The sequence below is a fragment of the Streptomyces fulvoviolaceus genome (assembly GCF_000718165.1).
Taxonomy (GTDB): domain Bacteria; phylum Actinomycetota; class Actinomycetes; order Streptomycetales; family Streptomycetaceae; genus Streptomyces; species Streptomyces fulvoviolaceus.
Window position 1 is genome coordinate 1 of the sequence record NZ_JOEY01000031.1, and the last position, 56,564, is coordinate 56,564.

52 protein-coding genes (1 of these 52 running past the window's edge) are annotated in these 56,564 nt (G+C 71.7%); 17 read left to right on the plus strand and 35 right to left on the minus strand.

What is annotated here, in order from left to right; genetic code table 11:
• From IG08_RS54575 to IG08_RS60275, 13 genes are all read right to left on the minus strand, one after another.
• On the minus strand, positions 1-819 hold an 819-nt coding region (locus tag IG08_RS54575; protein WP_030609677.1), incomplete at its 3' end, for a GntT/GntP/DsdX family permease.
• Between the two features lie 2 nt (positions 820-821).
• The gene (locus tag IG08_RS0130720; protein ID WP_078655817.1) at positions 822-1,796 is read right to left on the minus strand and encodes an NAD(P)-dependent oxidoreductase; all 975 of its coding nucleotides are present in this window, start codon (positions 1,794-1,796) and stop codon (positions 822-824) included.
• A 297-nt stretch (positions 1,797-2,093) separates the two neighbouring features.
• Entirely contained in the window at positions 2,094-2,960 is an 867-nt protein-coding gene (locus tag IG08_RS0130725; RefSeq protein WP_030609682.1) for a class II fructose-bisphosphate aldolase, read from the minus strand.
• Complete coding sequence (locus IG08_RS0130730; RefSeq protein WP_043455652.1) at positions 2,960-4,399, minus strand: four-carbon acid sugar kinase family protein; 1,440 nt, start codon at positions 4,397-4,399, stop codon at positions 2,960-2,962. Before IG08_RS0130730 ends, IG08_RS0130725 begins: the two co-directional genes overlap by 1 nt.
• A gap of 95 nt (positions 4,400-4,494) precedes the next feature.
• Entirely contained in the window at positions 4,495-5,190 is a 696-nt protein-coding gene (locus tag IG08_RS0130735; protein ID WP_030609685.1) for a FadR/GntR family transcriptional regulator, read from the minus strand.
• Between the two features lie 201 nt (positions 5,191-5,391).
• Complete coding sequence (locus IG08_RS0130740; RefSeq protein ID WP_030609687.1) at positions 5,392-6,357, minus strand: ABC transporter ATP-binding protein; 966 nt, start codon at positions 6,355-6,357, stop codon at positions 5,392-5,394.
• Between the two features lie 261 nt (positions 6,358-6,618).
• A complete protein-coding gene (locus tag IG08_RS0130745) occupies positions 6,619-9,387 on the minus strand; it encodes an FtsX-like permease family protein (protein ID WP_234343014.1) in 2,769 nt (922 codons plus the stop codon).
• Positions 9,384-12,623 carry an ABC transporter permease gene (locus IG08_RS0130750; RefSeq protein ID WP_030609691.1) on the minus strand — a complete coding sequence of 1,080 codons (3,240 nt, stop codon included), beginning with the start codon at positions 12,621-12,623 and terminating at the stop codon, positions 9,384-9,386. Before IG08_RS0130750 ends, IG08_RS0130745 begins: the two co-directional genes overlap by 4 nt.
• A gap of 163 nt (positions 12,624-12,786) precedes the next feature.
• Entirely contained in the window at positions 12,787-13,200 is a 414-nt protein-coding gene (locus IG08_RS0130755; RefSeq protein ID WP_030609693.1) for a globin, read from the minus strand.
• An 875-nt stretch (positions 13,201-14,075) separates the two neighbouring features.
• The gene (locus IG08_RS0130760; protein ID WP_030609696.1) at positions 14,076-14,873 is read right to left on the minus strand and encodes a PDDEXK family nuclease; all 798 of its coding nucleotides are present in this window, start codon (positions 14,871-14,873) and stop codon (positions 14,076-14,078) included.
• Between the two features lie 104 nt (positions 14,874-14,977).
• Positions 14,978-15,142 (minus strand): hypothetical protein, encoded by a 165-nt coding sequence (locus IG08_RS60765; RefSeq protein ID WP_199820930.1) that lies wholly within the window; start codon positions 15,140-15,142, stop codon positions 14,978-14,980.
• Positions 15,143-15,148: 6 nt separating this feature from the next.
• Entirely contained in the window at positions 15,149-15,358 is a 210-nt protein-coding gene (locus IG08_RS57540; protein WP_390898557.1) for a hypothetical protein, read from the minus strand.
• Positions 15,355-15,501: a hypothetical protein gene (locus IG08_RS60275; RefSeq protein WP_158812297.1), complete on the minus strand. Its 147-nt coding sequence runs from the start codon at positions 15,499-15,501 to the stop codon at positions 15,355-15,357. The genes IG08_RS57540 and IG08_RS60275 overlap by 4 nt, the downstream gene beginning before the upstream one ends.
• Positions 15,502-15,598: 97 nt before the next feature.
• On the opposite strand from IG08_RS60275, the gene IG08_RS0130775 reads away from it, so the two are divergent.
• Positions 15,599-16,477 (plus strand): PIN domain-containing protein, encoded by an 879-nt coding sequence (locus tag IG08_RS0130775; RefSeq protein ID WP_078655818.1) that lies wholly within the window; start codon positions 15,599-15,601, stop codon positions 16,475-16,477.
• Positions 16,478-16,681: 204 nt separating this feature from the next.
• Complete coding sequence (locus IG08_RS0130780; RefSeq protein WP_158812298.1) at positions 16,682-16,894, plus strand: hypothetical protein; 213 nt, start codon at positions 16,682-16,684, stop codon at positions 16,892-16,894.
• An 11-nt stretch (positions 16,895-16,905) separates the two neighbouring features.
• Here the strand turns inward: IG08_RS0130780 and IG08_RS0130785 are convergent, their stop codons facing one another.
• Both IG08_RS0130785 and IG08_RS0130790 read right to left on the minus strand, forming a co-directional pair.
• Positions 16,906-17,454 carry a hypothetical protein gene (locus tag IG08_RS0130785; RefSeq protein WP_030609705.1) on the minus strand — a complete coding sequence of 183 codons (549 nt, stop codon included), beginning with the start codon at positions 17,452-17,454 and terminating at the stop codon, positions 16,906-16,908.
• A gap of 77 nt (positions 17,455-17,531) precedes the next feature.
• Complete coding sequence (locus tag IG08_RS0130790) at positions 17,532-17,732, minus strand: hypothetical protein (protein WP_030609708.1); 201 nt, start codon at positions 17,730-17,732, stop codon at positions 17,532-17,534.
• 224 nt (positions 17,733-17,956) lie between these two features.
• Between IG08_RS0130790 and IG08_RS54580 the strand changes: the two genes are divergently transcribed.
• Together IG08_RS54580 and IG08_RS0130800 are read left to right on the plus strand one after the other, a co-directional pair.
• Positions 17,957-19,933 (plus strand): zinc ribbon domain-containing protein, encoded by a 1,977-nt coding sequence (locus IG08_RS54580; RefSeq protein ID WP_043455656.1) that lies wholly within the window; start codon positions 17,957-17,959, stop codon positions 19,931-19,933.
• 46 nt (positions 19,934-19,979) lie between these two features.
• Positions 19,980-20,975, plus strand: a complete 996-nt coding sequence (locus tag IG08_RS0130800) for a methyltransferase domain-containing protein (RefSeq protein ID WP_030609716.1) — start codon at positions 19,980-19,982, stop codon at positions 20,973-20,975.
• Between the two features lie 9 nt (positions 20,976-20,984).
• On the opposite strand, the gene IG08_RS0130805 is transcribed toward IG08_RS0130800, so the two are convergent.
• From IG08_RS0130805 to IG08_RS0130820, 4 genes are all read right to left on the minus strand, one after another.
• Entirely contained in the window at positions 20,985-22,469 is a 1,485-nt protein-coding gene (locus IG08_RS0130805; RefSeq protein WP_030609719.1) for an FHA domain-containing protein, read from the minus strand.
• 48 nt (positions 22,470-22,517) lie between these two features.
• Positions 22,518-23,864 (minus strand): vWA domain-containing protein, encoded by a 1,347-nt coding sequence (locus tag IG08_RS0130810; protein ID WP_030609722.1) that lies wholly within the window; start codon positions 23,862-23,864, stop codon positions 22,518-22,520.
• A 100-nt stretch (positions 23,865-23,964) separates the two neighbouring features.
• Positions 23,965-25,302 carry a protein phosphatase 2C domain-containing protein gene (locus tag IG08_RS0130815; RefSeq protein WP_030609724.1) on the minus strand — a complete coding sequence of 446 codons (1,338 nt, stop codon included), beginning with the start codon at positions 25,300-25,302 and terminating at the stop codon, positions 23,965-23,967.
• Entirely contained in the window at positions 25,303-27,552 is a 2,250-nt protein-coding gene (locus IG08_RS0130820; RefSeq protein ID WP_420823295.1) for a serine/threonine-protein kinase, read from the minus strand.
• A 10-nt stretch (positions 27,553-27,562) separates the two neighbouring features.
• Here IG08_RS0130820 and IG08_RS63115 point away from each other — a divergent pair, with 10 nt between their 5' ends.
• Positions 27,563-27,847 carry a hypothetical protein gene (locus IG08_RS63115; protein WP_420823296.1) on the plus strand — a complete coding sequence of 95 codons (285 nt, stop codon included), beginning with the start codon at positions 27,563-27,565 and terminating at the stop codon, positions 27,845-27,847.
• A 36-nt stretch (positions 27,848-27,883) separates the two neighbouring features.
• Here the strand turns inward: IG08_RS63115 and IG08_RS0130825 are convergent, their stop codons facing one another.
• From IG08_RS0130825 to IG08_RS0130870, 10 genes are all read right to left on the minus strand, one after another.
• Positions 27,884-29,215, minus strand: a complete 1,332-nt coding sequence (locus IG08_RS0130825; RefSeq protein ID WP_030609728.1) for a coiled-coil domain-containing protein — start codon at positions 29,213-29,215, stop codon at positions 27,884-27,886.
• 60 nt (positions 29,216-29,275) lie between these two features.
• Positions 29,276-30,337 carry a glutamate ABC transporter substrate-binding protein gene (locus tag IG08_RS0130830; RefSeq protein ID WP_030609732.1) on the minus strand — a complete coding sequence of 354 codons (1,062 nt, stop codon included), beginning with the start codon at positions 30,335-30,337 and terminating at the stop codon, positions 29,276-29,278.
• A gap of 14 nt (positions 30,338-30,351) precedes the next feature.
• A complete protein-coding gene (locus IG08_RS0130835; protein ID WP_030609735.1) occupies positions 30,352-31,746 on the minus strand; it encodes a hypothetical protein in 1,395 nt (464 codons plus the stop codon).
• Positions 31,747-31,983: 237 nt separating this feature from the next.
• Positions 31,984-32,955, minus strand: coding sequence for an N-acetylglucosamine kinase (locus IG08_RS0130840; RefSeq protein ID WP_030609738.1), 972 nt, complete (start codon positions 32,953-32,955; stop codon positions 31,984-31,986).
• Complete coding sequence (locus tag IG08_RS0130845) at positions 32,946-34,211, minus strand: 6-phospho-beta-glucosidase (RefSeq protein WP_030609742.1); 1,266 nt, start codon at positions 34,209-34,211, stop codon at positions 32,946-32,948. Before IG08_RS0130845 ends, IG08_RS0130840 begins: the two co-directional genes overlap by 10 nt.
• A 7-nt stretch (positions 34,212-34,218) precedes the next feature.
• Positions 34,219-35,112 (minus strand): carbohydrate ABC transporter permease, encoded by an 894-nt coding sequence (locus tag IG08_RS0130850; protein ID WP_030609744.1) that lies wholly within the window; start codon positions 35,110-35,112, stop codon positions 34,219-34,221.
• Positions 35,113-35,114: 2 nt separating this feature from the next.
• Positions 35,115-36,083: a carbohydrate ABC transporter permease gene (locus IG08_RS0130855; protein ID WP_030609747.1), complete on the minus strand. Its 969-nt coding sequence runs from the start codon at positions 36,081-36,083 to the stop codon at positions 35,115-35,117.
• A 2-nt stretch (positions 36,084-36,085) separates the two neighbouring features.
• Positions 36,086-37,417, minus strand: a complete 1,332-nt coding sequence (locus IG08_RS0130860; RefSeq protein ID WP_030609750.1) for an ABC transporter substrate-binding protein — start codon at positions 37,415-37,417, stop codon at positions 36,086-36,088.
• 61 nt (positions 37,418-37,478) lie between these two features.
• A complete protein-coding gene (locus tag IG08_RS0130865; RefSeq protein WP_030609753.1) occupies positions 37,479-38,672 on the minus strand; it encodes an ROK family transcriptional regulator in 1,194 nt (397 codons plus the stop codon).
• A gap of 150 nt (positions 38,673-38,822) precedes the next feature.
• Entirely contained in the window at positions 38,823-39,659 is an 837-nt protein-coding gene (locus tag IG08_RS0130870; RefSeq protein ID WP_030609755.1) for a hypothetical protein, read from the minus strand.
• A 153-nt stretch (positions 39,660-39,812) separates the two neighbouring features.
• Here IG08_RS0130870 and IG08_RS0130875 point away from each other — a divergent pair, with 153 nt between their 5' ends.
• The 6 genes from IG08_RS0130875 (at position 39,813) to IG08_RS0130900 (ending at position 45,302) form a co-directional block, all read left to right on the plus strand.
• Entirely contained in the window at positions 39,813-40,454 is a 642-nt protein-coding gene (locus IG08_RS0130875) for a hypothetical protein (RefSeq protein WP_030609758.1), read from the plus strand.
• A 174-nt stretch (positions 40,455-40,628) separates the two neighbouring features.
• Positions 40,629-41,792, plus strand: coding sequence for a sensor histidine kinase (locus tag IG08_RS0130880; RefSeq protein WP_030609761.1), 1,164 nt, complete (start codon positions 40,629-40,631; stop codon positions 41,790-41,792).
• Positions 41,789-42,457, plus strand: a complete 669-nt coding sequence (locus IG08_RS0130885; RefSeq protein WP_030609764.1) for a response regulator — start codon at positions 41,789-41,791, stop codon at positions 42,455-42,457. Before IG08_RS0130880 ends, IG08_RS0130885 begins: the two co-directional genes overlap by 4 nt.
• 151 nt (positions 42,458-42,608) lie before the next feature.
• Positions 42,609-42,824 carry a hypothetical protein gene (locus tag IG08_RS0130890; RefSeq protein ID WP_030609767.1) on the plus strand — a complete coding sequence of 72 codons (216 nt, stop codon included), beginning with the start codon at positions 42,609-42,611 and terminating at the stop codon, positions 42,822-42,824.
• Between the two features lie 6 nt (positions 42,825-42,830).
• Positions 42,831-45,020 (plus strand): MMPL family transporter, encoded by a 2,190-nt coding sequence (locus tag IG08_RS0130895; RefSeq protein ID WP_030609770.1) that lies wholly within the window; start codon positions 42,831-42,833, stop codon positions 45,018-45,020.
• A gap of 69 nt (positions 45,021-45,089) precedes the next feature.
• Positions 45,090-45,302: a hypothetical protein gene (locus tag IG08_RS0130900; protein WP_158812299.1), complete on the plus strand. Its 213-nt coding sequence runs from the start codon at positions 45,090-45,092 to the stop codon at positions 45,300-45,302.
• Positions 45,303-45,335: 33 nt separating this feature from the next.
• On the opposite strand, the gene IG08_RS0130905 is transcribed toward IG08_RS0130900, so the two are convergent.
• Positions 45,336-46,433, minus strand: coding sequence for a mechanosensitive ion channel family protein (locus tag IG08_RS0130905; RefSeq protein WP_030609774.1), 1,098 nt, complete (start codon positions 46,431-46,433; stop codon positions 45,336-45,338).
• Positions 46,434-46,724: 291 nt separating this feature from the next.
• Here IG08_RS0130905 and IG08_RS0130910 point away from each other — a divergent pair, with 291 nt between their 5' ends.
• On the plus strand, positions 46,725-47,261 hold the full coding sequence (locus IG08_RS0130910) for an HNH endonuclease (protein ID WP_030609777.1): 537 nt from the start codon (positions 46,725-46,727) through the stop codon (positions 47,259-47,261).
• A gap of 121 nt (positions 47,262-47,382) precedes the next feature.
• Here the strand turns inward: IG08_RS0130910 and IG08_RS0130915 are convergent, their stop codons facing one another.
• The 3 genes from IG08_RS0130915 to IG08_RS0130925 are packed head-to-tail and all read right to left on the minus strand — an operon-like array spanning position 47,383 to position 49,990.
• Positions 47,383-48,756: an ABC transporter permease family protein gene (locus IG08_RS0130915; RefSeq protein ID WP_030609780.1), complete on the minus strand. Its 1,374-nt coding sequence runs from the start codon at positions 48,754-48,756 to the stop codon at positions 47,383-47,385.
• Positions 48,753-49,460, minus strand: coding sequence for an ABC transporter ATP-binding protein (locus IG08_RS0130920; RefSeq protein ID WP_030609783.1), 708 nt, complete (start codon positions 49,458-49,460; stop codon positions 48,753-48,755). Before IG08_RS0130920 ends, IG08_RS0130915 begins: the two co-directional genes overlap by 4 nt.
• Positions 49,457-49,990, minus strand: coding sequence for a PadR family transcriptional regulator (locus IG08_RS0130925; protein ID WP_030609786.1), 534 nt, complete (start codon positions 49,988-49,990; stop codon positions 49,457-49,459). Before IG08_RS0130925 ends, IG08_RS0130920 begins: the two co-directional genes overlap by 4 nt.
• A gap of 223 nt (positions 49,991-50,213) precedes the next feature.
• Here IG08_RS0130925 and IG08_RS0130930 point away from each other — a divergent pair, with 223 nt between their 5' ends.
• The 3 genes from IG08_RS0130930 to IG08_RS0130940 all read left to right on the plus strand — a co-directional run bounded on the left by IG08_RS0130930 (position 50,214) and on the right by IG08_RS0130940 (position 52,876).
• Entirely contained in the window at positions 50,214-50,450 is a 237-nt protein-coding gene (locus IG08_RS0130930; RefSeq protein WP_030609789.1) for a hypothetical protein, read from the plus strand.
• Entirely contained in the window at positions 50,451-52,505 is a 2,055-nt protein-coding gene (gene malQ / locus IG08_RS0130935) for a 4-alpha-glucanotransferase (RefSeq protein WP_030609792.1), read from the plus strand.
• An 89-nt stretch (positions 52,506-52,594) separates the two neighbouring features.
• Positions 52,595-52,876 (plus strand): hypothetical protein, encoded by a 282-nt coding sequence (locus IG08_RS0130940; protein ID WP_030609795.1) that lies wholly within the window; start codon positions 52,595-52,597, stop codon positions 52,874-52,876.
• Positions 52,877-52,973: 97 nt separating this feature from the next.
• Here IG08_RS0130940 and IG08_RS0130945 read toward each other — a convergent pair whose 3' ends face one another.
• The gene (locus IG08_RS0130945; RefSeq protein WP_030609798.1) at positions 52,974-53,570 is read right to left on the minus strand and encodes a TetR/AcrR family transcriptional regulator; all 597 of its coding nucleotides are present in this window, start codon (positions 53,568-53,570) and stop codon (positions 52,974-52,976) included.
• Between the two features lie 113 nt (positions 53,571-53,683).
• Between IG08_RS0130945 and IG08_RS0130950 the strand changes: the two genes are divergently transcribed.
• A complete protein-coding gene (locus IG08_RS0130950; protein ID WP_030609801.1) occupies positions 53,684-55,165 on the plus strand; it encodes an FAD-dependent monooxygenase in 1,482 nt (493 codons plus the stop codon).
• 13 nt (positions 55,166-55,178) lie between these two features.
• Here the strand turns inward: IG08_RS0130950 and IG08_RS0130955 are convergent, their stop codons facing one another.
• A complete protein-coding gene (locus IG08_RS0130955; protein ID WP_030609804.1) occupies positions 55,179-55,685 on the minus strand; it encodes a MarR family winged helix-turn-helix transcriptional regulator in 507 nt (168 codons plus the stop codon).
• A 111-nt stretch (positions 55,686-55,796) separates the two neighbouring features.
• Here IG08_RS0130955 and IG08_RS0130960 point away from each other — a divergent pair, with 111 nt between their 5' ends.
• A protein-coding gene (locus tag IG08_RS0130960) for an EamA family transporter (RefSeq protein WP_030609808.1) crosses the window boundary here: on the plus strand, positions 55,797-56,564 show its 5' portion. It continues 165 nt past the right edge of the window; the window shows 768 of its 933 coding nt (coding positions 1-768); the start codon lies at positions 55,797-55,799; its stop codon lies off the right edge, out of view.

The window sequence follows — 56,564 nt, forward strand, 5'->3', positions numbered from 1 at the left end:
GGCCAGGACCATGCCGAAGGAGGGGGCGGGGGCGGGTGGGGCCGGGTCCGTGGTCGTCCGCTGCGCGGGCTTCGTGAGTACGGCGGTGCCCTGGCTGTCATCTGCCGGACGGGCGGCGGGAGTTGAAGGGGCCCCAGGGGTCCCGGAGGTCCCGGGGGTGGGCTCCTCGCCGTAGACCTCCGCGTACACCGCCGGGTCCATCGGGTACTCGCGGCGGGTCATCCGGCGGGAGACCAGGTAGCCGAGCAGGATGACGACCGCGGTGACCGGGATGCCCAGGAGCAGGACCAGGCCCTGGTCGGCGCCGATGGCCTGGGTGACGGCGACCGCGCCCGGGTGCGGGGGCAGGAAGGCGTGCACGGTGAGCATGGCCGCGCCCATCGGAAGGGCGTAGACGAGGAGAGGCTTGCCGGAGGCGCGGGCGACGCCGTACGCGATCGGCATCAGGATGATCAGGCCGACCTCGAAGAAGACCGGGATGCCGAGGACGAAACCGGCGACGGTGAGCGCGAGCGGGGTGCGCTTGGAGCCGAAGCGGTCGATGAGGGAGTGGGCGAACGAGGCTGCTCCGCCGGAGAGTTCGATGATCCGGCCGATCATCGCGCCCAGGGCGATGATCGTGGCGATGTGACCGAGGGTGCCGCCCATGCCGTCCTCGATGGTCTTCACCAGGTCCGCGGCCGGGACGCCCGCGGCGAGCGCGACGCCGATGGAGACGACGACCAGGGCGACGAAGGGCTGGACCTTGGCGCGGAGGATGAGGAGCAGGAGGGTGGCGACGCCGGCGGCGGCTATGAGGAGGAGAGTGGTGTGGCTCATCGTCACGCTCCGTTCTGGGATGGGGAGTTGGGGGTCTGCGGGGTCTGCGGGGTCTGCTCGGGCTTCGGGGGCTTCGGGGGCTTCGGGGACTTCGGGGACAGGACAGTGACGACCGAGGAGTCGTCCTGGGCGGCCAGGCCGGTCGCCTCGCCGAGGAGGTAGAGCTGTTGGGCGGCGGAGGCGAGCGGGACCGGGACGTGGGCGTCCCTCGCGATGCCGGTGACGATGCCCATGTCCTTCACGAAGATGTCGAGGCGGGACTTCACCTCGGGGGCGGCGTCGTTCTCGTACGTCTCGACCATGCGGGGGCCGCGGTCGGCGAACATGAACGAACCGGCGGCGCCGTGGCGGAGGCTCTCGACGACCGTGGCCGGGTCGAGGCCGAGGCCGCGGGCGAGGGCGATCGCTTCTGCCGCGGCGGCGATGTGGACTCCCGCGAGGAGCTGGTTGATGGCCTTGAGGGCCTGGCCGTCGCCGGGGCGTGGGCCTACGACGGTGAGGGTGGAGGCCAGCAGGTCCAGGACCGGGCGGGCCAGGTCGAGGGCCTTGTCGTCCGCGCCCACGACGATCAGGAGGTCGCCGTCGCCGGCGCGGACCGGGCCGCCGCTGACGGGGGCGTCGACCGTGAGGATGCCGTGTTCTGCGAGGCGGGCGGCTGTGGTGCGGGCGGCTTCCGGGCCGACGGTGCTGGTGAGGATGACTGTCGCGCCGGGGCGGAGGGTTTCGGCTGCGCCGTCCTTGGCGAAGAGGGCGGCTTCGACCTGGGTCTGGTCGCGTACGGCGAGGAGGACGACGTCGGCGTTGCGGGCGGCGTCGGCGGGGGTGTGGGCTGCCGTGCCGCCGGCGGCGGTGAGCTGGGCGAGGCGGTCTTCGGCCACGTCGAAGGCCGTGACGGGGAAGTGCGCGGCGAGGCGGGTGGCCATGGGGAGGCCCATGGCGCCCAGGCCGATCACTGCGGTGTGGGGACGGGGGGTCATCGGGGGCCTTTCTGGGGAGCGGGAGTTGGGGAGCGGTGGGGGTTCTTGGGGGTGCTGTTTTCGGTGAGGAGCGCGGAGTTGGGGCGGGGGCGGGGTCGCTCGCCGGCGCCGGTGGGGTGCCGCTTCTGTGGGTCGGGAGCCGCCCCAGCGGCGCGGTTGCTCGCAGCGACGGCAGATGGGGCGCCACGGTTGGCAGGGCCGCATCGCGCAGTCAGGTGTCTGCGGCGCCGTCGTGGCTGGTCGCGCAGTTCCCCGCGCCCCTTCGGGGCGCTGCCCCAGCGGCACGACCGCCCGCAGCTAGGGCAGCTTGGTCTGCGTGAGCTGGGTGATGATTCGGGAGGCGGCTTTCGTGACGGCGTCCCGGCCCGCCGACCACAGGCTCACCACGTCCGAACCCGGGAGTGCCGTGGGGAGTTGGGCGCTCACCGCCTGGAGGTAGGCGCGGCGGAGTTCGGCGTTGACGTTGATCTTGGCGACGCCTCGGGCCAGGGAGCCGAGGAGTTGGTCCTCGGGGAGGCCGCTGGCGCCGTGGAGGACCAGGGGGACGGGGACTGTCGTATGGATCGCGGACAGGCGGTCCAGGTCCAGGCGTACCGGGGTGGCCGTGAAGCCGTGGACGTTGCCGACTGCCACCGCCAGTGCGTCCACGGCGGTTTCGGCCACGAACTCCGCTGCCTGGGCGGGGTCGGTCATCGCGGTGGCCGTCGCCGTCGCGTTCGTCGAGACGTCCTCGTCGCCCGCGAGGGCGCCCAACTCGGCCTCCACCCAGGCGCCGTGGTCGCGGGCCCGGCGTACGGCCTCGCGGGTAAGGGCGATGTTCTCGGCGAAGGAGAGGTGGGAGCCGTCGACCATGACCGAGGTGTAGCCCGCCCTCAGGCAGGCGGTGATCTCGTCGAGGTCGCGGCTGTGGTCCAGGTGGACGCCCAGGGCGGCGGAGGAGGCCGTCGCCGCGTCGAGCGCCAGGCGCATCAGGGGTTCGCGGCCCGCGTGCTTGAAGGGGCCGGCGCCCGCCTGGATGAGGACCGGGTGGTCGGGGTTCGCTTCCGCGGCGGCGACTATGCCCTGCACCGTCTCCAGGTTGTACGCGACGAAGCCGGGCAGGGCGCGGCCGTTCTCGTACGCCGTCGTCAGGGCCTTCAGGCCCTCGGGTCCCGTCAGCAGCATCAGGCGGCGCTCCTCAGGAGGGCGAGGGCGTCGGCGAGGGCGTCGTCGCCGCCGACGTTTCCGGCGAACACGATGTAGGGGATGCCGGCGGCCGGGCCGTCGACGGGCTGCCAGAGGGAGACGATGCCGGGGAGCAGGGTGCCGCGGGCCCAGGCGCGGCGGATCTCCAGGCCGTGGGTGGCGGTGTCGCTGGAGGTGATGCCGCCCTTGGCGATGACGAACGCCGGGCGGCGGGCCGCCGTGATCAGACGGACCGTCTCGACCAGGGCGGCGGAGACGCTGCGGGAGATCGCGAGGCTCTCGTCGGGGTCGGATGCGGTGACCACCGTGCGGGTGGTGCGGATGACGGTGTCGGCCGTTGCCATGGCGGTCGCCGCGGTGCCGGCTGTTTCGTGGATGTGCGCCTCGCGGCGGGCCGGGTCGAGGAGCCTGGCCACGTCGAGTTCGTACTCGGCGAGGTCTGTCGTGCTCTCGCGCAGGCGGTTCAACTGGCGGGTGGTCAGGGAGACATGGGAGCCGACGACTATCAGGCCGTGGGGGGCGGTTGCGCGCAGGGGGGTGAGTTCGGGGGCGGTGAGCGGGGGGTGGGCCGGCTGGCCGGAGCGGGCGCGGACGAAGGAGGGGCCGACGCGGTAGAGGAGGCGGGTGCCCTGTGTCTCTGCCTCGGCCGCGGCGAGGGCCAGGACGCGGAGGTCGTCGTCGCAGACCGTGTCCACTACGGCGGTGGCGGCGTCGTGGAGAGTGCGGAGCTGTTCGGCTACGTGGGCGGGGCCGCCGGTGCGCAGGTCGGTGAGGGTGATGCGGAGGACCTTGTCGGCGGGGATGCGGCCCTTCGTCTTCTCCTCGACCCAGTCGGGGAGGGCGGAGGAGGTGTAGCCGAAGGTGGCGTCCTTCGCGAACTCGCTCTCGCCGACCGGGAGCAGGCCGTCCGGGGTGCGCATCCAGTGCGTCGAGTCGACGGTGAGGCGGCCCGCCTCGATGTACGCCGGGACGAGGACGACTCCGTCGGGGGCGGCACCGGTCGCCGTCAACTCCTCGGCCAGGACGTCGGTTTCGAGGGGGAAGTGGCCTCGGAGGGTCGAGTCGCCGCGGGAGGCGATGACGTACGGGATGTTCTCGGCCTCGGAGGCCTGGTGGAGGGCGCGGACGATCTCGCGGTTGCGGGTGGCGGCGTCCTGGGGGGCGAGGCTGCGGGTGTTGGTGAGGACGAAGAAGGCGGGGCTGTTCTGGCGGAGGGCCCAGCGGAGGTCGTCCACCGTCCAGGTGGTGAGGACGGGGATGTCCTTGACGGTCTGGGTGCCGGTGGGGTCGTCGTCCAGGACGGCCAGGCGGGGGGCCGACTCCATGCGGGCCGCCACTTCGGAGGGGGCGACGGTCCTGAGCGGTGGGACATTCTGGAGCACTTCGGACTCGGGGAGGGCGTGACGGGGTAGGGACATGGCGATTCCTGGGACGGGGGTACGGCGGGGGAAGGGACCGGCGGTACGGCGGCCCCTGGGGTGTGCGGAAGGCTGAGCGGTACTGCGGGCTGCTGCTAGTCGGTCGACTTCACTACGTGGGTGCGGTAGTCCGTCGCCGTCTGGTTCATGTGGGCGTTCATCGCCTCGCGGGCCTTGTCCGGGTTGCCGGATTCCAGGGCGGCGAGGACTTCCTCGTGGTGGGCGATCGCGTTGATACGGATCTGGGGGACCGCGGAGGTCTCGCGGCGGCCCTCGATGAGGAGGGGACCGAAGGGTTCGAAGAGGAGGGGGACGAAGAGGTTGGCCGTCGCCCGCATCACCGTGGCGTGGAAGTCGATGTCGGCCTGGACGAACTTCTCCGTGTCGGCCTCGTCGGCGGCCTCCCGCATCGTGGCGAGGTGTTCGCGCAGTTCCGCGAGGTCGCTCTCCGTGCGGCGCAGCGCGGCCAGCTCGGTGGCGCCGTTCTCGATGAGACGGCGGGCCTCGATGAGCTGCTCGGAGAGTGACGTGTGGGCGGAGCGCGAGGCGGCTCGGACCACAGGCTCCAGGGCCGTCCAGCGGTCCGGCGGGTTCACGTAGGTGCCACGGCCGCGGACCACTCGTACGACGTTCTGCGCGCGCAGTTGCTTGACCGCCTCGCGGACCGTCAGCCTGCTCACCGAGGCCTGCTCGGCGAGCTCGGCCTCCGGGGGGAGGGCGGCGTCCGGCGGGTACGTGCCGTCGATGATCGCGCTGAGCAGGCGCTCGGCGAGGTCTTCGGAGAGCGACATCTTCGAGCCTCCGTCGGGCGGGTGCGGGTCTGGAGCCACCGTACGGGTTGAAGGCGGGGGCTCAGCGAGGGGCTCAGATATCTGACGTCAGACATCTGATGTCTCGATGTCGGTAACCATGGCAGCGGGTTTCGGGGCGCGTCAATACCTCTGCCGCATTTCTGTTTGGTTACGGCAGGTGATCACTGGGGGATCGGCGCGTCAGCGGCTGTGCTCGCTGTCGTCCGGCCATACGGCGATGTGGTCCTGCTCCAGTTCCAGGGCAACGCGGTCCCGCATGCCCAGGGCCTCGGTGTACTCGGCGGGGAGCTGGAGGCGGCCGGCGCGGTCGAGCATGGCGTACTCGCGGGCGACCACCGTCTCGTGGCCGGTGGTCGCGTCGATCTCGCTTCGGCGCAGGACCTCCGTGGAGGTACGGCCGTCGCGGATGGCGACCGTGCGGCGGACCTGGCTTGCGACCGCCTGGTCGTGGGTGACGATGACGATGGTCGTGCCCAGGTGTTCGTTCGCGGTGCGGAACGCGGCGAAGATCTGCTCCGCGGTGTGGGAGTCGAGCTCGCCGGTGGGTTCGTCGGCGAGCAGGACCGCGGGGTTGTTGGCGAGGGCGACCGCTATGGCGACGCGTTGTTGCTGGCCGCCGGACATCTGGTGGGGGCGACGGTCGCGGCAGTCGGCGATGCCCATCAACTCCAGGAGTTCCAGGGCTCGTTCGGAGCCGGCTCGGCGGGTCCGGCGGGCGCGGGTGCCGGTCAGCTGCATCGGGAGAGTGATGTTCTGGGCGGCGGTCAGGTAGGGGAGGAGGTTGCGGGAGGTCTGCTGCCAGACGAAGCCGACGGTCTTGCGGCGGTAGGTGAGGCGGTCCTTGGCGGTCATGGTGAGGAGGTCGTGGTCGGCCACGCGGGCCGCGCCTGCGGTGGGGGTGTCGAGGCCGGCGAGGATGTTCATGAGGGTGGATTTGCCGCTGCCGGATGCGCCTACCAGGGCGAGGAGTTCGCCCTCTCGGACGAGGAGGTCGAGGCTCTGTAGGGCTTGCACCTCCACGCCGTCCGTCGTGAAGATGCGGACGAGGCGGTCGCAGGTGATCAGGGCGTCGTGGCCGTAGGAGGGGCGGTTGCGGGCGGTGGTCGCGCGGTGGGCCAGGTCGGCGAGGGTGGGGTTGGTGGTCATGGGCGGCCTCCTATGCGGGGTTCGCTGAGCGGGGGGCGTTGGGCGGTGGCGCGGGGTGGGGGCTGGGCGGGGCTGGGTGCGCAGCCCGGCGCTGCGGGGTGCCGCTCTCTTTGGGTCGGGAGCCGCCCCAGCGGCACGACTGCCCGCAGCTGCGGCAATTGGGGCGGCTGTGGCGGCTACGGCGGCCGTGATGGTTGGGGCGGTCGTGACTGCTGGGGCAGCTATGGCGGCTGCGGCAGCTGGAGCGGCTGCTGAAGCCGCTCATCGTGCATCCCCCGCCCTCAACTCCTTCACCGACCCCCGTCTCCCCGACCACCACGCCTGCCCCACCCCGACCCCCACCGCCAGCACCAGCACCGAAACCGCAGGTACCGCAAGCGACAGCGCGTCCGTGCGCAACTCGGCTGCCCCAGAAGGGGATTCGGCCGAGGCGAGGGCGATCGTCGAAAGGTCGATGCCGGGGGAGAGGAGGCGGATGGTCGCCCAACCCGTCAGCGCGCCGCCCGCCGCGGCCAGGACCGCCTGGGGCAGGGACTCGAGGACCAGCAGGCGGCGGCCCTGGGCGCGGGTCAGGCCCATCGTGCGGAGGCGGGCCAGCAGGGCCGTGCGTTCGGGGGAGGTGCGGAGGAGGGCGAGGAGGAGAGCCAGGACGGCGTAGCCGGTGCCGGCTGCCACGGCCGTGGTGTAGATGCGTTCGGCGCCGGACTGGAGGGGGGAGTCGACGTAGCGCGCTCGCTCCTCGGACCGTAGCCGCACGGACGCGGAGTCGGGCGCGGCCTTCCGCAGGGCGGCCGCGTCCAGCCGGTCACCCGTCACCGCCAGGGCCGTCGGGCGGGCGGCGGCGGAGCTGAGGCCGCTGACGTCCACGACCAGGAAGTCCGTGCCGGGCACCGCCGGGGTGCGGTCGCGGACGACGGCGATCCGGACGGTGACCGTGGTGCCGTCCGGCAGGAGGACGGGGAAGGGGCGGGTGCCGTAGGTCCGGGCGGTGGCCGGGGAGGCCAGGGCCGGGAGGACGTCACCGGTGGCGGGCGCCTTCAACTCCCCCTCCGTGACGGCCCCGAGCCCCGTCCGTCCCGTCAACGCCGCATAGTCACCGGGGTCGACCCCCACCAGCGGCACCGACTGCCGGCCGTCCGCCGGCTTCGCCTCGTACGTGATGCTCAGTTCGGCCAGCCCACCGACACCGGGGGACCGGCGGACCCGGTCCGGAACCGCCGACGGCAGCGGCGCGCTCGTCTCGATGCGGGCGTCGGCGCCGACGGCGAGGAGGGCCGCGTGATCGCGGGCCTCGTGTACGCCCGCGAGGACCGAGCCGCCGAAGGCCGCCGTGGTCAGGGCGGTCAGCAGGGCGAGCAGGGGCAGGACCGCGGAGGCCGAGGTGCGGCCCGCGCGGGCCAGTGAGAGGTGGCCCACCGCGCCGCGCAGGCGGGCGGCCGGGCGGGCCAGTCCGCGCAGCGGGAGCGGATAGAGGCGGACCAGGACGAGAGCCGCGATCACGCCCACCAACACCGGTGCCAGCGAGATGAGTTGGTCGCTCGAGGAACCTGATGCGCCACGCCGCCGCAGTGTCTCCACCGCTCCCGCCGCCAGCACCAGCAGCGTGAGCTCCGCGATCGTACGGCGCCGGGACGGGCGTACGGACGACACGTCCTCGCGGCCGGCGTGGACGCGTACCACCCGGTGCGCGGCCGCTGCCCGCACGGGCAGGGCGGCGCAGGCGGCCACGGTGACCGCCGCGGCCGCCGCGATCGCGTAGGCCGCGCGGGCGCCGGGGAACGTGAGCAGTGCGATGGTGAGGCCGAGGGCACCCGCGGGGACCGCCACGATCGCCGTCTCGGCGCACAGCCGGGCGGCCAGGCCCCGCAGGGAGGCGCCGCGGGCGCGCAGCAGGGCGAGTTCGGCGCGGCGGCGGTCGGCGGTGAGGCCGCCCGCCATCAGAAGCACCACGGCGGCGACCGTGCCGGTGCCGAACGCGGCGACCGCGACGAGCGGGGTGACGCCCTCGCGGAGCCCGGTGTAGGCGATGAGGACCTCGTCGAGGTCGGTCATCACGTCCGTCTCCGCGTCGGTCATCACGCCCGTCTCCTCATCGACCGCCGAGCGCACCTCCCGCAGCGCCGGGCCGGACTCCAGGGAGGCGATCGCGGAGCTCAGGGCGCCCGTGTCGCGGGCGTGGAGGGACTCCTCGGAAGGTGCCAACTGCCAGTAACGTTCCGGGGTTCCGCGGGGCATGGCCAGCATGACCGGGGCCGCCTCGGGGGCGATCAGCAGGGCGCCGAGCCAGTACATGTCCACGGAGGGGGCCGGCAGGCGGACCAGGGACGGGGTGCGCAGGACGGGCCGGGTGGACCAGTAGGCGCCCTGCGGGTCGTGCGGGGTGACGATGCCGGTGACGCGTACGGCGAGCGCCGCGCCTTCGGGGCCGGGTACGTGGATCACCGAACCGACCTTGATGTGGAGGGACTTGGCGGTCTCGGCGGTGACCGCGGCCTCCACCTCGGCCGTCGTTGCGGTCACCTGGCCGTCGGCCCTCGGGAGGCGTCCCGCCTTCGCGTCCGCGTGGTCGGCGAGGCCGTGCTGGGCGATGAGGGTCACGCGCGCGGGCATCCCGGTGGGCGCCGGCAGCCAGGGGTCGGACGCCGTCATGCCCGTGGTGGTGCGCACGCCGTACGTCGACTCGCCGCGGTCGGCGACGAGGGGCCGGGGGACCGCGGCGAGGACCTTGGCGTACTGCCTGCCCAGGGCGTCGGGGCGCAGAGCGTCCTCCCGCAGACGCTCCGGCAGAGTCATGGTGGGCATCGGGGCGTACGCTTCGACGCTCGTCCGGTCGGGGCGGGCCTGCTCGGCGGCCCGGCGCAGACCGGCGTCCTCGTACCGGTCGACCGCCCGCGGAAACGCGGCGGCCAGGCACGCGGTCAGCGCGACCAGCAGCGCGATGGCGCACGCGGCGCCGGGGGCGGTGCGCAGCCGGGTACGGACCCAGGGCGCCCGGATCGGGGTCCCCCCGCTGGCTCTCCTGATGTTCACTCACCCCCCTCACGCAACGCCCGAGCCGGATCCGCCCGCCGCCACGCCAGCGCCGCCGTCACGAGGAGCGGCGTCAGCGCCACCGCCGCCAGCAGTACGGCCACATGCGCGACCGGAAGCTCGACCAGCACCGGCGGCACCGGTCTGGTCGCCTCGCTGGTCAGCACGATGAGCGGGATCACCGCCCGCGTCAGCACGGTCCCCAGCGCCGCCCCCACCAGCAGTGCCAGCCCCACCAGGACGCCCTGCTCGACGGCGACCGTGCGGGCGAGGCGGCGACGCGGGGCGCCCAGGGCGCGCAGTACGGCGAACTCGGCGCCCCGCTCCCGCAGGGACCCCGCCGCGCTCACCGCGAACCCGACGGCGGCCAGTGCCGCCGCCACCCCGGCCGCCGCGGCGAACGCGGCCTCGGGGCCCGCGCCGAACGGGTCGTCGCGCAGCTGCTCGGCGATCTCGTCCCGCACCACGACCTGCGCGGGATCCATGTCGGGCCGGGCCCGCAGCGCCGCCGCCACCCGGTCCGCCGCACCCGGCGCGGTCCGCAGCCACCACTCGGTGGGCGCGATGCCTTCGCCGTACCGTGCCTCCAACACCCGGTTCACGGACCGCAGATCGACCAGCAGGGCCCCGCCGTTCCCGGACGTGGTCGGCAACTCCCGTACGGAGCGCACGATCCGCACCGGCACGGTCCGGCCGCCGAACGTCACATCCACGCTCTGCCCGGTGCCGGCACCCGCCGAGTCGAGGAAGCGGTCGGTCGCGACGGCCGTGATCCCCGCGTTCTTGGGCTGCTCGACCCGCAGTCGCACCGTCAACGACGAGACGATCCAGGTCTCTTCGGTCGGGATGTACCCCGTGCCGTACTCGACCGTCGGCCGTCCGGACGGTGAACTCACCTTCGGCTTCACCGGTTTCGCGTCCTCGTACGCCGATGACGTCTCCCCGGAGAGCTGCGACACGGCCGTCCAGGCGGCGGGCAGCGACAGCCGCCGTACCGTCCCGTCGGTTCCGGTGGCCGTCAACTCGTCGACGGAGAAGCGGTGTTGCTCGGCACGGCCGCGCGGCTGGTCCACGACCAGTTCCAGGGCGGTGAGCGTCAGCGGGCCCGAGGAGATGCCGAGATCCAGTGTGTGAGCGCGGCCGTCGGCGGGGAGTTGGCCGGCCGGGACCCGGTAGGGGGTGCCGTAGCGGTCCTGCAGGGTGGCGGTCACCTCCGCCGTCGTGCTCGGCACAGAGCCGCGCAGGGTGGCCTTCAGCCGTAGACGGGCCGTGTCCGCGGGCACCTCCGCGCCCGCCGCAGCGCCCTTGGGGCCGAGTCCCGTGAGCAGCGGCCGTACCGGTACGGCGGACAGGTCGTCGCGCATCAGCACCGCGCCCGCCCCGTGCGCGGTGTCCAGCGCCAGCACCGTCGCCTCCCGGTCGCCGGACAGCGGCAGCGTCGTACGGACGGCGGGGGCGACCGCGCGTACGTGCGGGACGGCGGCGTACTCGTCGGTGCGGCCCAATCCGGCGTCCCCGGCGGCGAGTACGCGCACCGGCGCACCCGCCCGGAAGTCCGCCTGGTCGGCCTGCGAACGGTCCCAGGAGACGCCCTGCCCGATCGCCAGCATGCCCAGCGCCACGGCCAGGACCAGCAGCAGCACCGGGCCCGCGCCGCGCATCGGGCGGCGGGCGATCTGCCAGCCCGCCAGCGCCGCGGTCAGCCCGCGCCCGCCGGCCGCCCGGCGTTCGGCGAGCCGCGCCATCGGCGGCAGCAGCCGCAGCGTCAGCACGGTCCCGGCCAGCAGCGCGAGCGCGGGCGCCGCGACCAGGAGCGGGTCGACGCCGAGGGAGCCCGAGCTGTCGCCGGTCACGGCGCCCGAGGTCTGGCGGTTGAGCTGCCAGTACGCGACACCGGCCACCGCCAGCAGCCCCACGTCCGCGCCCCCGCGCACCGCAGCGGGCAGCGCCCCGGCCCGGCCCCGCGTGAACGAGGACGTCAGCGCGGGCAGCGTCACCGCCAGCGCACACCCGAGCGCCACTCCCGCCGCCACCAGCCACACCCCGAGCCGCCCGCCGGCCGGCACCTCCAGGCGCAGCCCGATCCTGGCCAACGGCCCCTGCCCGGCCAGCAGCCGGGTCAGCGGTCCCGCCAGCAGGGGAGCGCAGAGCAGTGCGGGTACGGCGAGCAGCAGCGCCTCCAGCGCGGCGAGGCCCGCGACCCGGGCTCGGGAGGCACCGCGCGCCCTCAACAGCCGGGTCTCTCCCGTGCGTTCGGCGCTCAGCAGCCCGGCCACCAGCAGCAGGGCACAGCCCGCGAGCAGCACCAGCTGGAGGGCGACGATCAGCAGCGTGGAGCGGGAGACGAGCAGGGAGCGGTCCAGCCGGTCCAGCACCTCGGGCAGGGCGGTGGCCGCGACCGTCGCCCCGCCGAGCGAAGTCTCCTTGCGCAGCGCCGCGTTCCCGGTGCGGGCCGACTCGCGCAGGGCGTCGATGCGCGCGGTCGTCAGCGTCGAGAAGTCGGCCGACGCGAGCCAGGCGGACGGCCCGACGCTCACCGTCCCTCCGGCCGGCACGGCGGGATCGGTCAGCAGGGGGCCGTACGTCGTGAAGTCGAGCTTGTTGATCCCGCGGCCGCGCAGGTCGTCGAGCTGCCAGTACGGGGCGTCCGCGCTCGCGGGCCGGTACAGGCCGGTGACCGTGACGCGCACGTCCGGCCCGCGGAGGCGGTCGGTGACGGTGAGACGGTCGCCGGGTTCGAGGCCGAGGGCGCGGGCGGCGGTCTGCGGGAGGGCCACCTCGACGACCTCGTCCGCCGGTTGGGGCAGCCGCCCGTCGACGAGCCGCACCTGCGTCCGGTCCAGCGCCGCGAAGTAGGTCAGATCCGGGTCCCCGGAGCGCTCGGCCTCGGGCTGGAGCGAGCGCGGCAGCGCGTAGGGCCCCGACCGCATCAGGGTCCGCACGGTCACCGGCAGCCCGTCGAAGGTCTTCCGGGCCCGGTTGCGTACGGCGGTGTCGGCGGCCGCCCGCTCCTCGGCGGGCACGTCGGCCTTGACGATCAGCGCGGTGTCGGCGGCGTTGCGGGGGTCCCGCAGGGAGTGGCGCAGGGACGCGTCACCGATCGCGCCCGAGTACGCGGTGAGGGTCGCCAGGACCGCCGTGGTCAGCAGAACGGTGAGCAGCGCGGCGGCGAGCAGGAGGCGGTGCGCCCGCGCACGCAGGACGACGAACCTCGTGATTCCCCCGAACCCCGTCACCCGGCCCCCCGCCGTGTTGTCCAGACCTCCCGGCGATGCTGTCAGAGGGGACGGGCCGCGGGTAAGCGCTTCAGAACGGGGCTTGACCGGATTGTGATCGGATTCCGACGTCGTATCACCGGAAAACGACCGGAATCCGGGACTCGGTCCCGGAACTCGAACGTCAGTCGGCGGTGTTCACCATCGAGGCCGCCGCGTACGTCAGGTAGTTCCACAGCTGCGTCTCGTGCTCCTCGGACAGGCCGAGCTCGTCGACGGCGTCGCGCATGTGCTTCAGCCAGGCGTCGTGCGCCGCCCGGTCGACCTGGAAGGGGGCGTGGCGCATCCGCAGCCGGGGGTGTCCGCGGTTGTCGCTGTACGTCGTCGGGCCGCCCCAGTACTGGATCAGGAACAGCGTGAGGCGCTCCTCGGCCGGGCCCAGGTCCTCCTCGGGGTACATGGGCTTGAGGATCGGGTCCTCGGCGACTCCCTCGTAGAAACGGTGGACCAGGCGACGGAAGGTCTCTTCCCCGCCGACCTGCTCGTAGAAGGTCTGCTCCTGAAGCGTGCCGCGCCGAATCTCTTTCACGCTTTCCATGGTCTCAGACGGGGTGACTCAGGATAAGTACGGTCCGTAGGTACCAGAATTGTGGGTGTAAGTGCACAGAGTGTGAGGAGAATTTTCAATAGTTGTCATAGCTGAATAGATAGCTGCATAGGTAACAATACGGACCACATGCGAGTATCTGTGGGTGTCTAGGGGCAGAGGCCGTACCGCGCGCAGCGTCAGCGACCAGCACACCGACAACCTGATTGCCGAACTGGACTATGGCCCGTGGGTGTGGGGCGACCCGTACAAGGACATCGGGTCGGCATCGACGGGTGCCCCCGCTGCGTCCGACAGTACCCGGACCCCGTAAACGGGCCTCGTCATCGGAGACCTGGAGCCCACCGACCCGGAGACCGGTGAGCCCACGGCGCCAGAGCTGGGCGTGAACCTCGCGAACCTGTCCCGCCCTGCGCCGCCGTCCGGAGTCCGGTTCGGAGGGCAGGCGACCCGGACCGAACTGGACGGGCTCCGTGGCGAGTTGAAGGAGCTGGAAGACGCTCCCCGACCCAGGCAGCTCGCGCCCGGCTGGCCCGCACCGCCGACATGGAGGAGTCGGAGACGGACATCGCCGCCCTGGAGGCCAAGCTGTCCAAGCTCACCGCGCCCGTCCCGCTGACGGAAGTCCTTCCGCCTGCCCCCGGGACGGACCTGGTGCTCTGGTGGAAGGCGGCCGACGTCCAGCGTCATCGTGCCGTCGCTGCGCTGCTGTTCACGCCCGAACTGCTAGGTCAGGTACGCATCACGCCGTCGGCAGGGCTGGCGGGACCCGGTGACCGAACGGATCAAGTGGGTCACCGCCGCCTGACACACACGCACACGACGGAGCCCGGCCGGGAAGCTGCACCGGCCGGTCCCCGTGCTGTCTACCGCCGCCCGAGCTGGGTCAGGAAGTCATCCACGAACTTCTCGACCTCCGCCAGGCTGCTAACTTCCTCCACGTTCAGCCGGTCGACGACCTTCACCCCGGCATGCAGGAGCTGCCGGGTACGGCTGTGGTCAACACCGGCGTGGCCTCTGTGCTGCGGGCCATCGATCTCGATGACACCGACGTACCCGCAATACGTGATCAGGAGATCGGGTTCGAGGGTGCGAAGGCGAACCCGTATGCCGCCGAGGGGCATGATCCCGATGGTCTCACTGTCCGGCAGGGTGGCCTGCCGCTTCTTGAGCACCCGGTAGACGTCGCGTTCCCATTGGTTCGTGAAGTGGAGCTGGTCCTCAACCGGGTGGCGGGGCTCAAGTCGGGGCTTGCGGCCTTGGTTGCTGGGCTTCGGGCCGTTGGCCGTCTTCACCTGTTCCCGCCAGCCAGCGGCGAGCCGTGGAATCTCCGGGCGGACATGGATCTCGTCTACGTCCTTGCCCGCTGGCCCGAGAACCAAGCGCATGGCGCTCCCGATGTTCTTGAGCGCCGCCTCGTCGTAGCGGGGGTACAGGCTGGGCTCCACCACGAGAATGACCCGGTAGCCCTCTTCGTCGAACTGCGTGTTCCAGAGCCGCACCTCTAGCGAGGTCACATCCGCGATCAACTCGGCAGCGCGGACATCCCCTTGATGCTGCATGAGCAGGGCGCTGGTACCCAGCAGCCACTCGCCGACGATGGCGCTGTTCTGCGGGGCGTCCAGGACGATGGACATGTCGGGCGACGGCAGCTCATCACTCATGCACGGAATTGTGACAGCCGCCGCTGACAACGGAAGGCCATCGGCTGTCACGCACAACGACACTCGGCCAGGGGGGAACACCGGCCGGGCTCCGTGCTGTTGGGCTACCCCTTCGCGCCGTGGCGCTGTACCAGGAGGATGCCGTACGAGTGCGGCAGAGGTACGTCCTCGGTCTGGGTGCACTCACGGTGCAGACCCTTGAAGTCCAGCCGCTGGGCGAGCGTGCATTCCGCAGACAGGGGCGGGATGCGCGTCGTGGGCGCGCTCACAACGCCTCACCCCGGCTGCGGGCGTTGGTCAGGGCCACGCCTGCCGACAGCTTCTCCGCTGCCGTAGCGGCTGGAGGGGCCCGTGCGTCCCATTCCCGCCCCTCGCCGATCGGGCCGGACCTGCCAGTACGGCCCCTCGTGTCCCTTGGCCTCGCCGACCTTGCGCGTCGCCTCGTCGCACACCAGGTCGCCGATCTCCGGCGCGTACCCGTTCATGCGCACCCTCGCAGGAGCACGTCGGCCCGCCGCAGCGCGACGTCAGCGCGCACCCGGCCCAGGGTGATCAGGTTCAGTGAGGGCGACGCCGTGTCCGCCCCCAGGGACGGCAGGACGATGCCCGCCGCCGTCAGCGCTGACACCGTCGGGACACGATGAGTCACCGAACACAGGGCAACCGCCTTGGTGCCCCGACATATTTCGCTCGGCGCGCGGCTTTCCCCCTGTCAGGATCTCTGCATGAGATTGAACCCGGGGATCACCCTGGACTACGCCGACGACGTGCTGCGCCGTGCGGAGACGACGTGGGGCAACGCGCGTGGCGTGCAAGACCTCTACCGTGCCTACACCGATGCAATCCATGACACCTACCCCACGCTCAAACAGGCCTTCGCCGCCCCGGATCTCGCTGCCGGCCTGCACTCCACGGCTTACTGGAACCTGCTGCCGATCGGTGGTGGACGTCCAGAGCTCGGCGTCATCTATGACCCTGACGTGGCACGGATCGTGATGCGAGCCCAGCGTGCGGAGAACCAGGCGCTCACCACTGAGATCGAGAACCAGGTAAAGCTCCTGGAGCAAGCGCGCGCCGAACTGGACGAGTTGAAGAAGCTCGTAGCCCGGCCTGGTCTGCCCGTCGTCTACGACACCAACATGCTCAACCACTGGCAGCAGCCCGGCGACATTCGGTGGCGCGACGTCTTCAAGGCCCGGGACGAGAAGATCCCGCTGACCCGGCTTGTGGTTCCGCTGCGGGTGATCGACGAACTGGACAAGCAGAAGTACGGCCAAGGCGACCTCGCGAGGAAGGCCGCCACCGCCATCCGCTACCTGGAGCGCATTTTCAGGGACAGCCAGCCCGGGCAGCCCGTGAGTCTGCGCGAAGGCGTCACGCTGGAGGCGTGGGTAGGCACCGATGACCGTGGTGGTGACGCTGACTTGTCGATCCTGCGCTGCGCCGCCGACCTGGACAACCTCCACCCGGACACGGGAGCCCGGGTGTTGACCGATGACGTCGGCATGCGCCTGCGCGCCAATCAACTGGGCCTGAAGGTAGTGCGCTTGCCGGAGGAGCACAGAAAGAAAGGCACGGTTCTCGACGAGGTGCCGCCGCAGTAGGTCGAACCCGGCCACCGGAGCGCGCACTCGGGTGCCCCGAGCTGACACCCGCCCGGACAGCCACGGACTGGCCAGGCCGGACACAACTCGTCCTGTGTCCGGCACCCGCCGTCCTGTCCGGGCGGGATAGTGCCCTGTCCAGTGGCCCGGGACGTGTCCGGGATGTTGTCCTGTCCGCTCGTGTCCCGGCTACCGTGTCCCGCCATGAAGTCCGAGATCGTGAGCATCGAGCAGTGGGACAGGCCGCAGCCGCAGCGTGACGGAACCTTGTGCAGCGCGCACGGCCGGACGTCCTGTAGCCGGGACCTCGTGGCCGAAGTGATCCTGCGGGACGAGGGTAGCCCGCGCGTCAGATGGACGGTCTGTGACCACTGGCTCAAGACCAACCCCGATGCGATCGCCTACGACGCGCAGTAGCGCTGAGGGGGCTACCCTCGGCCGACAGTGCGTCGCTCCAGCTCGACCAGGCGGGACAGCGCTGTCTGCACGTCGAGCAGTGCTTCGTGTGCCAGGGCGGCCATCTTCTGAACCCGCTCAATGTCACCTGCGTCGCGGAGAGCCTCTTCCCGCCGTCGGGCGACCGTGCTCGCACCGCTTCGGGTCTCGCGCACGTCATACGCATACCTGAACATGACCCGGGGCGGAGGCGCGAGCGCGAAGATCCTGTCCCATGTGTCGGCTACGCGTGTCATGGCCAGCTTGAGCGCCGCGTCACCTCGGCGTTCGGCGGAGTCCCGCAGGGCCCGGGCGGCTTCTCGCCGGTCCTTATGCATGAACCAGTCCGAGCGGACGCCTCCGGACGCCACCTCTTCCAGGAGGGCGCGGAACTCGGTGAGTTGCGTGCGCAATTCCTCAGCCTCAGGACCCAGGGCGAGGTGATGACGGCGTACCCACCACCCCTTCCACACGCCGTTGCCGACGGCCCATAGGAAGGCCAGCCAACCGGGCGTGAACTTGAGCCAGTCGGCGAGTGTCATGCACGGGATTGTGACGGCTGCGCACTGCGGCGGAGGCTGATTTTAAAGAAGTCGAGCCGGCAAAGGGCCACCCCAGGTCAGGTGGCGTAGTACCGCCCGTCCTCCACACGCGCCTGATGGCACTCACGCGGCAACCGCAGCACCGTCGACAGCCAGCTCCGCACGTACGCCGAATCCGTCACGGCGAGTAGCTCCGTCCCTGTGAGTTCCGGGAACGTCCGGACCACGGCCAGCACCCGCCGTCGCTGCGTGGAGGCGATCGCATCGATGTCGCCCATCGGCTCAGACCCGCCCGTACGAGGTGGTCGGCGATGGCCTCGCCGTACGCCCTCGGGCAGCCCGCGCACGAGTGTTGCGATGCGTCGTCTCCGTCAGTGTCATGCCGGGTGTCCGGTACCGGCGTTGTCGGTGTCGTATGCGAATGCGTAGATCGAATGTGTGACCTTTTCGTAAGGGTGTCGTTGATCGGATGACAGGACCACGGGCGGGGAAGGGGGCAGCGGTGAGCCGAAAGCTACCGCTTGGTGAGGGCGAGACGGCCCGTACCGCCTGTGCCCGTGGTTCGCTACGTGCGGGTGTGGTGGAGAAGACGGGCGAGGTGCTGCCGACCGCTGCGCTGACGCAACGGGTCGGCTGGGCTGCCGATCTGGTGAACGGCATGGCCACCGAGCTGCTGGCCACGCACTGGAATGACGCCGACGTGGACAGGCTCGCCTCCGGGGTGGACGCCGGGGGCCAGTCGCTGCCGTCCAACGCATGGATGGCACTGCGGCGTCTCGGCTGGGCAGCCGCACCGGCCGCGGGTATCCGCGTCAACGACCGGATCGTGCGCATGGCCCAGGAGCAGGCCGGGCGCACCTTGCGGTCGGTGAAGTGGCGGACCGACCTGACCGCCGGAGTCATCAAGACCTGGCCTGCCGAGCCGGGCAGGCGTACCCCGGGCGAGTGGGACGCCGTCCGTGAGGCCGTCCCCGACGGGCGGCACCTGCCCTCCAGCGTCATCAACTCCCGTACCCGGCAGGTCGTCGCCTACGTCAAGAGGCACGGCCGACGGCCGGCCGACGTGTTCGAGCTGGAGGCCGCACCCCACGGCGCGCGGATGCTGCTGCTGTCGGCTTGTGACGGGCAGCAGGCGTCGATCGCACGCGGTGACGATCCGGGCCGGGCGCTGCTGCGGCTGCAGCTGCCCGTGCGCCCGGACCCGCGCTCCTACCAGGACTGGGCCTGGGTGGCCTGCCCCATCACGCTCCCGCCCACGATCCCGCCCGGCGCGGTGCTGCACCTGCCCACGCTCCGCGTCCACCAGGGCCGGGTGCGGGCCGATCTGGCCTACACCCATGCCGTGCCCACGGCCCGGCGCAGTGGGCACGCTGTCGCCCTCGGTGTGGACTGGGGCCTGAACACGCTGCTCAGCGCGGGCGCGGTCCGGCTGCACGATAACGGCAAGATCAGCGCTCTTGGCGCCGGGAGCATGTTCCGCGCGGCCGGTGTGCTGGCCAAACAGCACCGGCTGCGGCGCGAGAGCGAGCACCTGCACGCCAAGACCGGCCACTACGAGCGCCTCATGGCCGGGGATGCGCAGCATCCGTTGACGGGCAGACAGCATGTGCTCGCCGAGGAGATCCGGTACGTCTCCGGCCGCCGCTCCAACCTCAACGACGCCCTGGCGTGGGCTGCGGCCCGCTGGGCGGTCGACCAGGCCATCACCGCAGGCGCGAGCGTGATCTACGTCGAGGACCTCCGCTCGATGGAGGCACGGGGCATGAGCCGCACCCTGAACACCCGCCTGTCCCAGCAGGTACGCGGCAAGGTTGTGGAACGGATGCGGCACCTGGCCGCTGAAACCGGTATCGCCGTGGTGGCCGTCCCAGCCCGGGGCACGTCCCGGCACTGCCCGCGCTGTCTCGTTCCGCTACGGCACCGCAAAGCCCCCGACCGACCCACCGCACCCGGCTGGAAATGGGCCATCTGCCCCAACCCGGATTGCGGCTGGCAGGGCGACCGCGACACCGGGGCGTGGCAGCGTATCGCCGCACGCGGCCTGACCCACCAGACGAAGACTGTGGTGGACCGTACCGACGGTTCCATGGTGATCCGCTCGGTGGTGGACGAGCTCGAAACCAAAGCCGTGGTCACCCCGACCACCACGAAAACCAGCCGGAGGGACCGGTCCAAGACCGGACCCACCCGGCCTCGTTCCACACGCCCGGCGCCCAGGCGACGCAGGGCACCCTCCCCCACCGGCCCTTCGGGTCCGGCGGGCAAGCGTCCGGAGGGGCACGCATCTACGGGCCGGAGGTGGCTGCCCCGCGCAGCCCACCGGCATCAGGGCGTGACGACGATCAGCACACCCACCACCGGTCACCGGCCACGAGGAGCGGCACTGGGCGCAGGATTCCACCTGCACGCCCACGCCACCCCGCCACGATGGGCACACTCCATGCCAGACGCTACGTCTTGCATGGGATCGCTGAACTGATCAGAGACGCTTAGGACCACGCCTGCAGAGGGTGCACAGTGGACGTATGAGCGCGCACGCTCTGGACAAGGACCTGGACGCCCTCGCCGCCTCGGCACGGGCGGCGCTGGTGCGGGAGATCGACGCGAGCGGGGCCTGGGCCGCCGACCCGGTGTGGCGGGAGGCCTTCGAACAGGTGCCGCGGCACCTGTTCGTGCCGTACTACTACGTCGGCGTCATGGGCGGCCATGAGCGGCGGTGGGGCGAGAGCGCCGACCCGCGCACGCGCGAAGCCTGGGTGCGTGGGGCGTACGTCGACGCCCCGCTGGCCACCCGGCTGCGCGACGGCGAGCTGGTCTCCTCCAGCAGCCAGCCCTCGCTCATGGCGATGATGCTGACCGAACTGCGGGTGCGGGACGGCGACCGAGTCCTGGAGATCGGCGCGGGCACGGGCTACAACGCGGCCCTGCTCGCCCACCGGCTCGGGAACGACGACCTCGTCACCACCATCGACCTGGATACGGACATCACCGAGGCGGCACGGAGGCATCTGGCCGCCGCCGGCTACCGCCCCGTCGTCGTCACCGGCGACGGAGCCCGCGGGGTTCCGGAACGCGCCCCCTTCGACCGGATCATCGCCACCTGCACCCTGCCCTCGATCCCGCGCGCCTGGCTCGCCCAGTGCCGCCCCGGCGCGCGCATCCTGACCCCGCTCGCCACCGGCCTGATCGCCCTGACCGTGCACGACACGGGGCAGGACACCGGCCACGCCGAGGGACGCTTCCTGCACACGCCCGCCTACTTCGTCCCGCTGCGCGGCAGCGAGCGGTCCGACGCCGAGCCCGCGCACCTCGGCGGGGTGCCGCGCCGGGCCCGGGAGAGCGAGCTGTTCCGCTTCCTGTTGGCCCTGACCCACGGCAGCCTCGAACCGCAGGAGGCGTACGCACTGTGGGAGCGCGAGGGACAACCGCGGCGGGAGCGCTACGGCATCACGGTCCGCGGAGAGAGCGAGTGGGCGTGGCTGGACGAGCCGGAGGGGCCGTATGCCTGGCCCCTCCGATGAACCTGCGGATCAGCCCCGACGAACCGTGATCGTCGTCCAGGCGCCCACGTGCACCCGGTCCCCGTCCTGCAGCGGCACCGGCACGAACGGCTGGATCGGCTCCTCGCCGCCGTTGACCGTCGTGCCGTTCGTCGAGTTCTGGTCGACGACCGCCCAGGAGCCGTCCGGCTGCTGCACCAGCACCGCGTGCTGGTGCGAGACGCCCGGGTCCTCCGGCGGCACCGACAGGTCGACGTCGGGGGTGTCGCCGGTGGAGTGCCGACGGCGACCGATGGTGACCTGGTTGCCGGTCAGCGTGCGCTGCTGCTCGGGGGAGTACGCGGGCAGGTTCAGGCCCGCGGCCTCGGGCCCCGAGCGCTGCATCATCGCCATGAAGTAGTCGCGGTCCGGACCGATCGTCGCGATCCAGGTCGCCGGGCCCTGCTGGAAGGACGGGCCGGGCGGGGCGGGCGGGGCCTGGGTGGAGCCCTGCTGGGGGTAGCCGTAGCCACCGCCGGGGCCGCCCGGGCCGCCACCGGGACCGCCGGGTGCGGTGGACGACGGCGGGGAGATCACCCAGTCGTCGGTGCCGCCGCCGAAGGACGGACCGCCGGGCTGCTGGCGCTCCTGCGGGTAGGCGGGCGCGCCCTGCTGCTGGAACGCCTGCGGACCGCCACTCGTGGCACCGGGGCCGGGACCATGACCGGGCCCGGCCTGCGGGGTCGGCCCGGGCGGCGGCGGAACCGGGCGGGAGGGGTCGCCGAAGTTGGGCTGGCCGGGCGGACCAGGACGCGAGGGGTTCCCGGGGTAGCCGGACGGGTCTCCGGGGAAGCCGGAGGGACCGGGCTGCTGCCCGGGGTGTGAGGGGTCGGCACCGAAATTGGGCCGGGACGGGTCTCCGGGGAAGCCGGAAGGACCGGGCCCACCCGGCGCACCGGGTCCACCGGGCGGCCGCGACGGATCGCCGGGGAAGCCGGAAGGCGGCCCGCCCTGACCCGAGGGCCCCGACGGCTCGGAGCCGAACGGCGGGATCGGCTCGGCGGGACGGTTCACCTGCGAGGGACGCGAGCCCTGGTACTCGTACGAGTCACCGCCGCCGTAGGACGGTCCGGGCGGCGGGCCCGGCGGCGGCCCCTGCTGGAAGTGCGAGGGCAGGCCGGGTCCGGGCGCCTGCGGGCGCGGCGCGGCCGGGGTGTACGAGGTCGCCGTGTTGGTGAGGAAGTTCCACCGGCACTCCTCGCAGAACGGCGCACCGCCCTCACGGGGCGTGCGGCACTGCGGGCACAGCTCCGGCTCGTGATCCGGCACGGCGGACAGGTGCGGACGCCCACCGGGCTGGCCGCCGGGATGTCCGCCGGGCTGGCCGGGCGCGCCCGGAGGCGGCGGGAAGCCGTAGCCGCCACCGCCGGGGGGCGGCGGCGGAGGGGGCGGAGGCACGGCACCGGCCATGCGGTGACCGCAGACCTCGCACCAGTCGTCGGAACCCGACTGGTGTCCGTTCGGGCAGGTCGGCATGTCGGCGCTTCCCCCTCTCCTTCGGTGTCCTACTAGGGTCCTACTAGGTCACTTCTTTACACGAACAGTCTTTGTGGACCGTGTCTCGAGAGTCATCTCGTCGGCCTCCGCGACCTTCGCCTTCAACCGCACAGTACCTGTCGCGGCATCGACCACGTCCACCACCTTCGCAAGCAGTTTCGCGGTATCGGCGTTCCCTGAGTCACTCGCGAGCTGAACGGCCCGGCCCAGTTTGGCCGTTGCTCCATCCATATCGCCCGCTTTACGCAGATCGAGCCCTTGTTGGATGACTTGTGCCAGTTCTGCCTGGCCGGTGTAGTGGGCGACTTGGGGGTTGATCGACGTCGACGCCACCATGTCGTCGGTCCACACGGCCCGTACGAGGCCCTGGGCGCCCAGGTTCTGTGTGCTGCCGTCGGGTTGCGGGACGACGAGGGAGACCCGGGCGGCGAGCATCTCCTGGCCGATGTTGGCGACCGGGACCTCGACGCAGACGTGGTAGTCACGGGACTCGTCTCCCCAGGACCCGGTGGGGTAGTCCCCGGCGCGCGGGCCGGCCTCGGTGCGGCGGTCGGTGAGCTCCTCGACGGTGGGCGCGACCTGCTTGACGAACTTCACCGCGGTGCCCACCGGCGTCCACAGGCGCAGGGCGACGTCCGCGACCTCCTTGCCCATCGCCGTCTCCATCATCTGCGTGAAGTCGGCGGCGAGGCCGGCCGGGTCGGCGACGATGTCGGCGGTGCCGAGCAGGGCGGAGGCGATCCCTGTGACTTCTTTCACTTCCCAGTCGGTGCCCACGCCCCGGGCGTCACAGGTGAACCGTCCGGCACTCGCGTCGAGGGAGGCCTTGAGGTCCTCCGGCGACTCGTGTTCGTTGCGGCCGTCGGTGAGCAGGATGCCGTGGCGGATGGCGACGTCCGCGGAGGACAGCAGGCGGTCGGCGAGGCGCAGCCAGGTGCCGATGGCCGTACCGCCGCCGGCGCTGAGCCTGCGCAGGGCCTGTTTGGCCTGGTCGCGGGTGGTGGCGTCGGCGACCGCGAGGTGGCCGTTGCCGGGATACACCTCCTTCGCCACGTGTGTGCCGCCGATCACCGCGAAGTGCACGCCGTCGCGCAGGGTGTCGATCGCGGCGGACGTGGCGTCGCGGGCGTTGCGCATCTTGGTCGGCGGGTAGTCCATCGAGCCCGAACAGTCGACCATGATCGCCACGGCCGCGGACGGGCCCTGCCCCGGCGAGTAGAGGTGGGGCGACGCGACCGCGGTTCCGATCGTGCCGCCGCCGCTGGCGGTCACCGTGACGATCGCGCTGACCTCGCGGCCGCCCTCCGGCAGGTACTCGTTCTGGTAGACGTCGACCGAGAACTGCGGCACGTTCGACTTCGAGAAATTGGCCATACCTACTCAAATCCCCCTCGGAACACCCCGCAATCGCGAGGCGATGGCTGTGGACGGACCGGTCCCCTCCGGTCCGTCGCCTCCCCGTTCTCTTACGGCCTCAGGCCGATCCTGCCCCCAACGGAGGTGCCGGGAACGGCACGACGGCCACTGTTACGTTGTCGTGGCCCCCGCCGTCCAGGGCGTGGCCGAGCAGAACCCTGGCGCTGTGCAGGGGGCGCACGGCGGCGTCGAGGGGCAGGGCCTCGGCCATCTCCTCGGCCGCCTCCGCGTAGTTCCACAGGCCGTCGCTGCACACCACCACCACACCAGGCCGGTCCGGTTTGAAGGAAGCGGTGTGCGGCTCCAGTTCGTACGCGTCCGCGCCGAGCCAGCCCGTGATCGCGTGGGCCCGCTCGTCGGCGTACGCCTCCGCCTCGTTCATCAGGCCCGCGGCGACCATCTGCGCGGCCCACGAGTCGTCCTCGGTGAGCCGGGCCGGGGGTGAACTGCGGTCCGCCGGGACCCAGTAGACACGGCTGTCGCCGACCCAGCCGACGACCAGCAGACTCGGTGTCACGACCGCGCCGACCAGGGTGCACGCGGGGGCGTTCTGGTGCGGGGCGTGCTCGCGGGCCGTGGCGGGCTCCTCGGCCAGTGCGTTGACCGCGTGCGAGGCGGCGACGATCGCCTCGTGCATCGCCTGTTGCGGGTGCGTGCCGTGCGGCAGGGCGGCCAGGAGGGACTCGCTCGCCACCCGGGACGCGGCCAGCGAGGCGTCGTCGGGACGGGTCGCGGAGGACACGCCGTCGCAGACGATCGCCACGATCGCGGGGGAGCCGTCCGGCAGTACGGCGTTGCCGAGGCCGAACGCGTCCTCGTTGCGGTGGTGGCGCAGCCCACGGTCGCTGACCGCGGCGGCCGGGCCGGCCTCCTGCTCCATGTGGTCGCGCTCGCGCGGCTGGGCGTGCCCGCAGTTCTCGCAGTAGCCGTCCTGGTCGACCCGGCCCGCCCGGCAGGCCACGCAGACCGCCGACAGTGCAGTGCCCTCGGCCGGGGTCGGGAGGTCGGCGGTCACCCGCGGGTCCGGTGCCTGCAACGGGTACTCCTCGGGCTCCGGAGGGCGGTCGAACCGGACGCCGGAGACGGGGGAGACCGGTGAGCCGGTGGGCGTCGACTGCGGGAGGGCCGACGGCAGTTCGTGGCCGCCCGAGTCCGTGCCCGGCAGATCCGTCGGCAGGTGTACGGGGCCGGGCAGGCCGGAGCCGCCGGGCCAGTCCACGCCGGCCGAGCCCGCGGGTGGGGGCGCCGAGCCGTTCATGGCGATCGTCGGGTTGTCGTCCGGCCGTGCCGGCACGGCGGACAGGTCGTATCCGCACGCACCGCAGTAACGGTCACCCGACTCGAGGGGCTCCTCGCAGCTCGGGCACGCGGACAGCTGGGGCATCTGCGACATCAACTACACCCACGTCCGGGGGCGGTAACGATTGGCACGTTCCACCAGGTCGATCCTCTCCTCGCCGCCGCGCGCGAGCCGGGCCAGCGTGCGGTACGAGCGCTCCAGTCCGAAACGCAGTCCCCGCTCGTCCAGGCCGCTGCCGAGCAGCACCCGTCCTCCGGCGGCGGGAGGGGCGGAACCCTGGCCACCGGAGAGTATCCAGTCCAGCGCACTACCGAGGACTTCCGCCGACAACTGCTCGCGGCGCGCCGGGTCCAGACCGTATGCGTCCAGCGCCTCGACCTGCCCGGCGGCGGCGGTCAGGTCGTCCAGGAAGGGTACGTCGGAGGCGACCGCGGTGCGTTGACGCAGCCGCGCCCGGACGGCCGCCACGCGCGCGGCCGTGTAGTGGATGGAGGACTCCGGCACCGACTCCAGCGTGTCCACGGCGCTACGGCGGTCCCCGGTCGCGAGCTGCACACGCGCCAGGCCGAACGCGGCGCTCACATAGCTCGGGTCGGTCGACCACACCAGGCGGTAGTACTCGGCGCCGTTGTCGAGCTGCCCCAGCACCTCCGCGCACAGGCCGAGGGCCAGCTTGGGGGCGGGCTCGCCCGGGAAGGCGTCGTAGATCGCGTCGAAGGCGAGGGCGGCGGCCTCGTGGTCGCCGGTGACCAGCGCGGCGACGCCCCGGTACCAGACGACCCGCCAGTCGTCGGGCCGCTCGCCCTCCAGCCGGAGCAGCGTCTCGTGCGCGGTCTGCGCCTCGCCGTTCTCCAGCCAGGCCCGCACCTGCCGCAGCCGGGTCTCCGTCGACGGCGCCGGTGCGGCCGCGATGGCTCCGAGCAGCTCGGTCGCCGCGGTCGTCATCAGCCCGGCCAGGAAACCGGCGTTGGGGTCGGAGGGGTCGACGTGGGGCACCGGAAGCGCGAGGGCGGCGGCGGGGGCGTTGACGGGCTTGACGATGCTCGCCGTACCGAAGCCGTTGGAGCCGTTGGAGCCGTTGGAACCGGTCGCGGCCGCGCCGACGGGCAGTTCGGCGACAGCGGCGCCCCGGCGTCCCGTACGCACCACCCGCGCCCCCAGCCGCGACACCTCACCGTCCAGCTTCGGGAACAACTCCGTGTCCGTGACCCGGACTTCGGGGCCGAAGAGGGTGGAGAGGGCAGGCCGGGCCTTGCCCGTCTGCAGGGACACGACCTCGCGCAGTACGCCGGTCAGCTGCTCCGCCATCTCCTGAGCGGAGGCGAAGCGGCGGGCCGGGTCGGGATCCGTCGCGCGGACCAACAGCCGGTAGAAGGACTCGTACTGGCGGAAGACCTCGATGTTGTCGGGGTCGGGCAGGGAGTCCACGAAGACGTTCGTGTAGCCCTGGAAGTCGAAGGTCATGACCGCGAGCGTGCGGGCGACCGTGTACAGGTCGGACGCCACCGACGGGCCGACCTCGGCGACCTCCGGGGCCTGGTAACCGACCGTGCCGTAGATGGCCGACTCCTCGTCGTCCATCCTGCGCACCGCGCCCATGTCGATGAGCTTGAGCTGGTCCTCGGTCTGGATGGCGTTGTCGACCTTGAAGTCGCAGTACAGCAGGTTGCGGCTGTGCAGGTGGCCGAGGGCCTCGAGGGCCTCGATGCCGTACGCGCACGCCTGCTCCACCGGCAGCGGGTCGCGCTTGCCGCCGGTCGTACGGCGGTCGTTGGCGATCTCCTTCAGGGACTTGCCGCCGACGTACTCCATGACGATGTAGCCGTCGAGCGAGCCGGTGCGCTGGTCGAGGTGTTCCACGAAGTTGTAGATCCGCACGATGTTGGCGTGCTCGATCTCGGCCAGGAAGCGCCGCTCGGAGATCGCCGCGGCCATCGCGTCCTGGTCGCCGGTGTCCAGCAGGCCCTTGAGGACCACCCAGCGGTCGGACACCGCGCGGTCCACGGCGAGGTAGACCCAGCCCAGGCCGCCGTGCGCCAGACAGCCCGCGACCTCGTACTGCCCGTGCACGACGTCGCCGGACTTCAGCTTCGGCACGAAGGAGTACGGGTGGCCGCACTTGGTGCAGAAACCCTCGGTGCGGCCGGGCCGCTCCCCGCGCGAACGCCCCACCTGCGCCCCGCAGTCGGAGCGCGAGCAGAACCGCTTCCGCTCGGGCACCTCGGGGTTCTCCAGGACCATCTCGCGCGGATCGGGCCGCGGCACCCCCGGCACCTGGACCAGGCCGACGCCGAGTCGGCCGCGGCCGGACGAACCGGCGGACGAACCGGAGCTGCGCACCGACACCGAACGGCTCGTGGACTTGCCCGAGACCGCGCGCGACAGGCGTCCCGACACCGAGCGCCGTGACTTCGACGACTGCGAGGTCGTACGCGAACTGCGGCTGCTGGAACGAGAACTGCTGCTGCCCGAACCCCGCGAGCCCCTGCCGCCGGCGGTGATGCCGGTGGGCGGGGATCCGACCATGCCGGTCGAGGAGACGACCGGGGCCAGTCCGCAGGTGTCGCAGTACAGCTCGCCGCCGCCCACGTCTTCGTACGACCCGTCGCAGTCGGGCCGCTGGCAGGTCTGCTCTGCCTGACTCGTCTGGCTCATGACGCCGCTTCCCCCTTGTCACTCATGCGCCGGGTCCCCTCCGGTCCTCCGGCCCACCCTGCTGCGGAACCCGCGGGGCGCCCAGCAGTTCGGCGGCCGCGTGCTGGAAACGCAGCACGGCCTGTTCGGCGACGCGCAGGTCGCAGGGCGCGCTCCACAGCATCCGCCGCGCCGCGTCGTACCGCTCGATGAGGAACGGGTCCTCCGCGAGGCCGTGCCGGGCGACCTTCGCCTTGTACGCGTCGAGACGGCCGCGCAGCTCCGCGCGGACCGCGAGCGGCTGGGTGACCTCGCTCAACGACTCGCGGGCGCGCAGCAGTTCGTCCTCCGCCTTCGCCTCCAGCGACTCCAGGAGTGGCGAGAGGCGGTGCCACTGGGCGTGTCTGCGGTACTCGGCGGCCGTCGCCAGCTGCTCCTGCAGCACGGTCGGCGGGCCGCTGACGACCGGCACCTCCGTGGCGGCGATCTTCGCGAGGACCTCGCCGCGCGCGCTGCGTGCCTCGGCGAGCGTGCGGTCCGCGCGGCTGAGTACGTCGCGCAACTTCACCAGCCGTGCCTCCGCGTCCTGCCGGACGGTCAGCACGGCGTCGATCTCCCGGCGTACCTCGTCGAGGGCGCGCGCCTCCCGGTCGTACTTCGAGGTGTCCGGCTTCCCGCCGCCCGGGGCCGAACTCCCCTGCGCGGGCACCCAGAAGGCCAGCGGATCGGACACCACCTGCGCACGCAGGGACGTCAGTATGCGCGTGATGCGCTCCAGGTCGTCGCCCGCCGGGTGCTCACCGGGACGCACACCGGCCGAGTGCGCGAGCTGCCGGGTGCGCTGGAGCTCCGCGGCCAGTAAATCGATCCGCGCGGGCAGCGCCGACCACACCGCGTCGGCGGCGACGACCATGTCCAGCGAGATCGCGTACAACTCGTTCATCCGCTCCACGAGCGTGACCAGCGAGAACTGCTCGCTCAGCTTGCCCGAACCACCGTGCAGCGTCGGCGCGTTGGCCGTGGCGGTCGCGGAGCCGGCGATGGTGACGGAGTCGCCGCGCAGCAGCTCGGTGAGCTCCACCAGATCCTCGCGGCTGGACCAGCGGCGCCGGGAGCGGATCTCCCGGGCGGCGCGCAGCGCGTCGGAGTACGCGTCGAAGTACGCCCACAGCAGGGTGATCGACGCCTCGGTGGACGTCCAGCGCTCCTTCGTCGTGCCGGTGAGGTCGGCGCCTTCGAGGAGTCTGCGGCCCGCGTGGTCCTGCAGGGCGAGGAGCGAGGTCTCGATCGCCTCGTGCTCCGCGCCGAGCCGCGCCAGCGCACGGTCCACCTCGTCCCGGTCCATCACCGGCCCGGGGGGTCCCGTGACGCCCATCGATCACCTCTCGCTGCTGGTTCGTTCCGGATAGTGGATGGCCGGTTGACTGCCGGTCCGTCAGCTCGTGCGCAGATACTCCGGTGGGGGCGGCTCCGACTGCGTCGAGTCCTTGTCCAGTGTCGCCGACAGCCACTTGTCGTACGACGCCTGCCAGCCGTCCGTGGTGTCCTTGCGGTAGTCCACCAGGATCTGGTTGACCCGGCGTACCAGATCGTCGGCGTCCTTCTTCATCGCCACGCCGTAGTACTCGGTGGTGAAGGGCTCGCCCTTGAGCTGGACCGTCGGGTCCTGTGCGGCCTGGCTCGCGGCGAGGGCGCCGTCGGTGACCACGGCGTCGACCTCGCCGAGCTGCAGCCGTACCAGGCAGTCGAGTTGGTTGGGCACGGTCGTGGAGATGTCGGCGGAGGAGACGAGCTTGCCCGCCTTCTTGTCGTCGTCCAGCTTGGTGTAGGCCGTCGAACCTTCCGCCGTGCAGATCTTCTTGTTCGCGAGCGTGTCGTTGTAGCCCGTGATGGTGGAGGACTTGGGGGCGAGGACCTGCTGGCCCGTCTTGAAGTACGGGGCGGAGAAGGCCACGTCGGACAGGCGGTCGCAGTTGATCGTCATCGTGCGGACCACCATGTCCACGCGGTCCTTCTGGATCGCGGGGATGCGCTGGTTGGTGGGGACCGCCTTGAACTGGACCGCGTTCGGGTCGCCGAGTATGTCCTCGGCGATCCGGTGCACCAGGTCGATGTCGAAGCCCTCGAGGTCGGCGTTCTTGCCGCCGTTGGGGTTGCGGTAGCCCCAGCGGTAGCTGTTCTGGTCGACGCCGACGATCAGCTTGCGCTTGTCGCCCTGGCGGGCCTTGATCTTGTCGATCGTCGTCCCGTCCGCGCTCGACGGGGACAGGGTCTGCTTCTCCGGGGCGTTCTGGATCGCCGGGTCGGTGCAGGGGTCGTCGGCCGCCACCTGGGCGGCGTGGGTCAGGCCCGGCCCTCCGGTGCCGGTACTGCCGTCGCCGTGCGGCTGCGTCAGCGGCAGCAGCATCGCGAAGGCCGCGGCCAGGGCGCAGACGACCGCCATGGCACCCACACCGCCCCAGCCCCTCAGACTGGCCCGCAAACGTCGTCCACGCATCGTCACGCCCCCTCTCACCGGTACTCCGACAGCCTGCGCCCGATACCCAGTACCGCGCCCGCCGCGCCCAGAACGGCGAAGAGGGCGGCCCCCACCGACAGTCCCGTCAGCGCGTCGAGGCCGTCACCGGCCGCCTGCTCGAACTCGATCTTCTCGTGCTTGAGTGCGTTGTCGAGATTCTTGTCGACGCTGTCGAAACACTCGCCGGTCGCGTCCTTGGAGCCGATGACCCGCTGCAACGCCGCTTCGTAGTTGCCGTTCTCGTCGTCGTTGCGAGCCGCGGCGTGGCGTTCCTTCCACACCTTCATGTTGCCGACGGCCGCCGTGACCGGCTTCTCGCCGGTGCTGTCGTCGGCGAGCTTCTCGGCCTCCGCCAGGCCCTTGCCGAGGGTGTCCATGTCCTTCTGGAAGTCGAAGTCGTAGGCGTCGTAGGTGACTTCCTCGCCCTTGGCGTTCTTCTCGGTGACCGTCTCGGCGCCGCGGGCCACCAGGGTCAGGTTCTCGTTGCCGCGGGCCTTGAGGGAGGCGATGCGGGCGTCGTGCAGCACGTTCAGCGAGCGGACGCCGTGGTTGTAGGACTCGTTGAGGCCCGCGCGCGCGACGCTGTGGCCGACGACCAGCCACAGCAGGACCACCGTGGCCGTCGCCGTGGCGGCGACCAGGCCGTGGTTGAGAACCCGGTTGGTGCGCTGGTAGTTGCGGTGCTGGGCCCAGGCGAGCCCGGCGAGCGCGAGGACGCCGAGCGCGATCGCGGCCCACGGGTAGGGCGTCGCGTCCGCGTAGTCGGCGCGCAGCCGCTGGTTCTCGCTCTTGTAGAGGTTCTCGGCCTCCGGGAGCATGTCCTCCTGCATCTTCTCGTTCGCGTAGCGCAGGTAGGCGCCACCGACCGGGAAGCCCTGGCGGTTGTACGTCCGGGCCCGCTCCACCAGGCCCTTGTACTCCGGCAGCATCCGGTTGAGCTTGGTGACGGTCTTGGCCGCGGCGGAGTCGGGGTCGGAGTTCGCGGCGGCCTGGACCAGGCCGGCCGCGGCGTTGTCGATGTCCTGTTCGTACCGCTCGCGGGAGGCGGCCGTCTCCTGGCCGCCGGCCAGGAAGCCGCTGGAGGCCGCGGTGTTGGCGTCGGCGAGCGAGCGGTAGATGTCGGCCGCGGCGCTGCTGAGCGGCTGGCTCTTGTTCAGCACGTCGTCGGCGGCCGCGGCCCGGTCCGTCATCTGCCAGGCGGTCACGGCACCGAAGGCGACGACCAGCAGGGCGAGCAGCGCGCCGATGATGCGCAGCCGCCCCGGCTCGGTGGTGGCGGCCGCGCGCACCTGGTCGACGCCCTCGGCGAAGGCCGTACGGCGAGCGGGAGCCGCGCCGGGCGGCGGGTCGGACACCGGCCCGGACGCCTGCGGCGGCACGACCGGCATCGTGGGCACGCCGGAACCCGGTGGCGCCGCACTGCTCTTCGTCGGCTGTGTCACTGTTGACCTCCCCCATGGTCATCCAACGCCACAAGTATCGCTGCCGGGACTGACAACCGCACCGGCCTTCGCTGGATCTTGATCGGATCGCAGTGCACCGGCGCACCGACACCGGCACGACAGCGCCCCGCACCACCCCCTGCCCATCAATACGCCGCTGGAATCTGTTCGGTTCCCGTGAGGTCAGCCCTCGTAGTACGCCCGTACCCGCTCGTGCACCTCCGGGGCCGCACCCGTCCGGTCCAGCCCCAGCAGCGCCGCCCCCAGCACCGGAGGGGCCGTCACCACCTGCGGTACGGCCTTGGGGGCGCGGACCGCCAGCAACTCCCGTACGCCATCGTCCAGTTGGGGCTGCCGCGCGGCCAGGACGCCGCCGCCCAGCAGCACCGGTGTCTCCTCGTCCAGCAGGTCGAGGCGGGTCAGTGCCACGGTCGCCATGGTCACCACCTCGTCGGCCAGGCGGTCGACGATCGAACGGGCCACGGGGTCGCCGGCGGCCGCCGTGGTGAACAGGACCGGGGTCAGTTCGTGGCGGCGGGCGGTCGGCACGTGGTCCAGGTGCAGGGCCTCGATGAGGGCGTACATGGAGGACAGGCCGAAGTGGGCGGGCAGGGCGTGCGCGAGGGCCGTGGGAACGCCGCGGCCGTCCTCCGCGCGGGCCGCGTGCCACAGGGCCTCCTCCGCCAGGCCCCAGCCGCCGCCCCAGTCACCGGAGATACGGCCGAGGGCGGGGAAGCGGGCGGTGTGGCCGTCGGGGCGCATGCCGACGCAGTTGATGCCCGCGCCGCACACCACGGCGACACCCCGCGGCTCGGTGACGCCCGCGCGCAGGATGGCGAAGGTGTCGTTGCGGACCTCCACACTCGCGCCCCACGCGCGCGCGTGCAGCGCGGCCGCCAACTGCTCCTCCTCCACGGGGAAGTCGGCGTTGGCCAGACAGGCCGAGACGTGGTCCACCGAGGTCACCCCCGCCGCGGCGAAGGCCCGCCCGACCGCGTCGGCGACCTTGTCGACCGCCGCCTCGACGCCCACCACCGGGGGCCGGAACCCGCCGCCGCGGGCCGTGGCGAGGACGTTTCCGTCGGCCGCCACGACCGCGACGTCGGTCTTGCTGTTGCCCGCGTCGACGGCGAGGACACATGCGGTCAGGCCCACGCGAGGTGCTCCCGGTTGTGTGCGATCAGTCGGTCGGTGAGGGCGTCGGCGTACTCGTACTGGCCGATCAGCGGGTGCGCGAGCAGCGCCTTGAACACCCGCTCACGGCCGCCGCGCAACGCCGCCTCCAGAGCCAGGTCCTCGTACGCCGTCACGTTCGCCATCAGCCCCGCGAACAGGGGATCCACGGCCGGCACCGACAGCGGGGTCGGGCCCTTCGGCCCCACCGCCGCCTGCACCTCGATCACCGCGTCGTCGGGCAGGAAGGGCAGCGTCCCCCGGTTGTAGGTGTTCACCACCTGGTACGGGCTCCCCCCTCCGCCCAGCAGCCCGGCGGCCAGGTCGACCGCCGCCTCCGAGTAGTAGGCCCCGCCCCGCTTGGCGAGCAGCTCCGGCTTCTCGTCCAGCTCGGGATCGCCGTACATCTTCAGCAACTCCCGTTCCATCTCGGCGACCTCGGCCGCCCGGGACGGCTTGGTGCGCAGCTCCCGTACGACCTCGTCGTGCGCGTAGAAGTAGCGCAGGTAGTACGACGGGACCACCCCGAGGCGGTCCACCAGGGCGCGCGGCACCCGCAGGTCGGCGGCGATCGCCTCGCCGTGCTCCGCGAGCAGCTCGGGCAGCACGTCCTCGCCCTCGGGACCGCCCAGCCGTACGCCGGTCTCCCAGGTGAGGTGGTTGAGGCCCACGTGGTCCAGGTGGACCTCGGAGGGCGTCACGCCGAGCAGGCCCGCGAACTTCCGCTGGAAGCCGATCGCCACGTTGCACAGCCCGACCGCCTTGTGGCCGGCCTGCAGCAGGGCACGCGTCACGATCCCGACCGGGTTGGTGAAGTCGATGATCCAGGCGTCCGGATTCGTACGGCGGACCCGTTCCGCGATGTCGAGGACCACCGGAACCGTCCGCAGTGCCTTGGCCAGGCCCCCCGCACCGGTCGTCTCCTGGCCGACGCAGCCGCACTCCAGGGGCCAGGTCTCGTCCTGCTCGCGGGCGGCCTGACCGCCGACGCGGAGTTGCAGCAGGACCGCGTCGGCGCCGTCGACGCCCGCGTCCAGGTCGTCGGTGACCGAGATCCGGCCCTGGTGACCCTGCTTGGCGAAGATACGGCGGGCCAGCCCGCCCACCAGCTCCAGCCGCTCGGCCGCCGGGTCGACGAGGACCAGCTCCTCGACGGGCAGGCTGTCCCTCAGGCGCGCGAAGCCGTCGATGAGTTCGGGGGTGTAGGTCGAGCCTCCGCCGACCACGGTGAGTTTCATATGGAGTTCAACCCTTCACTCCGGTGAGCGTGACGCCCTCGACGAACGCCCTCTGGGCGAAGAAGAACACGAGGATCACGGGGGCCATGACCAGCACGGTCGCGGCCATGGTGAGGTTCCAGTCGGTGTGGTGCATGCCCTTGAACGACTCCAGGCCGTAGGACAGGGTCCAGGCACCCGGGTTCTCCGAGGCGTAGATCTGCGGCCCGAAGTAGTCGTTCCAGGCGTAGAAGAACTGGAAGAGGGCGACGGCGGCGATGCCCGGCTTGGCCATGGGCAGGACGACCTTGAGCAGCGTGCGCAGGTCGCCGCAGCCGTCGACCTTCGCCGCGTCCAGGTACTCGTTCGGGATGGTCATCAGGAACTGGCGCAGCAGGAAGATGGAGAACGCGTCGCCGAACGCCATCGGGATGATCATCGGCCACAGCGTGCCGGACAGGTCCAGCTGCTTCGCCCAGAACAGGTACATCGGGATGACGACCACCTGCGGGGGCAGCATCATCATCGCGATCACCAGCATCAGGGACAGGTTGCGGCCCCGGAAGCGGAACTTGGCGAGTGCGTACGCGACCGGGATCGACGACACGACGGTCAGGACGGTGCCGAGACCGGCGTAGATCAGCGTGTTCTTCCACCAGGTCAGGAAGCCCGGAGTGTCGAAGACCTTCTTGTAGTTGGCCCACTCCCAGGTGTGTGGGATCAGATCTCGGCTGAGGGCCTGGGAGTCGCTCATCAGCGAGGTCAGGAACACGAACACGAAGGGGAGCGTGAAGAAGAGCGCGGCGGCGATGCCGAGGGAGTGGATCGCGACCCACTCCAGGAACGCCTTACGGCGGGCGGTCCGTTCGGCGGGCGAGGCCGAGGTCTTCAACTCCACCGGCCTGTCCAGTACTTGAGTCATGGTCAGTCACCTGCCTGGATGAGACCGCCCCGGCGCCGCATCAGGAACGCGGTGAACAGCATCGACAGGGCGAAGAGGACGAGGGCGACGACACACGCGGAGCCGTAGTCGAAGCGCTGGAAGCCGAGGTTGTAGACGAGCTGGGGGAGGGTGAGCGTGGACTTCTCCGGATAGCCGGGCTCGAACTGCGTGCCCGCGCCCTGGATCACACCCGAGGCGACCTTTCCGGCGATGAGTGGCTGTGTGTAGTACTGCATGGTCTGGATCACGCCCGTGACGACGGCGAACATCACGATGGGCGAGATGTTCGGCAGCGTGACGAACCGGAACCGCTGCCAGGCCGACGCCCCGTCCAACTCGGCGGCCTCGTACTGCTCTTTCGGCACGTCGAGCAGCGCGGCCATGAAGATGACCATCAGGTCGCCGATGCCCCACAGGGCGAGGAGGGTGAGGGCCGGCTTGGACCAGGTGGGGTCGTTGAACCAGCCGGGCGCCGGGATGCCGATCTTCTCCAGGATCGAGTTGACCGGGCCCGTACCGGGGTTCAACAGAAACGCGAAGGCCATGGTGGCCGCCACGGGCGGGGCGAGGTAGGGCAGGTAGAAGAGGGTGCGGAAGACACCCGTGCCCGTCTTGATCTTGGTGATCAGGAGGCCGATGCCGAGACCGAAGAGGACCCGGAGGGTGACCATGATGACGACCAGCCACAGGGTGTTGCGCAGGGCGGGCCAGAAGTAGGGGTAGTGCTCGAAGACGTACGTCCAGTTCTTCGTTCCGCTCCAGGTCGGCGGCTTGAAGCCGTCGTAGTGCATGAACGAGAAGTAGACCGTCGAGATCATCGGGTACGCGAAGAAGACCGCGAAGCCGATCAGCCAGGGCGACATGAAGGCGAGGTTCCGCAGTGCTTGTTTCCGCTGCTTCGCAGCGAGGCCAGACCGGCGGCGCTTCGACGCCAACGTGATGGTGCTCATCGTCACTTCGCCTGCGCGATGTCCGTGTCGATCTGCTTGGCCGTCTCCTGAAGGCCCTTCTGCAGGTCGGTGGCCTTGCCGCTCTCGTACTCGTAGCCGAAGTTCTGGAGCGTGGCGAGGTACACGCCGCCATTGATCGACGCGGGGGCCGAGGTCGAGTTCGGGTTCGAGGCGATCTCGAGGAACGTCTTGAAGCGCGGGTCGTACTTCAGCTTCGGGGACTTGAGGGCGGCGAGCGTGGACGGCACGTTGTGGATGGCGTTGGAGAAGGAGACGACCGCGTCGGTGTCCGTGGTCATGTACTTCACCAGCTCCCAGGCCGCGTTCTGCTTCGTGCTGGTGGCGGCGATGCCGGCGATGGTGCCGGTGATGTAGCCCTTCCCGTACTGGTCGGCCTGGTCGTCGGGGACGGGCAGCGGGGCGACGCCGATCTCGAAGTCGGTCTTGGCGTCCACGGCCATGCCCAGGCGCCACTCACCGTCGAGCTGCATGGCGACCTGGCCGGTCTGGAAGGGGTGCTTGGGGCCCCACTCGTCGCCGAGGGTGGCACGGAAGGTTTCCAGCTTCTTGTAGCCGCCGAGTTCGTCGACGAGCTTCTTCTGCAGGGTGAAGCCGGCGGTGACGGCCGGGTCCGTCGCGACGGTCGACTTGCCGTCCTTGTCGAAGTACGTCGGCGAGAACTGTCCGAGGTAGTGCTCGGTGGTGGACTCCCAGCCGTGGTAGTTCGGCATGAAGCCGAGCTGCTTGTACGAGCTGCCCTGAGTGATCGTCAACTTCTTGGCGTCGGCCTCGAATTCGGACCAGGTCTTGGGCGGGGTGGTGATGCCGGCCTTCTCGAACGCCGTCTTGTTGTAGTAGAGGCCGTACGCGTCGCCCAGCAGCGGCACGGAGCAGCGGTTGCCGTCGAACTGGGTGTACTCGTTCATCGCCTTCGGGAAGGTCGCCTCCGGGTCGATGCCCGACTTCTCGAAGAGGGGGTTGAGGTCGACGAGCGCGCCCGACGAGCAGAACTTGCCGACGCCGCTGGTGGTGAAGGACGAGATCACGTCGGGCGCCTTCGAACCGCCCGCGCGCAGCGCCTGGTTGATCTTGTCGTCGGTCATGTTGCCGACGACGTTGACGTGGATGTTGGGGTGCGCCTTCTCGAAGCCGGCGACCAGCGACTTGACGGCCTTCACCTCGGCGGGCGCGCTCCAGGCGTGCCAGAAGTTGATGGTCGTCTCTTTCGAGGCGTCGTCGTCGGCGCCGGAACTCGACTGGCCGGTACAGGCGGTGGTGAGGAGAGCGGCGGAGGCTATGAGGGCGAAAGCCGCGTTTCGGGCAGCTGTGGGCATGGCTGGATCTCCCTAGGGCAGGGCAGGGGGTGGTGAGGGGGCAGGGGCGAGGGGGGTGGGCTCAGCGCGAGGTGTCGAAGACCTCGTCGCGGGTGGCCGCGAGCGCGCTCTCCAACGCGCCGCGCAGCACGGGGTGTTCACGGACGTCGCCGACGACGAGCCGGGGCCGGGAGGCGGCCAGCTCTTCCAGTTCTGCCTGGACGAGGGCCCGCAGCGGCTCGCCGCCCGAGGCGAGCGAGGCGCCGCTGAGGACGACGAGTTCGGGGTCGAGGACGGAGACGAGGGAGGCGAGACCGGTGGCGAGGTGGGTCGCGTAGGTCTCCAGGAGGAGCCGGTGCGGGGCGGTGTCCTCGGAGGCGGCCCGCTCGACAAGGGCGGCGGCCACTTCGGCGTACGGCCCCGAGGGGATCCCCTGGATGCCGAGCTTGCGGGCGAGCTGCGGGATGGCCTGCGAGCCCGCCAGCTCCTGGAAGCCGCCACTGTTGGCTTTGGTCACCTGGCGGACCAGGGGCGCGCCCGGGACCGGCAGGAAACCCACCTCTCCCGCGCCGCCGGTCCAGCCGCGGTGCAGCCGTCCGCCGAGGACGAGGGCGGCACCGAGTCCGCCTTCGTTCCACAGCAGCACGAAGTCCTCGTGCCCCCGGGCCGCCCCGAGCCGCTGCTCGGCCACGGCGACGAGGTTGACGTCGTTCTCGTACTCCACCGGCATCGGCAGGGCGGCGGCGAGGTCGTCGAGGAGGGTCGGGGTGTGCCAGCCCGGGAGGTGGGAGGCGTAGCGCAGTCGGCCCGTGTTGGGGTCGAAGGCGCCGGGTGTGCCGAGGACGAGCCGGTGGACGTCGCCGCGGGCGAGCCCCGCGGCCTTCACCGCACCGTCGAGGGCGTCGGTGACCTGTTGGACGACGGGCTGGGTGGGCCGCCTTCCTGGGGTCGGGAGTTCGTACGTCCCCACCGTGCGGCCGGTGATGTCGGCGACGGCGGCGAGGATGCGCTCGGGGGTGACGTCGAGCCCCGCGGCGTACGCGGCGGCCGGATTCACCTCGTACAGCTGGGCGTTGGGGCCGGGCCGGCCTTCGCTGGTGCCGGTGGCGAGGACGAGTCCCGAGGCCTCCAGGCGGGCCAGCAGCTGCGAAGCGGTCGGCTTCGAGAGGCCGGTGAGCTTGCCGATCCGGGTGCGGGAGAGCGGCCCGTGCTCCAGGAGGAGGTCCAGGGCGGCCCGGTCGTTCATGGCGCGCAGAACGCGTGGGGTGCCTGCCATGTCTACCTCTCTCCCCGCACTGTTAGGAAGGTTTCCTATCGGATGCAGGGAACATAGGTCTGGACCACCGGGCCGTCAAGAGGGGACGAACAAAACGCCCCCGCAGGCAACAGAGTCGTTACCTGCGGGGGCGGCGGTAGGGGTCCGGCGTTACTTCACGTCGACGTAGTCGCCGGTCGCCGACTTCGCGGCGGTGGTGGACGTACCCGCGAAGACGTAGCGGTAGGAACCGTCCTTGGTGGCCTTGGTCGTCGTCTTGAGGGCGCCGCCGGTGCCGGAGGTGACCGTCTTGACGGTGCTGTAGGTGTCCGCGCCCTTGGCCTTGAACTGCAGCGTGACCGACTGCGAGGTGTAGCCGGAGTACGTGCCCGTCGCCCAGTTGGCCCGGGTCAGGGTGCCGGTGACCGTGATGGTCCTGCCCTTCTTCACCGGCTCGGGCGACGCGTTGACGGTGAGCTTGGCGGCACGCTGGATCCTGGCCGTGCCGAGGCCGCCCCACGCCTCGAAGCCGTAGTCGAAGCTGATGTGCTCGTCGGAGGCGTCGGTGTCCTGGTCGAGGTGGCAGTAGAAGCCGCCCGCCTTCCAGGTGCCGGCGTCCGCGGCCTCGTACAGGTAGTCCCGCGGGTCGATGTTCAGCGTCTCCGTGCACGCCTCGGTCACCGTGGTGTCCGTCGTCGCGGTCGTGGTGCAGCTGGGCGCGCTCTCGGGCTCGATCTCGTTCTCCATCGAGTCGAGCGTGCCGCGGTAGAGCATGACGCCCGCGAAGGTGTTCTCGTAGTCGATCGTCAGGTCGGCCGGCCGGGTCAGTGTGTACGTCACCGGAACCTTCACGGTGGCGGTGGTGCCGACGACGATGGCCTTGCCGCTGTTCACCGTGACGTCGGTGAAGACCAGGCCCGTCGACTCGGCCGCCGAGGCGGCGGGCGCGACCAGACCGGTCAGAGCCAGGGCACCGGACAGGGCGGTGCCTATGGCGAGCTTCCTCATGTGTTTCCCCACATTCGAAGCGGGCCCCTGGGCGTTGAGCTCCAGAACAAGGGCCCGCTGTGAAGGTGACCCTAGACGATCACAGACGTGCCCGGAATGCGATCATCGTGTGAAGACGATGAGAGTTTCGGCGCTGGTGGGCGGGGAGTTCGGGTGGGGGCGACGGTACGGCCGGCCTGGCTCGCGCTGCTGGTGTGCGTGGCGGTGGGGGCGTGTGACGCGGGCGGTGCGCGGGCGGAGGCGCGGACCGGGAAGTCGGCGTCCCCGAGCGCGTCTTCGTGTGCGGACGGGGTCATACGGTGGGGCAGGACGACGAAGGAGAGGGAGCTGATCGCGGTCTCCCCGGCCGTCCGGGTCCGCGAGACGGACGGCGAGGTCCTGTTCCCCCTCGTCACCGTGCGGACTTTCGCACCACGGGTCGACGTGAGTGACGGCAGTGTCCCTGCCCGGCGCGTCTTCGCGTCGTTCGCCGAGCGCCATGACTACGACACGTCGTTCGTCATGAAGACGAGCGAGAAGGCGCTGGCCGAGCAGGCGCCGAAGGGTGGCGTGGAAGTCGACCACGACGGAGCCGGCCGCTTCGTCTCCGCGCGGAGCGCCCGCGTCCTCCGCGCCGCCTTCACCGTCGACTGCCCCGGATCCGACGCCACCCCCGTCTACGGCAGCGTCACGGCGTACGGCGGCGGCAGCGGCGCCTCATTGCAGTGCGGCCGGGACCCCGTGAAGGAAGGCGGCGCGTCACTGGGGGAGACCTGGATCCAGGATGCCTACGACTTGGCCTGCGGGCGGAGCTGAGGGCGTCAACAGCCCTCCTCGTCCCGGCAGTTCACGGCCGAACCCGGCAGCCGGCCGATGCCTGCAACGCCTGCGCCGGCGCGAGCCCGCACGCCGTGACCGACCCGAACTCACGGGCGCACATCGCTGATGGCTCCGTCCTCCTTTGATCGCCGTCGCGGGCAGAATGGACGCGTGCCCCCATGCGACCAGACCCGTTTCCGGCTGCCCCGTGGTGCCCGCGCCGACGCCGTGCTGGCCGGCGGGGTGTTCGTGGTGGTGGCGCTCGGTGCCGAGGGGCAGCGGCTGAACCATGGCGGGGACTCGGTGCCCTCGCAGATCGCGTCCTGGCTGTTGATCACGGCGGTGTGCGGGGCGCTGCTGTTCCGGCGCCGGTATCCGGTGACGGCGGGCTGGTTCACGGTGCTGGCCACGGGCGCCTACTACCTGCTGAGCGATATCGACGGCCCGCTGATCATCGTTCCGATCGTGGCGTTGTACGCCCTCGCGGCCCAGGGCCGGATGCGGGCGGCCATCGGCATGGCCGCGGCCATGGTGATCGGTATGGCCGCGGGCACGCTCGCGGGCAGCAGTGATGTCAACGGCACAGCGGTGTTCATGCTCACCGGCTGGCTGGTCGCCGTCGTGGCCCTCGGCAGCGTGCGGCACAGCAGGGTGGCCTTCGCCGAGGAGGAGGCGCGGCTGCGGGCCACCGAGGAGCGACTGCGCATCGCCCGCGAGCTGCACGATGTGATCGGACACAACATTTCGATGATCAACGTGCAGGCGGGCGCGGCGCTGTACCGGCTGAAGAAGGACCCTGCCCAGGCCGAGGAGGCGCTCGGCGCGATCAAGGCGAGCAGCCGGGAGACCCTGCGGGAGCTCCGGGCCACCCTCGGCGTGCTCCGCCGCGTCGACGAGCAGGCGCCCACGGCACCCGCGCCGGGGCTGGCCCGGGCGGACGAGCTGGTGGCCTCCGCGAAGCTGGCGGGGCTGTCGGTGCGGATCGAGCGGACGGGGGCTGAACGCTCACTGTCCGCCCCGGTCGACCTGGCCGCGTACCGGATCGTGCAGGAGTCGCTGACCAACGCCGCCAGGCACAGCGGCGCCGGACAGGTCACGGTCCGACTCGCCTACGGGAAAGGGGAGTTGGCCCTGACCGTCGAGGACGACGGCCGGGGTGCGGCGGCCCGCCCGGCCGGGGCGGGTGGCGGCAGCGGGATCACCGGCATGACAGAGCGGGCGCGGGCCCTGGGCGGCGAGCTGACGGCGGGCCCGCGGCCGGAGGGCGGATTCGCGGTGCGGGCCCGGCTACCGTACGGGACCACTGGAGAGCCGACGGAGCGGAGTGACCGATGATCAGGGTCCTGCTGGCGGACGACCAGCGGCTCGTCCGGGCCGGGTTCCGGTCGATCCTGGAGGACCAGGACGACATCGAGGTGGTGGGAGAGGCCGCGGACGGACAGGCCGCGGTCTCCGCCTGCCGCGAGCTCGGGCCGGACGTGGTCCTGATGGACATCCGGATGCCGGGGATGGACGGTCTGGAAGCCTCCCGGGAGATCGCCGGGGATGAGCGGCTGGCGTCGGTCAAGGTGGTCATCCTGACGACCTTCGATCTGGACGACTACGTGTACGGGGCGCTGCGCGCCGGGGCGACGGGCTTTCTGGTGAAGGACACCGAGCCGGAGGAACTGCTGCAGGCGGTGCGGGTCGCCGCCCGGGGCGATGCCCTGATCAGTCCGTCGGTCACCCGGCGGCTCATCGCCGAGTTCGCGGGCCGGGTGAAGGGCCCGGAGCCCGATCCCCGGCTCGATGTCCTCACCGAACGGGAGCGTGAGGTCATGCAGTTGGTGGCCGCGGGGCTCACGAACGACGAGATCGCGGCGCGGCTGGTGCTGTCACCGTCGACGGCGAAGACCCATGTCAGCCGGATCCTGTCGAAGCTGGGGGCGCGGGACAGGTCGCAGGTCGTGGTGCTGGCGTACGAGTCCGGAATGGTCAGCCCCGGCTGGCTGGCGGAATAGGCCGGCCGGCGGGCGGACGGCGGACCATCGGCCGTATGCCCCGCAGTACCCCTGGGGTACGACGCGGCGGCGGCCTGCATCCGCTGGGGTACGCCCGGTGTCAGCCGCAGGCCGACGATTCGGCTCCCCTCACGCGTGCACGATCGAGGGCATGAACGCATCTCCCTTCAGCGGACGAGCCACGACCGCGTTCGTCGGCGCACTCGTCGGGGCTGCCGCCGGAATTCTGCTGGTCACGACCGCCGGGGCCGTGGCCTTGGAGGTCGGCGGCGTGTTCGCCGCCCTGGCGATCGTCGTACCCACGCTGTGCGGCGCTGTGGTGGGCGCGGTTCTCAGGCCAGGCCACTCACGCTCGAATCCGAGGTAGTCACCCATGTCTTCAACTCGCGGCGCAGCCGCGTCCATTGCCCCGCCCGCACCGGGCCGGCCGGACCAGCCGCGCGGCGGCCGATTCGGTTCCCTGGCCGGCTGGGCGCAGCGTCACCGCTGGGCCGCCCTGCTGATCTGGGTCGCCGTCCTGGCCGCCGTCACGCTGGGTTCCGGGGCCGCGGGCTCCGCGTACAAGAACAACTTCGCCCTGCCGGGCACCGACTCCCAGGCCGCCACCGACCTGTTCACGAAGCACGGTTCCGCCCAGGCCGGCGACAGCGTCGACATCGTGCTCAAGGACAGCCGAGGCATCGACGGGGCCGGCCGCAAGGCCGCCGTCGAGAAGATGCTGGCCGAGGTGAAGGGACTGCCGGGCGTCGCCGATGTACGCAGCCCGTACACCGACACCTCCGCCGTGTCCGAGGACGGCACGATCGGCTACGCCACCGTCACTCTCGACGGCAAGGCCGAGGCCGTGCCCAAGGAGGACGTCACCGCGATCATCGACACTGCCAAGAGTGCAGAGACGGACGGGCTGCAGATCGAGCTCGGCGGCGATGCGGTGCGCGGCGCCGAGGAGAAGGGAAGCCCGACCGCGGAACTCGCCGGCATTCTGGCCGCCGTGGTCATCCTCGGGCTGCTCTTCGGCTCCGTGGTGGCGGCCGCCGTGCCGCTGATCACTGCCCTCTTCGCGGTCGGCGCCGCCACCGGCCTGATCGTGCTCGCCTCGCACGTGTTCACCGTCGCCGATTTCACACCGCCCATCACGATGCTTGTCGGACTCGGCGTCGGTGTCGACTACGCCCTGCTGATCTTCTACCGCTACCGGCACGAACTCACCGACGGCGCCGACCCGGCCGAAGCCGGCCGCAGGGCCCTGGACGCCGCCGGCCGTACGGTCTTCTTCGCCGGCTGCACCGTGATCATCGCCCTGCTGGGCCTGGTCGCGCTCGGCCTCGGCTCCCTGCAGGGCGTGGCCCTCGCCCTGGCACTGACCGTGCTGACCACCATGGCCGCCTCGCTGGTCCTGCTGCCCGCACTCCTGGCGCTCTTCGGCAAGCGCATCCAGCGCCACGTACTGCGGCACGCGGCCAAGGCCACGGCCAAGGGCAAGGTCGAAGGCCGCCGCTGGCGGGCCCTGGCCGCAGCCGTGCAGCGCCGTCCGCTGCCTTCGCTGCTGGTCGCCGTCCTCGCCCTGCTGGCCCTGTCCGCACCGGCGTTGGGCATGCGCCTCGGCTTCGCCGACGCGGGCAACGATCCGAGGACCACGACCTCCAGGCAGGCGTACGACCTGCTCGCCGAGGGCTTCGGCCCGGGCTTCAACGGTCCGCTGATCGTCTTGGTGCAGGGCGACGAGGCCGCCGGCCAGGGCGTCCGGTCCGAGCTGGCCGAAGCCGAGGGCGTGGCCATGGTCAGCCCCGCGATGCCCTCCGGGGACGGCACCCTGTCCACCGTGATCGTCTACCCGAAGACGGCGCCGCAGGACGAGGGAACCACCGATCTCGTGCACCACCTGCGCGATGAGGTGGCCCCGGGACTGGAGCGCGACACCGGTGCCGAGATCCTGGTCGGCGGGTCCACCGCCGCCTCCCAGGACTTCGCGGACACGGTCTCGCAGCGGCTCCCGCTGTTCGTCGCCGTCGTCGTCGGGATGTCGTCGCTGCTGCTGATGCTGGTCTTCCGGTCGGTGTGGATCCCCGTCAAGGCAGCCCTGCTGAACCTGCTCTCGATCTCCGCCGCGCTCGGCGCCATGACCCTGGTGTTCCAGTACGGCTGGTTCGGGGTGCAGCAGGGGCCGATCGAAGCCTTCCTCCCCGTGCTGATCTTCGCCATCGTGTTCGGACTGTCCATGGACTACGAGGTGTTCCTGGTCTCACGGATCCACGAGGAGTGGGAGCGTACGAAGGACCACTCCCTCGCCGTGCGGGAAGGACTGGCCACCACCGGCAAGGTGATCACGGCGGCCGGGGCCATCATGATCGTGGTGTTCGGCGCCTTCATGCTGAGCCCCGACCGGATGCTCCAGCAGTTCGGGCTGGGCCTCGCCGTGGCGATCCTGGTGGACGCGCTGGTCATCCGCTGCCTGATCGTCCCTGCCGCCATGCAGCTGCTCGGCAAATGGGCCTGGTGGCTGCCCGGCCCCCTCGCCCGGCGACTGCCCAAGGTGGCGCTCGAACGCCCCGCGAACAGCTGACAACCGAACGGCCGCAGTCGACCAACTCGCCGGATGGGAAAGGTACGGAACGCTCTGACGGCCTGCTTGGTGGAACTCGAGCTCGAGTGGGAGCGCGGTGCGGGCGACGCGCTGCGCTTCCCTGCCGTCCGCCGGAGCGTGGCGGACGCTCTCGCCTCCCGTGTCTTCCGCGTCCCGGGCGGCATCACCATCGTGTGCGTGGGCGAGCGGGTCGGACAAGTCCTGGACGAGGCAGGCGTGAGGGGCATCACCTACGTGGCGGTGGACTGGGCCGACGGCTGAGAACGGAGCTGCCCCCCTCAGCCGTCGTACGCCCTACTTCACTGTCCCCGGCGGAGTGAGCGGCGTGGCCGCCTGGGCCTGAGGCGACGCCGAGTTGGAGTACACCGACGGTGCCGCCACCCCCGCCGTCGGGTCCGCGTCCGGGTCCTCCTCGGCCACGGCTGCCACGCCGCCGACGATGCGGATGTCGGCCGCGTCGAAGGCGTGCTTGATGCGCCAGCGGAGTTCGCGTTCGACGGTGAGGGCCTTGCCGGGCATCGTCTTGGCCGACACCCGCACCACCATCGAGTCCAGGAGCACGCTGTCCAGGCCGAGTACCTCGATCGGGCCCCAGAGGAGCTCGTTCCAGGGCTCTTCCTTGCTCATGCGCTCGGCGACCTCGCTGAGGGTGCGCTTCACCTTGTCGAGGTCCTCGCCGGAGCGGACGGTGACGTCGACGCCGGCCGTCGCCCAGCCCTGGGAGAGGTTGCCGATGCGCTTGACCTCGCCGTTGCGGACGTACCAGATCTCGCCGTTGTCGCCGCGGAGCTTGGTCACGCGCAGGCCCACCTCGATGACCTCGCCGGAGGCCACGCCCGCGTCGATCGTGTCGCCGACGCCGTACTGGTCCTCGAGGATCATGAAGACGCCGGAGAGGAAGTCCGTGACGAGGTTGCGGGCGCCGAAACCGATCGCCACGCCCGCGACACCGGCGGAGGCGAGCAGCGGGGCCAGGTTGATCTCGAAGGTGCCGAGGATCATCAGGGCCGCGGTGCCCACGATGATGAAGCTCGCCACCGAGCGCAGCACCGAGCCGATCGCCTGGGAGCGCTGACGGCGGCGCTCGACATTGACCAGCAGGCCGCCGATCGCGGTGCCGTCGACCGCCTGGACCGTGCGGTTCATGCGGTCTATCAGCTTGGTGATGGACCGCCGCACCACGAATCTGAGCACCGCCGCGATCACCAGGATCAGCAGGACCCTCAGTCCGATCGCGAGCCAGGTGGACCAGTTCTGCTCGACCCAGCTGGCGGCGTTCGTCGCGCTCTCCTGGGCGTCCTGGAGCGACGGGACGGCCGGGGTCGACGTGTCCGAGGGGGACGGCGACGGCGACGCCGACGAGGCGGCCAGTAGGACGGCGGGCAAGGACACGGCAGGTACCTCCAGGTGCTGCGTCTGCCTCCCGGTACGGCGGTCAAAGGTCGCGAGGTCACGGAAAGGTCACCGGGCGGCAGACCCACCACACTAACGGTGCATCGTGTGTGGATCGTTGCAATGTTCGGGGGAGAGACCGCGCTCACCTGGGGATGAAGAAAGGTGTGGTCGAAAACACTCCCAGCCCGTTACCAGCACATGGTGGCGCTTCCACCAGGCATGAGGAGAGACTGACTACGAATCGTCCCGGCGCGAGCCACGCGCCGCCGGCGTACAAGGAGGCCATCCGTGCCGCATGTCCTGGTCCTCAACGCGTCGTACGAGCCACTCGGCGTCGTACCGCTCCGCCGCGCGCTCGTCCTCGTCCTGGAGAACAAAGCGGTCTCCCTGGAGGAATCCGGCGCCTTCATGCACAGCGCAACCGTCACAGTCCCCGCACCCAGCGTGGTCCGGCTCAAGCGATTCGTCCGGGTTCCCTATCGGGGGCCCGTTCCTCTGACCCGTAGGGCGCTCTTCGCGCGCGACGGGGGCCGGTGCATGTACTGCGGTGGCGTCGCAACCAGCGTCGACCACGTCATCCCGCGCAGCCGCGGGGGCAAACACGTCTGGGACAACGTGGTGGCGTCCTGCCGCCGCTGCAACCACGTGAAGGCCGACCGACACCTGTTCGAAATCGGATGGCGGCTGCGCCATAAACCCGCTCCGCCCTCCGGCCTGGCCTGGCGCATCATCGGGACCGGGCACAGGGATCCGCGCTGGTTGCCGTACTTGCAACCGTACGGCGCGGAAGACGCGATGGCCCGGATCGACGGCATCTCTGCCTGACGACGATCCGGGCTTTTGTGTTCCCGCACAGTGCCCACATGCGGCTTGTCCGGCCCCGGAGGCCCCCCGTGTCTCCGGGGCCGGACGGTCATGTGGTCATACGGCGGTCATGCGGGGGTGCTCACGCGTACCGCAGCTCCGCCGGGCGGACCGAGCGGCGCAGCAGGGGGAGTGAGGTCGCGGCGGCCAGCAGGCAGGCGGCGTAGACCGCCACCGGCACCAGCAGGGCCACGTACGGCACGTCCGGGGTGGTGTACTCCGTGGTGACCGAGGCGTACCAGGCGCCGATCGCCATGCCGCCGGTACCCGCCAGCACGACCGCCGGGAGCAGCGGCAGCGCCGTCTCCAGGAGCAGCGCCCGGCTCAGCACCGTGTGGGGCACCCCGGCGGCGGTCTGCGCGGCCAGGCCCCGGCGCCGGGTGGCCAGGGCTTCGGCGGTGCCGACGGCGAGGCCGGACAGGATGATCGCGAGGGCGACGAGGATCGCGGCAGCCGTCAGGTCGAGTCCGGTCGTGTAGTAGGTCAGGTCCATGCCGAGCGAGCCCGCGCGGCGCATGCCGTGCAGATCGGCGAGCAGCACCTGCCGTACCCCCACGAAGCCCGTGCCCACGACCGTCACCAGCAGAACGGCCGCGTTCGTGCGAGCCGCCGCCCACGGGTCCTCGCGCAGCCGTTCCGCCGCGATCAGCGTCGCCGCCGTCCGCGCCCGGCGCGCGAACCACAGGCCCATCAGCTGGGCCGTGCCCCCTGCGAGCCACACCGCGCCCGCTCCGACCGCGAGGATCCCACCGGCCACGACCAGCGGCACCGACCCGTACAGGCCGCCGCTGAACGGCAGACCGTTGGAGATGCCGGCCACGGCGGCCAGCGCCACCACCGACAAGAGCAGCGCCCCTCCCAGGAACAGCAGCCCGGGCACCCGCCCCGACTGCGGACGTACCCGGCGCGTCCGGCCGAGCGGCGAGGCCACCACCCGGCGCAGCGCCAGCGCGCTCGCCGTCGCCCCCAGTACCGGTACGCCCACGGTGACCAGCACCATGCCGGTCCAGGCAGCGGCGGCAGGGTGTTCCCACAGGTTCAGCAGGACCGGGACGGCCACGGCGGTGGCGAGCACCGAGCCCAGCAGACAGGCCAGCCCCGTCTCCAGCGCCGCGATCCGACGCACCTGCCAGGCCGTCGCCCCGGCCAGCCGCAGCCCGGCCAGCCGCCGGTCGCGGTGCACGGCGCCGATCCGGGCGCACTGGCCGAGGAAGCCGAGGACCGGGACCAGCAGGAGCAGCAGGATGACGATCACTCCGGAGCGCGTGCCGGGCTCGTCCAGCAGACCGGCGCCGACGGACACCTGGTACTGGCCATGGACGGCGGCCAGCGCCACGGCCGCCAGCGCGAACCCGGTCGCGAGCGCCGCGCCCGCCGCCGTGAGCCCGACCCGCCACCACTCACGCCGGTTCGACCCGCGGGTGAGCAGCCAGGCCATCCGGAGGTCGGCCCTCATGCCGTCACCCCCAGCGGCGCCACGGTCCCGTCGGTGAGCCGCAGCTCGCGGTCCGCGTACGCCGCCACCTGGGCGTCGTGCGTGATCAGCAGGACCGCCGTACCGGACTCGCGGGCCGTGTGGACCAGGGCCGTCATCACCTGCTCGCTCGCCAGGGAGTCCAGCGCGCCCGTCGGCTCGTCCGCGAAGACGACCTTCGGGCCGGTGATCAGGGCGCGGGCCAGCGAGGTCCGCTGGGCCTGGCCGCCGCTCATCTCGCCGGGCCTGAGGTCCGCCTGCCCGCGCACCCCGAACCGCTCCAGCCACTCGCCGGCCTTCGCGTGGGCGTCCCTCCGGGAGGTGCCCGCGAGCAGCAGCGGCAGCGCCACGTTGTCGAGCGCGGTCAGCTCGGGGATCAGCTGCCCGAACTGGAAGACCACGCCGAACTCGCTGCGGCGCAGCTCGCTCAGCCGCTTCTCGGGGAGCGTGTCGAGGCGCTCACCGCCGTAGGTCACCGAGCCGGCATCCGGGCGGACGATCCCGGCCAGGCAGTGCAGCAGCGTCGACTTCCCGCTGCCGCTGGCACCGGTGACGGCGAGGATCTCGCCGGCGCGGAGTTCGACCGAGGCGCCGCGCAGGGCCTCGGTCCTGCCGTGGGCCTTGACGAGGTCACGGGCCGCGAGCAGCGGCACTGTGCTGGTCACGGCTTCCCCCTTGTTGCTCATGTCGCGTCGACCTCCGCGGTCAGAGTGGTGAGCCGGGCCGCCGTCGTGGTCATCCAACGGAGGTCGGCGTCGAGGTGGTTGAGGGCGAAGTCCGCCGACAGGACGGTCGCGAGGTCGGCTCCCTTGGCGGTCTTGACCGCCGTGAGCTCCCTCATGCGCTCCATGTGGGCGGCCCGCTGGGCCCGGAGGTAGGCGTCCGGATCGCCGTCGGCCAGGATCGAGACGACGACCTTGGCGAAGATCTCGTTCGTCACGAAGGGCGCGGGAGGAGCGATCTCCCTTGCCCACGCGGCCAGTTCACGTGCCCCCTCGTCCGTCGAGCGGTACGTCGTCCGTTCCGGGCCGCCGTCCGAGTCGGTGCCCTCGATCTGCGCGAGGCCGTCCCGGACCAGTCGTTGCAGGGTCGTGTAGACCTGCCCGTAGGCCAGCGGACGGGCCTGCGGGAAGCGTTCGTCGTGGCGTCGCTTGAGGTCGTAGCCATGGCTCGGCCCTCCGGCGAGCAGCCCCAGCAGGATGTGGCGGGTGCTCATGGAATCAGTATGCACTGAGTACATGTACTGAGTGAATAGTGATCGGCGAGAAATCGGTGAGGTGTCGGCGAGGGCAAGGGTGTCCGAGGGCGAAGTGGCGGCCGGTGCCGCCGGAACGGAACATGACGAAAAGCACGTTCTCCCTTCCCGTACGTCTGCCACCGCGCCCACTGGGTAGGGCTGCGATAACCCGCACATCGCCGTCCACGACAAGGAGACCCCCGTGGCCGCATCGGCACACCTTCTGCTCTCGGCCCTCTCCAAACCCGAGGCGCCCGCTGAACCCGGGACCGCCGAACCCGGAACGCACTTCTGCGTCTTCAGCTCCGAGGGCGCCTGCTCCGAGGCCCCGCTCACCAGCGAGCCGCCCCTGCCCGACGCCGAGCCCCTCACCAGCGAGCCCCCGCTCGCCGACGCCGCCCCGCTGACCAGCGAGTCCGACGCCCACCTGGAGCCGTAGATGGCGGCGCCTCTCGGAGAGGACTTGCGCCGGCTCGCCGAGTCGTACGGCGTCGCCACCTCCTACAGCCCTTCCCCGGACCGTACGGTCGCGGCCTCCGCCACCGCCGTCACGCTGGCCCTGGCCGCCCTCGGCGTCGACGCGAGCGCCCCGGAAGCCGCGCTGGCCGCCCGTGAGCGCGAGCTGCGCGAGCGGCTGCTGCCGCCGACGGTGGTGTGCTGGAGCGGCAGCCCGCCCGCCTTCGCCGGCTCCCTGCCCGAGGGCACGCGCCTGCGCATCACCACCGAACAGGGCGAGACCCGCGCCGCCGCCGACCAACTCCCGCCCGGCGTCCACCGGTTGACGGCCACCGCACCCGACGGCCGCACCGCCGAGGCCCACTTGATCGTCGCCCCGCCCCGGCTGCCCACGCCGCCCGGACGCTCGTACGGACTCCTCGTCCAGCTCTACTCCCTGCTCTCGCAGCGCTCCTGGGGCATGGGCGACCTCGGTGACCTCGCCGAACTGGCCTCCTGGGCCGGCCGCGCCCTCGGCGCCGGCTTCGTCCAGGTCAACCCGCTGCACGCGGCCGTACCCGGCGCCCCCACCGACCCCTCGCCCTACCGGCCGTCCTCGCGCCGCTTCCCCGACCCGGTCCATCTGCGGGTCGAGGACATCCCCGAGTACGCCCATGTCGCGGACCGCGAGCGGGTGCGCGCGGTGCTGGAGCGGGCCGACGGGCTGCGCGCATCGGTGCTGGAGAAGGGCGGGTTGATCGACCGGGACGCCGTGTGGGAGCTCAAGCGCGAAGCCCTGGAACTCGTACGGGAGGTGCCCCTCGGGCCGGGCCGGCGCGCCGCCTACGTCGACTACCTCGCCGAGGAGGGCGAGGCCCTGGAGGACCACGCCACCTGGTGCGCGCTCGCCGAGGTGCACGGCTCCGACTGGTACCGGTGGCCGGCCGGTCTGCGTGACCCACGATCACCCGAAACCGCCCGGGCCCGCGGGGAGTTGATGGACCGCGTCGACTTCTGGACCCGCCTCGCCTGGCTCACCGACACCCAGCTCACCGCCGCCCAGCGCGCGGCGCGCGAGGCAGGGATGCCGGTGGGCGTCGTCCACGACCTGGCGGTCGGCGTGCACCCAGGGGGCGCCGACGCCTGGGCCCAACAGGCCTACTTCGCCGCCGGGATGTCGGTGGGCGCCCCGCCGGACGCCTTCAACGCACGCGGGCAGGACTGGGGTCTGCCGCCGTGGCGGCCGGACCGGCTGGCCGAGTCGGGCTACGCGCCGTACCGACAGCTGCTGAAAGCCCTCTTCCGGTACGCCGGCGCCCTGCGCATCGACCACGTCATGGGCCTGTTCCGCCTGTGGTGGGTCCCGCAGGGACACCCGCCCACCGAAGGCACCTACGTCCGCTACGACGCCGAGGCCATGCTCGCCGTCCTCGTGCTGGAGGCCTCGCGGGCCGGGGCGGTGGTGATCGGCGAGGACCTGGGCACCGTCGAACCCGGCGTACGCGAGACGCTGCGCGAGCGCGGGGTGCTCGGCACGTCGGTCCTGTGGTTCGAACGGGACTGGGAGGGCGACGGCCGCCCCCTGCCCCCCGACCGCTGGCGCGCCGACTGCCTGGCCACCGCCACCACCCACGACCTCCCGCCCACCGCCGCCCGTCTCACCGGCGAACACGTCGAACTCCGCGACAGCCTCGGCCTGTTGACCCGCCCCCTGGAGGAGGAACGGGCGGAGGCGTCGGCGGACACGGGGGAGTGGCTGGAGCTGCTCGCCCGGCTCGGCCTTCTGCAGGGCACCGGCGGCGGCATCAACATGCCCTCGGAGGAGGCCGAGATCCAGGCCGTCCACCGCTTCCTGCAGCACACACCCGCCCGGATGACCGGCATCTGGCTCCCGGACACCGTCGGCGACCGCCGCCCGCAGAACCTGCCGGGGACGTGGGACCAGTACCCGAACTGGCGGCTGCCGATCGCCGACGCGGAGGGGCGACCGGTGACGCTGGAGGAGCTGGCGGCGTCGCCCCGGCTGCACGCGCTGGTGGAGGTGCTGCGGGCGGGATAGGCCGTGCGGGTCGTGCCTTCCGGGCCCTCGGGCGCCTCATACGGCACCCCGAACGCGCGCCCCGAACCGGCGTTCGCTACTTTGGCACCGTGGACAAGAAGAACGCCCTGCGCGCCGGCGCCCTGGTCGCCGGTACGACGCTGATGATGCTGCTCATGTCGTCCCCCGCCTCCGCGCTGACCCGCGACGACGGCGACGACCCCGGCACGGGCCTGAGCGTCATCGAGACGCTGGGGCTCTTTGTCGTGGCCCCGCTCGCCCTGTTCGCGGTCATCGCGGGTCTGGTGCTGGTCCTGGACAAGTCGCACCCGTCGCACCGGGTGCAGATCCCCGGCACCAAGAGCAAGACCAAGGCCGGCTCGAAGGCCTGACCGAAGCACGCTTCTCCGGGGCGCCGGCCCCGCCGTACGTACGCGCATCCGCCGTACGTGGGCGAGGCCGGCGCCCTCGGTGCGTCCCGGACAGGTCCTAAGGGCTCGGCGCGGTCAGGTACCGCTGCAGCGTGGGCGCCAGCCACGCCACGATCTCGTCGCGGTGCAGCGCCACGGTCGGCGGGAACCGCAGAACATAGCGGGTGAGCGCCAGCCCGAGCAGCTGCGTCGCCACGAGCGCGGCCCGCGCCGGGATCTGCTCGGGGTCCGGGCACACCTGGCGGGCGACCGGCAGCACCTGGTCCCGGAAGACGCCCTGGGTGCGCTCGGCCCCGGCCTGGTTGGTCACGCCGACCCGGAGCAGGGCGGTGAGCACCTCGTTCTCCTCCCACACGGACAGGAAGTGCGTCACGAGCGCCCGGCCGATGTCGTCCCGGGGCAGTGCGGCGAGGTCCGGCAGTTGCAGATCCACGGAGACGGCCGCCGCGAAGAGGCCCTCCTTGTTGCCGTAGTAGCGCATCACCATCGACGGGTCGATGTTCGCGTCCTTGGCGATGGCGCGGATGGTGGCCCGCTCGTACCCGTCGGTCGCGAAGCGTTCGCGGGCCGCGGTGAGGATGGCGTCACGGGTGGCGGCGGAGCGGCGGCGGGCGCCGGAGCCGGGGTCTGTGGTGCTGCTGACACTGCCGTTCATGCCAACAAGCGTAGGCCAACATGCGTAGGCCAACAAGTGTTGACTCGTTTGCCGGGCGCCTCTAGTCTCGCCAACAAGCGTTGGCAAACAGGCGTTGGTAACAGGAGGCCACCATGAGCGGCACGACTGGAACGACTGGCAGCACGGGCACCGACCGCACCACCCCGAACTCCGTGATCATCGTCGGCTCCGGCCCCACCGGCCTCCTCCTGGCCGGTGACCTCGCCGCCGCCGGCGTCCCCGTCACCGTCGTCGAGAAGCGCGCCCACAAGATCAGCAACATCTCCCGCGCCTTCGTGCTGCACGCCCGCACCCTGGAGCAGCTCGACGCCCGGGCCCTCGCCGACGGCCTGGAGGCGGCCGGCCGGCCTCTCGACAGGCTGCGCCTCTTCGGCCGGCTCACCATCCGGCTCGACACCCTCCCCTCCCGTTTCCGGCACCTGCTCGTCATCCCGCAGTACGAGGTCGAGAAGGTCCTGGAGCGGCGGGCCGTGGACGCCGGTGTCGCCTTCCGGTACGAGACCGAGCTGACCGGTCTGTCGCAGGACGCGGGCGGCGTGACCCTCGAGGTCCGCGGCCCCGGCGACACCACGGAGTCCCTCCACGCCGCGTACGTCGTCGGCGCCGACGGCATGCGCAGTGGCGTACGCGAGGCGATCGGGCTGCCCTTCCCCGGCCGGTCCGTCATCAAGTCCGTCGTCCTCGCGGACGTGCGGCTCGCCGAGGAGCCCGAGTCGCTGCTCACCGTGAACACCGCCGGCGACGCCTTCGCCTTCATCGCGCCCTTCGGCGACGGCTACTACCGGGTGATCGGCTGGAACCGCGCCCACGACGTCCCGGACAGCGAGCCCCTCGACCTCGACGAGATCAAGGAGATCGCCCGTCTCGCCCTCGGCAAGGACTTCGGGATGTACGACGCCCGCTGGATGTCCCGTTTCCACAGCGATGAACGCCAGGCGCCCGCCTACCGCGTGGGCCGCGTCTTCCTCGCCGGGGACGCCGCGCACGTCCACACCCCGGCCGGCGGCCAGGGCATGAACACCGGCCTGCAGGACGCGGCCAACCTGAGCTGGAAGCTGGCCCAGGTGATCCACGGCCACGCGGCCCCCGGACTCCTCGACACCTACCAGGCCGAGCGCCACCCCGTCGGCAGGTCCGTCCTCCGCAGCAGCGGCGGCATCGTCCGCCTCGCCATGGCCAAGCGCCCCTGGGAACTGGCGCTGCGGGCGGCGCTCACCACGGTCCTCGACCGGGTCGCCCCGGCCCGCCGCAGGATGATCGGCCAGGTCACCGGCATCGGTTTCCGCTACGGAGCCCCGCGCGGCGCCCACCGCCTGACCGGTACCCGCGTCCCGGACGTCGCCCTCGCCGACGACGGCCGCCTCTACGAGGCCCTGCGCGGCGGCCGGTTCGTGCTGATCACCCCCGAGGCCTACGACGACCAGGGCGCCCACAAGGACCGGCTGACCGTGGAACGCTGGGCGGGCGACCGCCGTACGACCGTACTGGTGCGGCCCGACGGATACGTGGCCTGGGCGGCGGACTCCGCGGACGTGGGGGCGATCGAGGCCGCGCTCGCCGCGCACGTGGGGTGAACCGCCCCTGAAATCAACGGGGTTCGGGTGTCCCCGCGAACAACTCCCGCAACAGGTCGGCCAGTCGGTCGGCCTGTTCGTCGTCGAGGGCGGACAGGGCCTCCGTCTGGACGGCGAGGCCGGCGCCGACCGCCTCGTCGATGAGGTGCAACCCCTTCTCGGTGAGCGTCACTTGGAGGCCGCGCCGGTCGTGGGGGTCGGGGGAGCGGCGCAGCAGGCCGGCCCGTTCCAGTTTGTCGAGGCGGCCGGTCATGCCGCCGGTGGTGAGCATCAGCGTCCCCGAGAGCTGGCGGGGGGAGAGGGTGTGGGGCTCGCCGGAGCGGCGCAGGGTCGCCAGGACGTCGAACTCGCCGCGTGAGATGCCGTAGGGGGCGTACGCCTTCTCCATGCGGTCGCCCATCGCGCGCGAGAGGCGGAAGATCCGCCCGAAGACCTCCATCGCCCGGGTGTCGAGGTCGGGCCGCACGGCCGCCCACTGCTCGATGATCGAGTCGACGGGGTCCCCGTGCTGTGCACTCATGCGACGAGTATCCGCCGGGGCTCCGGCTGCCCGCAAGAAAGTGACTTGACTGTAAGTAGCTTAGAGCTAAGCTACTTATTGCCAAGCAATCACGGATGAAGGGTGTCGGCCATGAAGCGGTCCGCGACCGTTCTGCTCACCGCCCTCGCCCCCGTCTCCTGGGGCACCACCTACGCCGTCACCACCGAGCTCCTCCCGGCCGACCGCCCCCTGTTCACCGGCCTGATGCGCGCGCTGCCCGCGGGCCTCGTCCTGCTGGCCCTGGCCCGGGTGCTGCCGCGGGGTGCCTGGTGGGGGAAGGCGGCAGTGCTCGGGGCGCTGAACATCGGCGCCTTCTTCCCGCTGCTGTTCCTGTCGGCGTACCGGCTGCCGGGCGGGATGGCGGCGGTCGTCGGGTCGGTCGGGCCGCTGATCGTCGTGGGCCTGTCGGCGGGGCTGCTGGGGCAGCGGCCCACGGCCCGGAGTGTGGTCACCGGGATCGTGGCGGCGTTCGGCGTCAGTCTCGTCGTACTGAAGGCGGCCGGGGTGCTCGACCCCGTGGGCGTGCTGGCGGCCTTCGCCTCGGCCGCCTCGATGTCCACCGGCACCGTGCTCACCAAGCGGTGGGGTCGCCCGGAGGGTGTGGGCCCGCTAGCGCTCACCGCCTGGCAACTGACCGCCGGCGGCCTGCTCATCGCGCCCCTCGCCTTCCTGGTCGAGGGCGCGCCGCCCGCGCTGGACGGCCGGGCGGTCGGCGGCTATCTCTACCTCGCGCTGGCGAACACGGCGGTGGCGTACTGGCTCTGGTTCCGCGGCATCGGGCGGCTCACGGCGACGCAGGTCACGTTCCTGGGCCCGCTGTCGCCGCTGACTGCGGCAGTCGTCGGCTGGGCGGCGCTC

Excerpts from the sequence above, each read along its gene's own strand:
- IG08_RS0130720 (WP_078655817.1), bottom strand. The coding sequence starts at position 1,796 with ATGACCCCCCGTCCCCACACCGCAGTGATCGGCCTGGGCGCCATGGGC.
- IG08_RS0130725 (WP_030609682.1), bottom strand. The coding sequence starts at position 2,960 with ATGCTGCTGACGGGACCCGAGGGCCTGAAGGCCCTGACGACGGCGTAC.
- IG08_RS0130730 (WP_043455652.1), bottom strand. The coding sequence starts at position 4,399 with ATGTCCCTACCCCGTCACGCCCTCCCCGAGTCCGAAGTGCTCCAGAAT.
- IG08_RS0130735 (WP_030609685.1), bottom strand. The coding sequence starts at position 5,190 with ATGTCGCTCTCCGAAGACCTCGCCGAGCGCCTGCTCAGCGCGATCATC.
- IG08_RS0130740 (WP_030609687.1), bottom strand. The coding sequence starts at position 6,357 with ATGACCACCAACCCCACCCTCGCCGACCTGGCCCACCGCGCGACCACC.
- IG08_RS0130755 (WP_030609693.1), bottom strand. The coding sequence starts at position 13,200 with ATGGAAAGCGTGAAAGAGATTCGGCGCGGCACGCTTCAGGAGCAGACC.
- IG08_RS0130760 (WP_030609696.1), bottom strand. The coding sequence starts at position 14,873 with ATGAGTGATGAGCTGCCGTCGCCCGACATGTCCATCGTCCTGGACGCC.
- IG08_RS57540 (WP_390898557.1), bottom strand. The coding sequence starts at position 15,358 with ATGAACGGGTACGCGCCGGAGATCGGCGACCTGGTGTGCGACGAGGCG.
- IG08_RS0130775 (WP_078655818.1), top strand. The coding sequence starts at position 15,599 with ATGAGATTGAACCCGGGGATCACCCTGGACTACGCCGACGACGTGCTG.
- IG08_RS0130780 (WP_158812298.1), top strand. The coding sequence starts at position 16,682 with ATGAAGTCCGAGATCGTGAGCATCGAGCAGTGGGACAGGCCGCAGCCG.
- IG08_RS0130785 (WP_030609705.1), bottom strand. The coding sequence starts at position 17,454 with ATGACACTCGCCGACTGGCTCAAGTTCACGCCCGGTTGGCTGGCCTTC.
- IG08_RS0130790 (WP_030609708.1), bottom strand. The coding sequence starts at position 17,732 with ATGGGCGACATCGATGCGATCGCCTCCACGCAGCGACGGCGGGTGCTG.
- IG08_RS0130800 (WP_030609716.1), top strand. The coding sequence starts at position 19,980 with ATGAGCGCGCACGCTCTGGACAAGGACCTGGACGCCCTCGCCGCCTCG.
- IG08_RS0130805 (WP_030609719.1), bottom strand. The coding sequence starts at position 22,469 with ATGCCGACCTGCCCGAACGGACACCAGTCGGGTTCCGACGACTGGTGC.
- IG08_RS0130810 (WP_030609722.1), bottom strand. The coding sequence starts at position 23,864 with ATGGCCAATTTCTCGAAGTCGAACGTGCCGCAGTTCTCGGTCGACGTC.
- IG08_RS0130825 (WP_030609728.1), bottom strand. The coding sequence starts at position 29,215 with ATGGGCGTCACGGGACCCCCCGGGCCGGTGATGGACCGGGACGAGGTG.
- IG08_RS0130830 (WP_030609732.1), bottom strand. The coding sequence starts at position 30,337 with ATGCGTGGACGACGTTTGCGGGCCAGTCTGAGGGGCTGGGGCGGTGTG.
- IG08_RS0130835 (WP_030609735.1), bottom strand. The coding sequence starts at position 31,746 with ATGCCGGTCGTGCCGCCGCAGGCGTCCGGGCCGGTGTCCGACCCGCCG.
- IG08_RS0130845 (WP_030609742.1), bottom strand. The coding sequence starts at position 34,211 with ATGAAACTCACCGTGGTCGGCGGAGGCTCGACCTACACCCCCGAACTC.
- IG08_RS0130850 (WP_030609744.1), bottom strand. The coding sequence starts at position 35,112 with ATGACTCAAGTACTGGACAGGCCGGTGGAGTTGAAGACCTCGGCCTCG.
- IG08_RS0130855 (WP_030609747.1), bottom strand. The coding sequence starts at position 36,083 with ATGAGCACCATCACGTTGGCGTCGAAGCGCCGCCGGTCTGGCCTCGCT.
- IG08_RS0130860 (WP_030609750.1), bottom strand. The coding sequence starts at position 37,417 with ATGCCCACAGCTGCCCGAAACGCGGCTTTCGCCCTCATAGCCTCCGCC.
- IG08_RS0130865 (WP_030609753.1), bottom strand. The coding sequence starts at position 38,672 with ATGGCAGGCACCCCACGCGTTCTGCGCGCCATGAACGACCGGGCCGCC.
- IG08_RS0130870 (WP_030609755.1), bottom strand. The coding sequence starts at position 39,659 with ATGAGGAAGCTCGCCATAGGCACCGCCCTGTCCGGTGCCCTGGCTCTG.
- IG08_RS0130885 (WP_030609764.1), top strand. The coding sequence starts at position 41,789 with ATGATCAGGGTCCTGCTGGCGGACGACCAGCGGCTCGTCCGGGCCGGG.
- IG08_RS0130890 (WP_030609767.1), top strand. The coding sequence starts at position 42,609 with ATGAACGCATCTCCCTTCAGCGGACGAGCCACGACCGCGTTCGTCGGC.
- IG08_RS0130895 (WP_030609770.1), top strand. The coding sequence starts at position 42,831 with ATGTCTTCAACTCGCGGCGCAGCCGCGTCCATTGCCCCGCCCGCACCG.
- IG08_RS0130915 (WP_030609780.1), bottom strand. The coding sequence starts at position 48,756 with ATGAGGGCCGACCTCCGGATGGCCTGGCTGCTCACCCGCGGGTCGAAC.
- IG08_RS0130920 (WP_030609783.1), bottom strand. The coding sequence starts at position 49,460 with ATGAGCAACAAGGGGGAAGCCGTGACCAGCACAGTGCCGCTGCTCGCG.
- IG08_RS0130925 (WP_030609786.1), bottom strand. The coding sequence starts at position 49,990 with ATGAGCACCCGCCACATCCTGCTGGGGCTGCTCGCCGGAGGGCCGAGC.
- malQ (WP_030609792.1), top strand. The coding sequence starts at position 50,451 with ATGGCGGCGCCTCTCGGAGAGGACTTGCGCCGGCTCGCCGAGTCGTAC.
- IG08_RS0130945 (WP_030609798.1), bottom strand. The coding sequence starts at position 53,570 with ATGAACGGCAGTGTCAGCAGCACCACAGACCCCGGCTCCGGCGCCCGC.
- IG08_RS0130950 (WP_030609801.1), top strand. The coding sequence starts at position 53,684 with ATGAGCGGCACGACTGGAACGACTGGCAGCACGGGCACCGACCGCACC.
- IG08_RS0130955 (WP_030609804.1), bottom strand. The coding sequence starts at position 55,685 with ATGAGTGCACAGCACGGGGACCCCGTCGACTCGATCATCGAGCAGTGG.